This is a genomic window from Kitasatospora sp. Root107, from assembly GCF_001424875.1.
Taxonomy (GTDB): Bacteria; Actinomycetota; Actinomycetes; order Streptomycetales; family Streptomycetaceae; genus Kitasatospora.
On the sequence record NZ_LMCT01000002.1, the window covers coordinates 40,098 to 96,947 of the forward strand.

53 protein-coding genes and 2 tRNA genes (1 of these 55 cut by a window edge) are annotated in these 56,850 nt (G+C 71.0%); 10 read left to right on the forward strand and 45 right to left on the reverse strand.

Annotated elements, in window-relative coordinates; translation table 11 throughout:
- The 12 genes from ASC99_RS40060 to ASC99_RS03670 all read right to left on the reverse strand — a co-directional run.
- Positions 1-340: AAA family ATPase (locus ASC99_RS40060; protein ID WP_369825071.1), on the reverse strand; the 340-nt coding region annotated here is incomplete at its 3' end.
- Between the two features lie 42 nt (positions 341-382).
- The gene (locus ASC99_RS03620) at positions 383-799 is read right to left on the reverse strand and encodes a type II 3-dehydroquinate dehydratase (RefSeq protein ID WP_057228167.1); all 417 of its coding nucleotides are present in this window, start codon (positions 797-799) and stop codon (positions 383-385) included.
- Positions 796-1,884 (reverse strand): 3-dehydroquinate synthase, encoded by a 1,089-nt coding sequence (gene aroB, locus ASC99_RS03625; RefSeq protein ID WP_057228169.1) that lies wholly within the window; start codon positions 1,882-1,884, stop codon positions 796-798. The genes ASC99_RS03620 and aroB overlap by 4 nt, the downstream gene beginning before the upstream one ends.
- Positions 1,881-2,396 (reverse strand): shikimate kinase, encoded by a 516-nt coding sequence (locus ASC99_RS03630; protein WP_057228171.1) that lies wholly within the window; start codon positions 2,394-2,396, stop codon positions 1,881-1,883. Before ASC99_RS03630 ends, aroB begins: the two co-directional genes overlap by 4 nt.
- On the reverse strand, positions 2,393-3,577 hold the full coding sequence (gene aroC, locus ASC99_RS03635) for a chorismate synthase (RefSeq protein WP_157531364.1): 1,185 nt from the start codon (positions 3,575-3,577) through the stop codon (positions 2,393-2,395). The genes ASC99_RS03630 and aroC overlap by 4 nt, the downstream gene beginning before the upstream one ends.
- 117 nt (positions 3,578-3,694) lie before the next feature.
- Positions 3,695-4,528, reverse strand: a complete 834-nt coding sequence (locus tag ASC99_RS03640) for a shikimate dehydrogenase (protein ID WP_200948269.1) — start codon at positions 4,526-4,528, stop codon at positions 3,695-3,697.
- Positions 4,525-6,240 carry an endolytic transglycosylase MltG gene (mltG, locus tag ASC99_RS03645; protein ID WP_057228175.1) on the reverse strand — a complete coding sequence of 572 codons (1,716 nt, stop codon included), beginning with the start codon at positions 6,238-6,240 and terminating at the stop codon, positions 4,525-4,527. Before mltG (ASC99_RS03645) ends, ASC99_RS03640 begins: the two co-directional genes overlap by 4 nt.
- A gap of 112 nt (positions 6,241-6,352) precedes the next feature.
- Complete coding sequence (gene mltG, locus ASC99_RS03650) at positions 6,353-7,534, reverse strand: endolytic transglycosylase MltG (RefSeq protein ID WP_082629821.1); 1,182 nt, start codon at positions 7,532-7,534, stop codon at positions 6,353-6,355.
- 245 nt (positions 7,535-7,779) lie between these two features.
- On the reverse strand, positions 7,780-8,262 hold the full coding sequence (gene ruvX / locus ASC99_RS03655) for a Holliday junction resolvase RuvX (protein WP_057228177.1): 483 nt from the start codon (positions 8,260-8,262) through the stop codon (positions 7,780-7,782).
- On the reverse strand, positions 8,262-10,931 hold the full coding sequence (gene alaS, locus ASC99_RS03660; protein WP_057228179.1) for an alanine--tRNA ligase: 2,670 nt from the start codon (positions 10,929-10,931) through the stop codon (positions 8,262-8,264). Before alaS ends, ruvX begins: the two co-directional genes overlap by 1 nt.
- Positions 10,931-11,353 carry a DUF6167 family protein gene (locus tag ASC99_RS03665; protein WP_057228181.1) on the reverse strand — a complete coding sequence of 141 codons (423 nt, stop codon included), beginning with the start codon at positions 11,351-11,353 and terminating at the stop codon, positions 10,931-10,933. Before ASC99_RS03665 ends, alaS begins: the two co-directional genes overlap by 1 nt.
- Positions 11,354-11,355: 2 nt before the next feature.
- On the reverse strand, positions 11,356-11,835 hold the full coding sequence (locus ASC99_RS03670; RefSeq protein ID WP_057228183.1) for a DUF948 domain-containing protein: 480 nt from the start codon (positions 11,833-11,835) through the stop codon (positions 11,356-11,358).
- A 304-nt stretch (positions 11,836-12,139) separates the two neighbouring features.
- On the opposite strand from ASC99_RS03670, the gene ASC99_RS03675 reads away from it, so the two are divergent.
- Positions 12,140-14,290: an AAA family ATPase gene (locus tag ASC99_RS03675; RefSeq protein ID WP_057228185.1), complete on the forward strand. Its 2,151-nt coding sequence runs from the start codon at positions 12,140-12,142 to the stop codon at positions 14,288-14,290.
- On the opposite strand, the gene rpsD is transcribed toward ASC99_RS03675, so the two are convergent.
- The 4 genes from rpsD to ASC99_RS03695 all read right to left on the reverse strand — a co-directional run bounded on the left by rpsD (position 14,278) and on the right by ASC99_RS03695 (position 19,118).
- Complete coding sequence (gene rpsD, locus ASC99_RS03680; protein WP_057228187.1) at positions 14,278-14,892, reverse strand: 30S ribosomal protein S4; 615 nt, start codon at positions 14,890-14,892, stop codon at positions 14,278-14,280. The two genes, ASC99_RS03675 and rpsD, sit on opposite strands and share 13 nt — an antisense overlap.
- Before the next feature lie 311 nt (positions 14,893-15,203).
- Complete coding sequence (locus ASC99_RS03685) at positions 15,204-16,553, reverse strand: replication-associated recombination protein A (protein WP_057228189.1); 1,350 nt, start codon at positions 16,551-16,553, stop codon at positions 15,204-15,206.
- A gap of 32 nt (positions 16,554-16,585) precedes the next feature.
- Positions 16,586-17,395 (reverse strand): polyphosphate kinase 2, encoded by an 810-nt coding sequence (ppk2, locus tag ASC99_RS03690; RefSeq protein ID WP_057228191.1) that lies wholly within the window; start codon positions 17,393-17,395, stop codon positions 16,586-16,588.
- A gap of 151 nt (positions 17,396-17,546) precedes the next feature.
- Complete coding sequence (locus ASC99_RS03695; RefSeq protein WP_057228193.1) at positions 17,547-19,118, reverse strand: carbohydrate-binding protein; 1,572 nt, start codon at positions 19,116-19,118, stop codon at positions 17,547-17,549.
- Between the two features lie 360 nt (positions 19,119-19,478).
- Here ASC99_RS03695 and ASC99_RS03700 point away from each other — a divergent pair, with 360 nt between their 5' ends.
- Positions 19,479-20,372, forward strand: a complete 894-nt coding sequence (locus ASC99_RS03700; RefSeq protein ID WP_057228194.1) for a LysR family transcriptional regulator — start codon at positions 19,479-19,481, stop codon at positions 20,370-20,372.
- 168 nt (positions 20,373-20,540) lie between these two features.
- Here ASC99_RS03700 and ASC99_RS03705 read toward each other — a convergent pair whose 3' ends face one another.
- The 4 genes from ASC99_RS03705 to ASC99_RS03720 all read right to left on the reverse strand — a co-directional run bounded on the left by ASC99_RS03705 (position 20,541) and on the right by ASC99_RS03720 (position 24,914).
- Positions 20,541-21,047 carry a GNAT family N-acetyltransferase gene (locus tag ASC99_RS03705; protein ID WP_057228196.1) on the reverse strand — a complete coding sequence of 169 codons (507 nt, stop codon included), beginning with the start codon at positions 21,045-21,047 and terminating at the stop codon, positions 20,541-20,543.
- Between the two features lie 97 nt (positions 21,048-21,144).
- Positions 21,145-22,935, reverse strand: a complete 1,791-nt coding sequence (gene aspS / locus ASC99_RS03710; RefSeq protein WP_057228199.1) for an aspartate--tRNA ligase — start codon at positions 22,933-22,935, stop codon at positions 21,145-21,147.
- On the reverse strand, positions 22,932-24,194 hold the full coding sequence (hisS, locus tag ASC99_RS03715; protein ID WP_057228201.1) for a histidine--tRNA ligase: 1,263 nt from the start codon (positions 24,192-24,194) through the stop codon (positions 22,932-22,934). The genes aspS and hisS overlap by 4 nt, the downstream gene beginning before the upstream one ends.
- Before the next feature lie 12 nt (positions 24,195-24,206).
- The gene (locus ASC99_RS03720) at positions 24,207-24,914 is read right to left on the reverse strand and encodes an MBL fold metallo-hydrolase (protein WP_057228203.1); all 708 of its coding nucleotides are present in this window, start codon (positions 24,912-24,914) and stop codon (positions 24,207-24,209) included.
- Between the two features lie 233 nt (positions 24,915-25,147).
- On the opposite strand from ASC99_RS03720, the gene ASC99_RS03725 reads away from it, so the two are divergent.
- Together ASC99_RS03725 and ASC99_RS03730 are read left to right on the forward strand one after the other, a co-directional pair.
- Positions 25,148-25,945: a peptidylprolyl isomerase gene (locus tag ASC99_RS03725; protein ID WP_057228205.1), complete on the forward strand. Its 798-nt coding sequence runs from the start codon at positions 25,148-25,150 to the stop codon at positions 25,943-25,945.
- Between the two features lie 248 nt (positions 25,946-26,193).
- Positions 26,194-27,423 (forward strand): DUF349 domain-containing protein, encoded by a 1,230-nt coding sequence (locus ASC99_RS03730; RefSeq protein WP_057228207.1) that lies wholly within the window; start codon positions 26,194-26,196, stop codon positions 27,421-27,423.
- Between the two features lie 55 nt (positions 27,424-27,478).
- Here ASC99_RS03730 and ASC99_RS03735 read toward each other — a convergent pair whose 3' ends face one another.
- The 16 genes from ASC99_RS03735 to pgsA all read right to left on the reverse strand — a co-directional run bounded on the left by ASC99_RS03735 (position 27,479) and on the right by pgsA (position 42,976).
- Entirely contained in the window at positions 27,479-29,896 is a 2,418-nt protein-coding gene (locus ASC99_RS03735; protein ID WP_057241211.1) for a bifunctional (p)ppGpp synthetase/guanosine-3',5'-bis(diphosphate) 3'-pyrophosphohydrolase, read from the reverse strand.
- 133 nt (positions 29,897-30,029) lie between these two features.
- On the reverse strand, positions 30,030-30,581 hold the full coding sequence (locus tag ASC99_RS03740; protein ID WP_057228208.1) for an adenine phosphoribosyltransferase: 552 nt from the start codon (positions 30,579-30,581) through the stop codon (positions 30,030-30,032).
- Positions 30,582-30,603: 22 nt separating this feature from the next.
- Complete coding sequence (gene secF / locus ASC99_RS03745; protein ID WP_057228209.1) at positions 30,604-31,719, reverse strand: protein translocase subunit SecF; 1,116 nt, start codon at positions 31,717-31,719, stop codon at positions 30,604-30,606.
- Between the two features lie 4 nt (positions 31,720-31,723).
- On the reverse strand, positions 31,724-33,463 hold the full coding sequence (secD, locus tag ASC99_RS03750) for a protein translocase subunit SecD (RefSeq protein ID WP_057228211.1): 1,740 nt from the start codon (positions 33,461-33,463) through the stop codon (positions 31,724-31,726).
- A gap of 144 nt (positions 33,464-33,607) precedes the next feature.
- Complete coding sequence (yajC, locus tag ASC99_RS03755) at positions 33,608-34,021, reverse strand: preprotein translocase subunit YajC (protein ID WP_157531357.1); 414 nt, start codon at positions 34,019-34,021, stop codon at positions 33,608-33,610.
- A gap of 211 nt (positions 34,022-34,232) precedes the next feature.
- On the reverse strand, positions 34,233-35,324 hold the full coding sequence (gene ruvB, locus ASC99_RS03760) for a Holliday junction branch migration DNA helicase RuvB (RefSeq protein WP_057228215.1): 1,092 nt from the start codon (positions 35,322-35,324) through the stop codon (positions 34,233-34,235).
- Between the two features lie 22 nt (positions 35,325-35,346).
- Positions 35,347-35,958, reverse strand: coding sequence for a Holliday junction branch migration protein RuvA (ruvA, locus tag ASC99_RS03765; protein ID WP_057228217.1), 612 nt, complete (start codon positions 35,956-35,958; stop codon positions 35,347-35,349).
- Complete coding sequence (gene ruvC, locus ASC99_RS03770) at positions 35,955-36,512, reverse strand: crossover junction endodeoxyribonuclease RuvC (RefSeq protein WP_057228473.1); 558 nt, start codon at positions 36,510-36,512, stop codon at positions 35,955-35,957. The genes ruvA and ruvC overlap by 4 nt, the downstream gene beginning before the upstream one ends.
- Before the next feature lie 117 nt (positions 36,513-36,629).
- On the reverse strand, positions 36,630-37,388 hold the full coding sequence (locus ASC99_RS03775) for a YebC/PmpR family DNA-binding transcriptional regulator (protein ID WP_057228218.1): 759 nt from the start codon (positions 37,386-37,388) through the stop codon (positions 36,630-36,632).
- Positions 37,389-37,454: 66 nt separating this feature from the next.
- Positions 37,455-38,066, reverse strand: coding sequence for a pyridoxal 5'-phosphate synthase glutaminase subunit PdxT (gene pdxT, locus ASC99_RS03780; protein WP_057228474.1), 612 nt, complete (start codon positions 38,064-38,066; stop codon positions 37,455-37,457).
- 79 nt (positions 38,067-38,145) lie between these two features.
- Positions 38,146-39,057, reverse strand: coding sequence for a pyridoxal 5'-phosphate synthase lyase subunit PdxS (gene pdxS, locus ASC99_RS03785; protein ID WP_057228220.1), 912 nt, complete (start codon positions 39,055-39,057; stop codon positions 38,146-38,148).
- Between the two features lie 153 nt (positions 39,058-39,210).
- Positions 39,211-39,756, reverse strand: a complete 546-nt coding sequence (locus ASC99_RS03790; protein ID WP_057228222.1) for a hypothetical protein — start codon at positions 39,754-39,756, stop codon at positions 39,211-39,213.
- Positions 39,757-39,767: 11 nt separating this feature from the next.
- Positions 39,768-40,118, reverse strand: coding sequence for a 5-carboxymethyl-2-hydroxymuconate Delta-isomerase (locus ASC99_RS03795; protein WP_057228224.1), 351 nt, complete (start codon positions 40,116-40,118; stop codon positions 39,768-39,770).
- A 148-nt stretch (positions 40,119-40,266) separates the two neighbouring features.
- Entirely contained in the window at positions 40,267-41,448 is a 1,182-nt protein-coding gene (locus ASC99_RS03800) for a glycosyltransferase family 4 protein (protein WP_057228226.1), read from the reverse strand.
- Positions 41,445-42,329, reverse strand: coding sequence for a phosphatidylinositol mannoside acyltransferase (locus ASC99_RS03805; protein ID WP_063856970.1), 885 nt, complete (start codon positions 42,327-42,329; stop codon positions 41,445-41,447). Before ASC99_RS03805 ends, ASC99_RS03800 begins: the two co-directional genes overlap by 4 nt.
- An 8-nt stretch (positions 42,330-42,337) precedes the next feature.
- Positions 42,338-42,976 carry a phosphatidylinositol phosphate synthase gene (gene pgsA / locus ASC99_RS03810; RefSeq protein WP_057228230.1) on the reverse strand — a complete coding sequence of 213 codons (639 nt, stop codon included), beginning with the start codon at positions 42,974-42,976 and terminating at the stop codon, positions 42,338-42,340.
- A 203-nt stretch (positions 42,977-43,179) separates the two neighbouring features.
- Between pgsA and ASC99_RS03815 the strand changes: the two genes are divergently transcribed.
- Positions 43,180-45,159, forward strand: coding sequence for an elongation factor G (locus tag ASC99_RS03815; RefSeq protein WP_057228232.1), 1,980 nt, complete (start codon positions 43,180-43,182; stop codon positions 45,157-45,159).
- A 148-nt stretch (positions 45,160-45,307) separates the two neighbouring features.
- On the opposite strand, the gene ASC99_RS03820 is transcribed toward ASC99_RS03815, so the two are convergent.
- Positions 45,308-45,733: a thiol-disulfide oxidoreductase DCC family protein gene (locus tag ASC99_RS03820; protein WP_057228234.1), complete on the reverse strand. Its 426-nt coding sequence runs from the start codon at positions 45,731-45,733 to the stop codon at positions 45,308-45,310.
- 194 nt (positions 45,734-45,927) lie between these two features.
- Between ASC99_RS03820 and ASC99_RS03825 the strand changes: the two genes are divergently transcribed.
- Positions 45,928-47,571, forward strand: a complete 1,644-nt coding sequence (locus tag ASC99_RS03825) for a hypothetical protein (RefSeq protein WP_057228236.1) — start codon at positions 45,928-45,930, stop codon at positions 47,569-47,571.
- 68 nt (positions 47,572-47,639) lie between these two features.
- Here the strand turns inward: ASC99_RS03825 and ASC99_RS03830 are convergent, their stop codons facing one another.
- Entirely contained in the window at positions 47,640-48,200 is a 561-nt protein-coding gene (locus ASC99_RS03830; protein WP_057228238.1) for an HIT domain-containing protein, read from the reverse strand.
- A gap of 81 nt (positions 48,201-48,281) precedes the next feature.
- Positions 48,282-50,261, reverse strand: a complete 1,980-nt coding sequence (thrS, locus tag ASC99_RS03835) for a threonine--tRNA ligase (protein WP_057228240.1) — start codon at positions 50,259-50,261, stop codon at positions 48,282-48,284.
- 233 nt (positions 50,262-50,494) lie between these two features.
- Here thrS and ASC99_RS03840 point away from each other — a divergent pair, with 233 nt between their 5' ends.
- Positions 50,495-51,268 (forward strand): exonuclease domain-containing protein, encoded by a 774-nt coding sequence (locus tag ASC99_RS03840; RefSeq protein ID WP_057228476.1) that lies wholly within the window; start codon positions 50,495-50,497, stop codon positions 51,266-51,268.
- Positions 51,269-51,360: 92 nt separating this feature from the next.
- Here the strand turns inward: ASC99_RS03840 and ASC99_RS03845 are convergent.
- The 3 genes from ASC99_RS03845 to ASC99_RS03855 form a co-directional block, all read right to left on the reverse strand.
- Positions 51,361-51,432, reverse strand: a tRNA-Val gene (locus tag ASC99_RS03845).
- A 173-nt stretch (positions 51,433-51,605) separates the two neighbouring features.
- Positions 51,606-51,677 (reverse strand) — tRNA-Val (locus ASC99_RS03850).
- Between the two features lie 54 nt (positions 51,678-51,731).
- Positions 51,732-52,166 carry a TIGR02611 family protein gene (locus ASC99_RS03855; protein ID WP_057228242.1) on the reverse strand — a complete coding sequence of 145 codons (435 nt, stop codon included), beginning with the start codon at positions 52,164-52,166 and terminating at the stop codon, positions 51,732-51,734.
- A gap of 195 nt (positions 52,167-52,361) precedes the next feature.
- Here ASC99_RS03855 and ASC99_RS03860 point away from each other — a divergent pair, with 195 nt between their 5' ends.
- From ASC99_RS03860 to ASC99_RS03870, 3 genes are all read left to right on the forward strand, one after another.
- The gene (locus ASC99_RS03860) at positions 52,362-52,775 is read left to right on the forward strand and encodes an SsgA family sporulation/cell division regulator (RefSeq protein WP_030056266.1); all 414 of its coding nucleotides are present in this window, start codon (positions 52,362-52,364) and stop codon (positions 52,773-52,775) included.
- Positions 52,776-53,032: 257 nt separating this feature from the next.
- Positions 53,033-53,599 (forward strand): CGNR zinc finger domain-containing protein, encoded by a 567-nt coding sequence (locus tag ASC99_RS03865; RefSeq protein ID WP_057228243.1) that lies wholly within the window; start codon positions 53,033-53,035, stop codon positions 53,597-53,599.
- 39 nt (positions 53,600-53,638) lie between these two features.
- Positions 53,639-54,142, forward strand: a complete 504-nt coding sequence (locus ASC99_RS03870; protein ID WP_057228246.1) for a DsbA family protein — start codon at positions 53,639-53,641, stop codon at positions 54,140-54,142.
- Positions 54,143-54,158: 16 nt separating this feature from the next.
- Here the strand turns inward: ASC99_RS03870 and ASC99_RS03875 are convergent, their stop codons facing one another.
- From ASC99_RS03875 to ASC99_RS03885, 3 genes are all read right to left on the reverse strand, one after another.
- Positions 54,159-55,001: an N-acetyltransferase gene (locus tag ASC99_RS03875; protein ID WP_057228248.1), complete on the reverse strand. Its 843-nt coding sequence runs from the start codon at positions 54,999-55,001 to the stop codon at positions 54,159-54,161.
- A 121-nt stretch (positions 55,002-55,122) separates the two neighbouring features.
- Positions 55,123-55,938 carry an aminotransferase class IV gene (locus tag ASC99_RS03880; protein WP_369824381.1) on the reverse strand — a complete coding sequence of 272 codons (816 nt, stop codon included), beginning with the start codon at positions 55,936-55,938 and terminating at the stop codon, positions 55,123-55,125.
- Positions 55,938-56,850, reverse strand: partial view of a chorismate-binding protein gene (locus ASC99_RS03885; RefSeq protein ID WP_057228480.1) — the 3' portion only. Its footprint extends 128 nt past the window's final position; only the last 913 of its 1,041 coding nucleotides appear in the window; the start codon falls outside the window, past its right edge; its stop codon occupies positions 55,938-55,940. The genes ASC99_RS03880 and ASC99_RS03885 overlap by 1 nt, the downstream gene beginning before the upstream one ends.

The following is a 56,850-nucleotide window of genomic DNA, read 5'->3' on the forward strand; positions in this document are numbered from 1 at the left end:
GGGCCAGCCGGTACTGCGCCTCGGAGGCGTTGTTCCAGCCGGACTGCGGGTTGGCGAACCCGGCCTGCACCCACTCCCGGACGTCGTCCAGGCTGATGTGCGCGGTCGCGGTCGGGCGGCGCTCGGCCCAGTGTCTGGCCACCGTGGTCTTGCCCGCCCCGGCGGGGCCGATCAGCAGCACCGCGAGCGTGAGTGCGGGCGCCTGCGGCGGCGGCAGCTGGACCGGTGCGCCGGTCGGAAGGGCGAAGTGACCGGTGGCGGCCTGCGGCGGGTACGGCGGCCGGACCGGCGGGGCCGAGTAGCCCGGCGGCACCTGACCTCCCCCTGCGTACTGCGTCACTGAGCACCTCCCGACGCCCCGGGTTGTTGGTCTTGACGATCTTCAGTGCGTCGACCACCGCTCATAGCTGCCGAGCCCGAATCCGGCGATGGTGCCGGAGGCGACCGCGGCGATCACCGAGTTGTGCCGGAAGGTCTCCCGCGCGTACGGGTTGGAGATGTGCACCTCGATCAGCGGGGCGGTCCGCTGCGCGGCGGCGTCCCGCATCCCGTACGAGTAGTGCGTGAAGGCGCCCGGGTTGATCACCACGGGAGTCTTCTCGTCGGCGGCCCAGTGCAGCCACTCGATCATCTGCTGCTCGGAGTTGGTCTCCTTGACCTCCACCTCGAAGCCGAGCTCCTTGCCGAGCGCGGTGCAGCGCGCGACCAGCCCGGCGTACGAGGTGGCGCCGTAGACGTCCGGCTCCCGGCTGCCGAGCCGGCCCAGGTTGGGGCCGTTCAGCACCAGCACCCGGCTCACGACGACACCTCGGCGTACGCGGCCACCAGCACCTGCGGGTCGGGGCCCTCCAGCACCGAGGTCTTGGCCAGACCGTCCAGCACGACGAAGCGCAGCAGGTCGCCGCGCGACTTCTTGTCGATCTTCATGGCGTCCAGCAGCTTCGGCCAGGCGTCCGCCCGGTAGGTCAGCGGCAGGCCGACCGAGCCGAGCACCGTGCGGTGCCGGTCGGCGGTGGCGTCGTCCAACCGCCCGGCCAGGCGGCCGAGTTCGGCGGCGAAGACCATGCCGATGGAGATCGCGGCGCCGTGCCGCCACTTGTACCGCTCGTTGCGCTCGATCGCGTGGCCCAGGGTGTGGCCGTAGTTCAGGATCTCGCGGAGGCCGTTCTCCTTGAGGTCGCCCGAGACCACGTCGGCCTTGACCTGGATCGCCCGGCGGATCAGCTCCACCGTGTGCTGCCCGGCCGGCGTCTTGGCGCCCTCCGGGTCGGCCTCGATCAGGTCGAGGATCACCGGGTCGGCGATGAAGCCGCACTTGATCACCTCGGCCAGGCCGGAGACGTAGTCGTGCTTGGGCACGGTCTCCAGGGTGGCCAGGTCGGCCAGCACGCCCACCGGCGGGTGGAAGGCGCCGACCATGTTCTTGCCCTCGGCGATGTTGATGCCGGTCTTGCCACCGACCGCCGCGTCCACCATGCCGAGCAGCGTGGTGGGCATCGACACCCAGCGCACCCCGCGCAGCCAGGTGGCCGCCACGAAGCCCGCCAGGTCGGTGGTGGCCCCGCCGCCCAGGCCGACGATCACGTCGCTGCGGGTGAAGCCGGTCTGCCCGAGCACCGACCAGCAGTACGCGGCCACCTCGGCGCTCTTCGCCTCCTCGGCGTTCGGCACCTGCAGCAGGATCGCGTCGTAGCCCTCAGCGGCCAGGTCCTCGCGGATCGCCTCGCCGGTGGCCTCCAGCGCCTCGGGGTGGATGATCGCCACCCGCTTGGCCCGGGTGCCGATCAGCCGGCCCAGCTCGCCGAGCAGCTGACGGCCGATCAGCACGTCGTACGGGTCGTGCCCGGCACTGCCGCCGACGTGGATCGTGACGGTGTTGCTCATGCTGTCTTCAACTCCAGTGCTTCCAGTACGGCGTCCGCGACCTGCTCCGGCGAACGGCCCTCGGTGTGGACCACCGCGGTGGCCACCTCCAGGTACAGCGGGCGGCGGGCCTCCATCAGCTCGCGCCAGGCGGCTCGCGGGTTCACCGCGAGCAGCGGGCGCGGGGCGTCCAGGCCGACCCGCTTGACCGCGTCGCCGAGCGCCACCTCCAGGAACACCACCGGGAGGCCGCGCAGCAGTTCACGCGTCGGCTCCGCCATCACCGCGCCACCGCCGAGCGCGAGCACGCCGTCGTGCGTGGCGGCGGCCGCCTCGACGGCGCGCAGCTCCAGCGCCCGGAAGTGCGGCTCGCCCTCGTCGATGAAGATCTCCGGGATCGGCTTGCCCGCGAGCAGCTCGATGTCCTGGTCGGTGTCCCGGAAGGTGACGTCGAGCCGCTCGGCGAGCAGCCTGCCGACCGTGCTCTTGCCGGCCCCGGGCGGGCCGACCAGCACGACGAGCGGTGCGGTCATCGGACGATCAGGTTGTCGAGGTAGCCCTGCACGTTGCGGCGGGTCTCGGAGACGTTGTCGCCGCCGAACTTCTCCGCCACCGCGTCGGCCAGCACCAGGGCCACCATCGCCTCGGCGACGATGCCCGCGGCCGGCACGGCGCAGACGTCCGAGCGCTGGTGGTGCGCCTTGGCGACCTCACCGGTACGCACGTCCACGGTCTGCAGCGCGCGCGGCACGGTCGCGATCGGCTTCATCGCGGCCCGCACCCGGAGCAGCTCGCCGGTGGACAGGCCGCCCTCGGTGCCGCCGGAGCGGCCGGAGGTCCGCTTGATGCCCTCGGCGCTCGGCACGATCTCGTCGTGCGCCTGCGATCCTGGCACCCGGGCCAGCTCGAAGCCGTCGCCGACCTCGACACCCTTGATCGCCTGAATACCCATCAGGGCGGCCGCCAGCCGGGCGTCCAGCCGACGGTCCCAGTGCACGTGCGAGCCGAGGCCCACCGGCACGCCGTACGCCAGCACCTCGACCACACCACCGAGGGTGTCGCCGTCCTTGTGGGCCTGGTCGATCTCGGCGATCATCGCCTTCGACGCGTCCGGGTCCAGGCAGCGCACCGGGTCCTCGTCGAGGCGGGCCTCGTCGGAGGGCAGCGGCAGCACACCGGCCGGGGCCTTGGCAGCGGCCAGCTCGACCACGTGCGAGACGATCTCGATGCCGCAGGTCGCCTTGAGGTAGGAGCGGGCCACCGCGCCGAGCGCGACCCGGGCCGCGGTCTCCCGGGCGGAGGCGCGCTCCAGGATCGGGCGGGCCTCGTCGATCGAGTACTTCTGCATCCCGGCCAGGTCGGCGTGGCCGGGGCGCGGGCGGGTCAGCGCCTCGTTCCTGGCCAGACCCGCGAGGATCTCCGGGTCGACCGGGTCGGCCGACATGACCTGCTCCCACTTGGGCCACTCGGTGTTGCCGACCATCACGGCGACCGGGGAACCCATGGTCTCGCCGTGTCGGACCCCGCCGAGGAAGGTGACCTCGTCCTGCTCGAACTTCATCCGGGCACCGCGGCCGTAGCCGAGCCGCCGACGGGCCAGCGCGTCGGCGACCAGTGCGGTGGTCACCGGCACCCCGGCCGGCAGGCCCTCCAGCGTCGCGACAAGTGCGGGGCCGTGCGACTCCCCCGCCGTCAGCCAGCGCAACGTACCCAACGGGAGCTCCTTCGTCAGCGGCCGGGCGGCCGGGCGTTCGTTCGCCACGATCCTTTCACGTCCCGGGAGCCATCGGGCGCATGGTCCGCGTTGCGGACATGATCGGTCCGAACCTTGTCAGCTTGCTCCGGCCAGCGCGGCCTCGCCCGCCGCCCGCATCGCGGCCAGCGGGCCCTCGGCCACCCCGGTGAAGTACTCGAACTGGAGCACCGCCTGATGCACCAGCAGATCGAGGCCGCCCAGCACGGTGGCACCCCGCCCGGCCACCGCCGCGACCAGCTCGGTCGGCCACGGGTGGTAGAGCACGTCGAACAACGCGCCGGGCGCGCCGGTGATCGCCGGGGCGAACGCGTCGGTGGCCCCGGCCGGGGTGGTGGAGACGGTCAGCGGCGCGGCCAGTGCCGAGGCCCCGTCCGCCCAGTCCGCCGTCCGCAGCTTCAGGCCGAGCCGCTCGCCCAGCTCGCGCATCTCGGCGGCTCGCTCCGCGCTGCGCACGTAGACGGTGACCTCGCCGGTGCAGACCTGCGCGAGCGCGGCCAGCGCCGAGGAGGCGGTCGCGCCCGCGCCGAGCACCGAGGCCGACTCGACCGAGTCGATGCCGCGCTCGCGGAGCGCGTTCACCAGTCCTGGCACGTCGGTGTTGTCACCGCGCCGGTGGCCGTCCGCGCCGAACACCACCGTGTTCACCGCGTCCACGCTCAGCGCGGTCGGGCTGACCTCGTCCAGCAGCGGGATGATCGCCCGCTTCAACGGCATGGTCAGCGACAGCCCGGCCCACTCCGCCGGGTCGAGGCCGGCCACGAAGGCGGGCAGCCCGGCCTCGTCCACCTCGTACCGGCCGTACTGCCACTGCGTCAGCCCGAGCGCCGCGTACCCCGCCTGGTGCAGCACCGGCGAGAGCGAGTGCGCGATCGGCGAGCCGAGCACGGCCGCCCGGTGCCGCGTCGTCACGTCTTGCACATCCCGGCGGCCTCGTCGAAGCCCCACTTGTTGGCGGTGCAGTAGTCCTTCACGTCCTTCTTGAACGCCTCGAAGGTGACCGCGAAGCGGGTCTCCTGCGGGGAGAGCGCGACGAAGTAGACCCAGTCGCCCGGCGTCGGGTTGAGCATCGCCTTGATCGCGTCGTCACCGGGGTTGGAGATCGGGGTCGGCGGCAGGCCCTTGTTGACGTACGTGTTGTACAGGCTCTTGTCACCGTCCTTCTCCGCGACGGTGAACTTGGTGCGGCCCAGCTTGTACTGCAGCGTGGTGTCGAGCTGCAGCTTGCCCTGGGTCGCGGGGGTGTTCAGCCGGTTGGAGATCACCCGGGCGATCTTGCCGAAGTCGGCCGAGTTGTTGCCCTCGGCCTGCAGGATGCTGGCCGCGACGAGCACCTCGTAGCCGCTCTTCAGGCCGATCTTCTGCGCACCCGCGTCCAGGTTGAGCTCCTGGTAGTGCTGGGTGGCGTTGGCGACCATCTGCTTGAGCAGGTCCTCGGGCTTCATGCCCTGGCTGATCGAGTACTTGGTCGGGTACAGGAAACCCTCGATGTTGCCGTTGGCGTACGGCGGCAGGCCGAGGGAGGCCACCTGGGCCTTGGCCACACCCGCGGTGGTGCCCGGTGCGAGCTTGAGCTTTCCGTCGATCAGCGCGTAGGTATCGGTGGCCTTGCGGCCCTCGGGCACGATCAGCGCGTTGCCGCCGGCCGACTCGACCAGCAGCTTGACCGCCTCGTCGCCGGACATCTCGTGGTGCAGGGTGAAGAAGCCCGCCTGGATGTTGATCGCCTTGGGGTTCCGGTTGAAGGCGGAGACGAACGCGTCGACGCTCTTCACCACGCCGGCGTCCTTGAGCACCCGGCCCATCGTCCCGCCGACCGAGTCCGGCTTGATCTCCACCTGCACCGAGCCGGTGCCCGCGCCCGTGAAGTCCGGCGGCGGGCCGAAGTGCTCCTGGTAGAAGCCGTACCCCCACCAGCCGGCCCCGGCCACGCCGCCGAGCAGCACCAGCGCGACCACCAGGCAGGCGCCGCTGTTGCGGCGGCCGGACTTCTTGCCCTTCTCCTTGCGGTTGCGCTCGGCCGAGCGGGAGTCGTCCTGGTCGCCGAAGAAGGACTCCTCCTCCGGCTCCTGGTGCGCCTCGACCTCGTCGTCCGCCCACTGCTCGGGCTCGGGCTCGACCACCGAGGGCCGGGCCTGCGGCGCGTCCAGCGCGGCGGCCTCGGCCTCCCAGTCGATGCCGTCCGGGCCCGGGCCAGCGGGCTGCGGCGCGGCCGGCTGCTGGGGCTGCTGCTGGTAGCCCTGCTGCTGCGGCATCGGGCGGCGCGGCTGCTGCACCTGCTGCGGTTGCGGCTGCTGTACGTACTGGGGCTGCTGCTGCGGCTGACCGTACTGCGGCTGCTGGGGCTGCTGCGGGTATCCCGGCTGCTGCGGCTGCCCGTAGCCGTACTGACCCTGCTGCGGGTAGCCGGGCTGCTGCGGCTGGGGTTGCTGGCCGTACTGCGGCTGCTGCTGCGGCCATGACTGCTGCGGCTGCTGCGGGTAGCCCTGCTGGCCGCCGCCGTACTGGTCCTGGGCGTACTGCGGCTGCTGCCACTGGTCGCCCGGAGCACCGCCCGGCCCGGGATCGCCCGGCTGCCAAGGCCGCGTGCCCTGGGGCTGGTAGCCCCCGCCCAGATCAGTCATCGATCCCCTTAAGCCGGTCCGGCAAGACATCTCGAACCGGCGTGCTAAAGCAACGTTTGGAGGGAGACGTTACCGTACCGCAGCGTTAACCCCGGTGGGCCCGGACGGACAGTCAGTGACCACCTGCGCTCGGTGAGGAGGACCGCTCGGCCTGCCGGGCGTTGAACTCGGCCACGTTGCGCTGGTGCTGCTCGTAGCTGTCGGTGAAGCGGGTGTCGCCCGGCCCGACGGTGACGAAGTACAGCCAGTCCCCCTCGGCCGGGTGCGTCGCCGCCTGGAGCGCGTCCCGCCCCGGGTTGGCGATCGGGGTCGGCGGCAGGCCCTGGTGCAGGTAGGAGTTGAACGGCGAGTCGAGCTTGGTGTCACCGGCGGTGGTGGTCAGGGTCGACCGGTTCAGTGCGTAGTTGATGGTCGAGTCGAACTGCAGTGGCATCGACTTCGCCAGCCGGTTGTAGACCACCCTGGCCACCTTGGTCATGTCCTCGGGGTTGTCCGCCTCGCCCTGCACCAGGCTGGCCAGCGTGAGGATCTCGTACGGGCTCCGGCCGTACGCCTCGGCCGCCTCCGCCACCCCGTCCGAGGCCTGCCGCTTGGCCGCCTGAGCCACCATCAGCTGCAGCAGCGTCAGCGGGGTGGTCTCGTCGGTGACCGGGTAGGTGGAGGGGAAGAGGTAGCCCTCCGGGTTGCCGCGGGCCGATTCGGGCAGGCCCAGTGCCGCGACCTGCTGCCCGGCCACCCCCTTGGTGGTGCCCGCAGCCAGCTTGAGCTTCTGGTCCACCGCCGCGTAGATCTGCTCGGCCCGCCGGCCCTCGGGGATGGTCAGCGCGTTCGCGTTGGCCGGGTCCAGCAGGACGTTCAGCGCGGAGACGGCCGCCATCCGCAGGCGCAGCGTGTACGTGCCCGGCTGGATCCGGGTGCCCGCCGGGCTCTTGGCCGCCGCCTCGGTGAACGCCCGGACGCTGGCCACCACGCCCTCCTTCTGCAGCGCCTGGCCGATCTGGGTGAGGGTCGCGCCCTGGACCACCGAGATCTGGGCGGTGCCGGTGCCCGACCCGGCGAAGTCCGCCGCCTTCTCCTGGTCCGACGGCCAGAGCAGGAAGGTGGCCAGCGCCGCCAGGCCGAGCACCCCGGCCAGCGCCAGCACGCTCAGGCAGCAGGCCAGGCCGCTGCGCAGCCGGCGCGGGTCGGGCGGCTCGAACCCGGGCGGCAGGCCCTCGGGTTCGAGCACCGGCGCGCCGAGGTGACCAGGCGTCAGACCGGGTGCCAGGCCGGGTGCGGTGTACGGATCGGTCATGGTCGCGTCCCCTCCGAATGCGGAACGGGGCACCTGCGGAGTTCCGCAGGTGCCNGCCCCGTCCGGGACTTGGGTCTGGCTGACGGATCACGCCGGGCTCGCGACGCCGGAGCACGCACCTCGCCGGCTTGTCGTCGGTCGCCGATGCTCCGCATGGGCTCCCTCCTCCGCACCGCCGAGGCACGCACTCCGCCGCCGCGAGCTGATCCGGCGTGATCCGTCAGCCAGACCCTAGATCAGAATGATCAGCTGACCGGTTCGACGCTCTCACCGGGGGCGCGGCCACTCACCCGTTCGGTCTCAAGCGCGCTCTGCAGGATCACCACGGCTGCCGCCTGGTCGATCACCGAACGCCCCTTCTTCGAGTTCCGGCCGGAGGCCCGCAGGCCCTGGGCGGCGGTGACCGTGGTCATCCGCTCGTCCACCAGACGCACCGTCACCGGGGCGACCAGCGCGGCCAGCCGCCCGGCGTACGCGCGCACCTTGACGGCGGCCGGGCCCTCCTTGCCGCTCAGCGAACGGGGCAGGCCGACCACCACCTCGACGGCGTCGTACTCCTCGACGATCTCCTTCAGCCTCGCCTGCGAGCGGCCGCCCGCCGGGACCGTCTCCACCGGGGTGGCGATCAGCCCGTCGGGGTCGCAGGAGGCGACCCCGATCCGGGCGTCCCCCACGTCCACGGCGATCCGGCGACCCCGGCGGAAGACCTTCTCCTCCTGAGCCTCCATCAGCTGGCGCGCTCCGCGACCAGACCGCGGACGGCGGCGATCGCCTCGTCCACGGCGGCCGGGTTGCTGCCACCGCCCTGGGCGACGTCGTCCTTGCCGCCGCCGCCACCACCGAGGGTCTTGGCGGCGACCTTGACCAGCTCGCCGGCCTTGACGCCGCGCGCGCGGGCGTCCTCGTTGGTGGCGATCACGGTCACCGGACGGTCGTTGGCCACCGTGAACACGGCGACCACGGCCGGGCGGGAGCCGAGCCTGGCCCGCACGTCGAGGACCAGCTTGCGCAGGTCGTCGGCGCCGGTGCCGTCGGCGACCCGGGCGGCCACCACCGTGACGCCGTTGACGTCCTCGGCGCTCCCGGCGAGACCCGAGGCGAGCGCCAGCACCTTCTCGGCGCGGAAGCGCTCGATCTCCTTCTCGGCGTCCTTGAGCTTGGCGAGCATGCCCGAGATCTTCTCCGGCAGCTCCTCCGGACGGCCCTTGACCAGCTCGGTGAGCTGGGCCACCACGGTGTGCTCCTTGGCCAGGAACTTGTACGCGTCGGCGCCGACCAGCGCCTCGACCCGGCGCACGCCGGCGCCGATCGAGGCCTCGCCGAGCAGCTTCACCAGGCCGAGCTGGGCGGTGTTGCCGACGTGCGTGCCACCGCAGAGCTCCTTGGAGAAGTCGCCGATGGTCACCACCCGGACAGCGTCGCCGTACTTCTCGCCGAACATCGCGATGGCACCCGACTTGCGGGCCTGATCCATCGTCATGACCTCGGCGGTGACCTCGAGCTCACGGGTCAGCACGTCGTTGATCTTCTGCTCGACGTCCACCAGCACCGAGCCCGGCACCGCGGTCGGCGCGCCGAAGTCGAACCGGAACCGGCCCGGGGCGTTCTCGGACCCGGCCTGGGCGGCGGTGGGGCCGAGCGCGTCCCGCAGCGCCTGGTGGGTCAGGTGGGTGGCGGAGTGCGCGCGGGCGATCGCCCGGCGGCGGTCCAGGTCGATCTGGGCGTACGCGTGCGCGCCCAGCACGACCTCACCGACCACCACGCGGCCCTTGTGCACGACCACGCCGGGCACCGGCGCCTGCACGTCGCGAACCTCGACCACGGCGCCGGAGTCCAGCCGGATCCGGCCCTGGTCGGCGAGCTGGCCGCCGCCCTCGGCGTAGAACGGGGTGCGGTCGAGCACCAGCTCGATGTCGTCGCCCTCGTGCGCGGCCGGGGCCGACACACCGTCGACCAGCAGGCCGACCACGGTGGCCTCGCCGTGCGACTCGGTGTAGCCGGTGAAGACGGTCGCACCCGAGCGGTCCGCCACCTCGCGGTAGGCGGAGACGTCGGCGTGGCCGTGCTTCTTGGCCCTCGCGTCGGCCTTGGCCCGGTCCCGCTGCTCCTTCATCAGGGTGCGGAAGCCGTCCTCGTCCACCGACAGGCCCTGCTCGGCGGCCATTTCGAGGGTGAGGTCGATCGGGAAGCCGTAGGTGTCGTGCAGCTGGAACGCCTTCGCACCGGCGATCACGGCCGAGCCGGCGGACTTGGTCTCGGCGACCGCGGTGTCCAGCAGCAGGGTGCCGCTGCGCAGCGTCTCGAGGAAGGAGGCCTCCTCGCCGACGATGACGGCCTCGATCCGGTTCTTCTCGGTGAACAGCTCCGGGTACTGCGGACCCATCGCGTCGATGGTGATGTCCGCGAGCACCTTGGCGACCGGCTCGGTGGCACCCAGCAGCCGCATGTTGCGGATCGCCCGGCGCAGGATCCGGCGCAGCACGTAGCCGCGGCCCTCGTTGCCAGGGGTGACGCCGTCGGAGACCAGCATCACCGAGGTACGGATGTGGTCGGCGACGACCCGCAGCGAGACGTCCGACTTGGTGTCGACGCCGTACTTGTGGCCGGTCAGCTGGGCCGCCCGGTCCAGGATCATCCGGCTGGTGTCGATCTCGAAGAGGTTGTCGACGCCCTGCAGGATGGTGGCCAGGCGCTCCAGGCCGAGGCCGGTGTCGATGTTCTGGTTCGGCAGGTCGCCCAGGATCGGGAAGTCGTCCTTGCCGGTGCCGGCGCCACGCTCGTACTGCATGAAGACCAGGTTCCAGATCTCCATGTAGCGCTCGCCGTTGACGGCCGGGCCGCCCTCCTCGCCGTACGCGGGGCCGCGGTCGTAGTTGATCTCCGAGCACGGGCCGCACGGGCCGGGGACGCCCATCGACCAGAAGTTGTCGGCCTTGCCGAGGCGCTGGATCCGCTCGGCCGGGACGCCGATCTTGTCCCGCCAGATGGCCTCGGCCTCGTCGTCGTCCTGGTAGACGGTGATCCAGAGCTTCTCGGGCTCCAGGCCGTAGCCGCCCTCCGCGACGGGGGTGGTCAGCAGCTCCCACGCATAGCTGATCGCCCCCTCCTTGAAGTAGTCGCCGAAGGAGAAGTTGCCGCACATCTGGAAGAAGGTGCCGTGCCGGGTGGTCTTCCCGACCTCCTCGATGTCCGGGGTCCGGACGCACTTCTGCACGCTGGTGGCGCGGGTGAAGGGCGGCTTGACCTCGGCGAGGAAGTACGGCTTGAAGGGCACCATGCCGGCCGGGACCAGCAGCAGGGTGGGGTCGTCGGCGACCAGGGACGCCGACGGAACAACGGTGTGGCCGCGCTCCTCGAAGAAGCGCAGCCAACGGCGGCGGATCTCTGCCGACTCCATCATTGGTCCTTCCGGTTGGTGGTTCCGCCGGGCAGCTCGTCGAGCTGACGCGGCGTCGAATCAATGGCTTGGGGGGTCTTGCTGGTGCGAAGGCTGGGGCGCAGGGCGGCGGCCGGGGAACCCGGTGCCGCCGAGATAGCTCGGTACTGCGGCTCGCCGCGCAGCGCTCGCCGGCGGGTCGGCTCGACCACGGCGGTGCCGTCCAGGCCGAGGTCGCCGCGCAGCTGCTCCTCGCGCTCGGCCATCCCGGCCCGGACGTCGGCGGCGAACCGCTTGGCGGTGTCGCCCAGGTGCAGGGCACCGCGCGCGGCGGTACCTGACAGGCTGTCGGGAGTGAGCCGGTGCACGGCCTCGTTGGCCTTGCTCATGGCCCAGACGGTGGCTCCGGCGCCGACCGCCATCCAGAAGATGCGTCGCACCATGGTCAGCCCCTCACCGCTCGGCGGACCCGGCCCAGCAGCCCGCCGCCACGCGGCGCGGTGGCGGCCCGGACCTCGGCCCGGATCAGCCGGGCCAGTTCCTCGCGCTCGCCCGCCTGCTGGGGCACCGTCAGGCCGGCCTGCTGGCGGCTGACCGCCTTGCGGACGCCGTAGCTGAACGCGGCCACCTTCACCAGCGGGCCGCCGATGGTGGCGGCGACGGTGGAGGAGAGCGCGTTGGCGTTGGCAGCGGCGTCCTGGACGTTGGCGGTGATCTCGTCGACCCGCTCCAGCTGCTCGTTCGCGCTCCGGACGGCGGCGCCCGCGTCGGTCAGCAGCGGCACGGCCTGCTCGGTCACGGCGGCGACCAGCACGGTGGCCTCACGCAGCACCTTGGAGAGCCGCACCAGCACCACGGCGAGCAGGGTGACCAGGACCGCCCAGAACACGGCCACCAACAGGCCGGCCAGCTCTCCCACGGACACCTTGCGCGCTCCCTACTTGCCACGTATCTCAGGTTTGAACCCTATCGCGCTCCGCAACGAGTTACTCGCACCCCATTCGCAGGGTGCTCAGCCCGCTACGGAGTCAGGGGCTCGGGGCCCTGCTGATGGGCGGCTCCGCCGCGTGGGCGACGCCGACCTCGGAACAGGTGATCCGTGCGTAGCGGGTCAGGCACTTTCGCATTTTGCCTGGCTGGTCACCGCAGTAACCTACCGGTGGGTCAGGTCGTTGGGCGGGATGGCTCGCAGGTCGCGGGCCTGGGTCTCGGCCACGGGGGCGACGGAAGTGTTCAGTGCGACAGACCGGCTGCCCGCCGAGTTGACCAGCTTCGTCGGCCGGGAGGCCGAACTCGCGGGCCTGACCGGCCTGTTGCGAGCCGGACGGCTGGTCACCGTGACCGGCCCCGGCGGCGTCGGCAAGACCCGGCTGGCGCTGCGCGCGGCCGCTGCGGCGGCGAGCCGCTTCGCGGACGGCGTCCGGCTGGTCGAGGTGGGCGCCGTCCAGGACCCGCTGCTGCTGGGGCACGCCGTGCTGGAGGCGCTCCGGTTGACCGACTCGACCGCCCGGCCGCCCGAGGACGTCCTGGTCGAGCAGCTGGCCGACCGCGAGCTGCTGATCGTGCTGGACGGCTGCGAGCACCTGGTGGCGCCCTGCGCCGAGCTGGTGGTGACCCTGCTGCGGGCCGTCCCCGGGCTGCGGGTGCTGGCCACCAGCCGGGAGACCCTGCGGGTGCCGGGCGAGCACCGGATGCCGGTCGCCCCGCTGCCGGTCAGCACCCCGGACGGCACCCCAGCCGAGGCGGTCCGGCTGTTCGCGGACCGGGCCGCCGCCGTGCTGCCGGGCTTCGAGCTGACCGACCGTAACCTGACCGAGGTCACCCAGCTCTGTCGCCGGCTGGACGGTATCCCGCTGGCCGTCGAGCTGGCCGCCGGCCGGCTGCGGGCGCTCTCGGTGGAGCAGATCGCGCTCCGGCTGAACGACCGCTTCCGGCTGCTCACCGGCGGCGACCGGAGCACCCCCGAGCGGCACCAGACCCTGCGCACCACGATCGGCTGGAGCCACGAGCTCTGCACGCCGAAGGAACGTTTAACCTGGGCCCGACTCTCGGTCTTCTCCGGCAGCTTCGACCTGGATTCCGCCGAGTACGTCTGCGTCGGCGACGGCCTGGCCGCCGACGAACTCCTCGACCTCATCGGCGAGTTGATCGGCAAGTCGGTGCTGCTCCGGGAGGAGGGCGAGCTCGGCGTCCGGTACCGGCTGCTGGACACCCTGCGCGAGTACGGCGCCCAGTGGCTGCGTGCCACCGGCGAGGAGTACCGACTGCGCTGCCGGCACCGCGACTGGTACCTCGGGATGGCCAGCTGGGGCGAGATCGAGTGGTTCGGCCCGCGCCAGCAGGAGACCGCCGAGCGGACCAGGCTGGCCCACCCCAACCTGCGGACCGCACTGGAGTTCTGCCTGGCCGAGCCCGGCGAGGAGCAGCTCGCACTGCTGCTGGCCGGGACGCTCTGGTTCTACTGGGTCGGCTCCGGCCACCTGGGCGAGGGCCGGCACTGGCTGGACCGGGCGCTCGCGCTGGCCCCCGAGCCGACCGAGGCCCGGGCCAAGGCGCTCTGGGTCACCGGGTACATGGCCACCCTGCAGGGCGATCTGGTGCGGGCCAGGCCCGCACTGGCGGAGTGTCACCGGCAGGCACTGGAGACCGGCGACGACCGCGCACTGGCGTACGCCGTGCACCGGCAGGGCTGCGCCGCCCTGATCGGGGACGAACTCGCCCGTGCCACCGAGCTGTTCGAGGACGCGCTGTGGCACTACGACGCGATCGGCGAGCTGAACAGCAACGTACTGATGGCGATGTTCGAGCTGGGCGTGACCTACCTGTTCCAGGGCGAGACCGAGACCGGTCAGCGCTGGCTGGAGAAGGTCAGGGAGACCTGCGAGGAGCACGGCGAGCAGTGGGCGTACGCCTACGGGCTCTACGCGATGGCGTACTCGAACTGGACGGCCGGCGAGCTGCGCACGGCCCGGGCGCACGCCCGGGAGTGCGTGCGGCTGAACCACCTGTTCCGGGACCTGCTCGGGGTGGTGCTGGCGCTGGACATGCTGGCAGTACTGGAGACCGAGGGCCCGAATCCCGACCTGTACGAGGCCCGGGTGCTGCAGGGCGCGGCGCACCGGATCTGGCGGGCCGTCGGAAAGCCGTTCTTCGGCTCCCGCTCCTTCAACGGCCCGTACCGGACCTGCGAGGAGCGGACCGGGGAGGGGCTGCCCGAGCAGGAGTTCCGCGAGGCGTTCGCGCTGGGCGCGGCGCTGGACCTGGACCAGGTGGCCGCCCGGGTGCTCGGCCGGGAGACGCTGGAGACCCCCTGGAACGGGACGAGCCCCGCAGCCGAAAGGCTGCGGGGCTCGGTACCGACCGCGGGTCAGCGCGAGTAGTACTCGACGACCAGCTGCTCGTCGCAGATCACGGGGACCTCACGACGGAGCGGGGCACGGTCCAGGCGGAACGCCAGGGCGCGAAGGTTGACCTCGAGGTACTTCGGGGTCTGACCCTCGCCCGCGTAGCCACCCTCACGGGCGACCTGGAACGGGACCTTCTCCTTGCTACGGTCACGCACGGTGACAACGTAGCCCGGCTTCAGCTGGAACGACGGCTTGTTGACCTTGCCACCGTTGACCTCGATGTGGCCGTGAACGACCATCTGACGAGCCTGGTAGATGGTGCGGGCGATGCCCGAACGCAGGACCAGCGAGTCGAGGCGGACCTCGAGCTCGGCGATCAGCGCGTCACCGGTCTTGCCCTCGGCCTTCTTCGCGCGGTCGAACGCGCGGGCCATCTGCTTCTCGCTGAGGTCGTACTGCGCGCGCAGACGCTGCTTCTCGGTCAGACGGACCTTGTAGTCAGAGTTCTGCTTGCGGCCACGGCCGTGCTGGCCGGGCGGGTACGGGCGGGCCTCGAAGTACTTGACGGACTTCGGGGTCAGCGGAATGCCCAGGGCACGGGCAATCTTGACCTTGGGGCGCTTCTGGTTCGCCATGAACCAAACCTTCCTTGCGAATGAATACGGCTGCACCAGGTGTTGATGGAGGTTGCTCCTCGCGACCAGGAGAAAAACCACCCCGAGGGGTGATCAGCCGCTCTCCGGGCCGGGCACATCTGTGCTTGCACACGTGCGGCCCACCGCCGGGAAGGTGGTGGGCTGCCCGCGACACCGAAAACGGTGCGCAACGCTCCAGGAGAATCCCTACGAGAGGGAGACTCGGGCCACTGCCCCGCTGGTGCGGACGGTCGGTGGGCTCACGCTCACCGCCGTACCCGGGACAAGGCACTTCGAGTCAGTGTACAGGTTTACTGATCTCCTCTGAGCCGGCCCCTGGTCCACTCCACGGTGTCCGCGTACCGGGCCTCGCCGCCGTGCCTGGTCGGCCGGTAGTACTCCTTGCCGTGCACCGCGTCCGGGGCGTACTGCTGGGTGGCGATGCCCTCCGGCAGGTCGTGCGGGTACTGGTAGCCCTGGGCGTGGCCGAGCTTGGCCGCGCCCTTGTAGTGCCCGTCCCGCAGGTGCGGCGGCACCGCGCCGGCCAGGCCCTGCCGGACGTCGGCCAGCGCCGCGTCGATCGCCAGGTAGGCCGCGTTCGACTTGGGGGCCAGGGCCAGCGCGATGGCGGCCTGGGAGAGGATGATCCGGGCCTCCGGGAAGCCGATCAGGGCCACCGCCTGGGCGGCCGCGACGGCGGTCTGAAGGGCCGTCGGATCGGCCAGGCCGACGTCCTCGCTGGCCGAGATCATCAGCCGCCGGGCGATGAAGCGCGGGTCCTCCCCCGCCTCGATCATCCGGGCCAGGTAGTGCAGGGTGGCGTCCACGTCGCTGCCCCGGATCGACTTGATCAGGGCGCTGGCCACGTCGTAGTGCTGGTCGCCGTCCTTGTCGTAGCGGACGGCCGCCTGGTTCACCGCCGTCTCGGTGGTGGCCAGCGAGATCGTCTCCTCGCCCTTCTCCAGCGCCGCCCCGGCCGCCGCCTCCAGCGTGGTGAGCGACCGGCGGGCGTCACCCCCGGCCAGCCGGATCAGGTGGTCCTCCGCCTCCTGGCTGAGCGTCAACTGCCCGCCCAGACCGCGCTCGTCGGTCACCGCGCGGCGCAGCAACAGGCGGATGTCCTCGTCGGTCAGCGACTCCAGCGTGAGCAGCAGCGAGCGGGACAGCAGCGGGGAGATCACCGAGAAGTACGGGTTCTCCGTGGTGGCCGCGATCAGGGTGACCCAGCGGTTCTCCACGGCGGGCAGCAGCGAGTCCTGCTGGGCCTTGGAGAAGCGGTGGATCTCGTCCAGGAACAGCACCGTCTCCCGGCCGCTCATCCCGACCGCGCGCCGGGCCCCCTCGATCACCGCCCGGACCTCCTTGACCCCGGCGGTGATCGCCGACAGCTCCACGAACCGGCCCTCGACGGCCTGGCTGATCACGTGCGCCAGCGTGGTCTTGCCGGTGCCGGGCGGCCCCCAGAGGATCACCGAGCTGGTCGCGGCCGGGCCACGCGTGCTGGCCACCAGCCGCCGCAGCGGCGAGCCGTCCTTCAGCAGCTGCCGCTGCCCGGCCACCTCGTCCAGGGTGCGCGGGCGCATCCGTACGGCCAGCGGGGCCCGCCCCGGCTCCTGGCTCTGGCGTTCCTCGGCGGCTGCGGTGAAGAGGTCCGGTTCCACGCCTGAAGGGTATGCCAGCGCGCCGACAGCCCTTACTTCCCCAACCGGTCCGCGTGGTCGGGCACGTACTTCTGCAGGTCGCGCGGCGGCCGTTGGTAGTCCCTGGCCTTCGGCCGGGGCGGCAGTTCCACCGGGGGCATGGTGACCTCGTGGTACGGCAGCGTGGAGAGCAGGTGGGCGATCATGTTGATCCTGGCCCGCCGCTTGTCGTCGCTCTCCACCACGTGCCAGGGCGAACCCGGGACGTCGGTGTAGACGAACATCTCGTCCTTGGCCCTGGAGTACTCCTCCCAGCGCGAGATCGACTCGGTGTCCATCGGCGAGAGCTTCCAGCGCCGCATCGGGTCCTCCAGCCGGTCCCGGAACCGCCGCTCCTGCTCGGTGTCGCTGACCGAGAACCAGTACTTGCGCAGCTCGATGCCCGCCTCGATCAGCATCCGCTCGAAGGTCGGGGCCTGGTGCAGGAACTGCCAGTACTCCTCCGGGGTGCAGAACCCCATCACCTTCTCCACCCCGGCCCGGTTGTACCAGCTCCGGTCGAACAGCACGATCTCCCCGGCGGCGGGCAGCTGCTCGACGTACCGCTGGAAGTACCACTGGCCGCGCTGACGCTCCGTCGGGACGGGCAGGGCGGCGATCCGGGCGACGCGCGGGTTGAGGTACTCGGTCACCCGTTTGATGGCGCCGCCCTTGCCGGCCGCGTCCCGGCCCTCGAAGAGCACCACCAGGCGGACGCCCTCGGACCTGACCCACTCCTGGACCTTCACCAACTCGCTCTGCAGGCGGAGCAGTTCCTTCTCGTACGGCTTCTTCAGAAGCCGCTTCCTGCCGTCCGCCGCCATCGGGCCCTCCGCTCACGGGTGCTGACGAGCACTCACGCTACGGCCGATCAAGGGAGCCCGCAGGTCGGCGCGGCCCGGCTCCTCCCGGGCCTGGCCCATCCGGACGAACCGGATGGGCCAGGTACTGCACCGGGGCCCGCGACGGGATCGGTCACGGCGTGACCGCGGTGCCTCCAAAGGTCACGACCAGGCGGCCGTCGGCTGCGAAGGACCAGCCCAGCGCGCCGGGGTACGAGGCGCACCGGGAGCCGTTCGTCCCGGACCAGAACTGGTTCGAGCTGTCGGCGTCGCCGATGATCCGGTCGTTCGTCCCGCTGCTGCTGCGGCACGAGGTGTTGTTCCGGAACACCGAAGTACCGGCGTCGAACTGGAAGTTGCGCTGGGCGTTGTCGATGCTGAGGTTGTCCGACACCGTCATCGAGCCGGGGTTGCTGTTGTACGTGAACCCGTGCTTGCCGTTGTGGAACGCGATGCTGCGGCGGACGACGTGGTTGACCGCGATGTCGTCGCCGCCGAGCTTGAAGCCGTTGCGGTCACCGTTGCCGGCCTGGGAGCCGTCGCTGAGGGTGCCGTTGTCGTAGGAGAGGGAGTCCTCGATGGTCACCGCTCCGATCGGCCCGGTGTCGGGCTTGGTGTAGAGGTCCCAGCCGTCGTCGATGTTGTGGTGGGACACGGCGTAGCGGAAGACGTTCCCCGGGCCGACGGTGAGCTTGGCGGCGAAACCATCGGCGTCCTCGCCGTCGGAGTCGGCGTTGTCGTGCGACTCCGCGCTCAGGACGAGGTTGTTGGACGGCCACTGCTCGCGGGGGGTGGTGGAGGCCATCCGCGAGAGCTGGAGCCCCGTGTCGCGGTTGAAGCGCGTCACCGTGCGCTCGATGATGTTGTTGCTGCCGCCGACGAAGATCCCGTTGTCACCGGCACGCTCGACGACGATCCCGTTGACGTGCCAGAACGACCCGTTGAGGGCGAGCCCGCGGTTCGCCGGGTCCTCGATCATGGCCGAGAAGTTCAGCACCGGAGTCTCACCCGGGTAGGCGGACAGCTTCGTGCGGGCACTCGAGGTGCCGTTGTTGCCCGCCGGGATGGTGACCGTCTGCGAGTAGCTGTAGGTCCCACCGCGCAGGTAGATCGTCCCACCGGGAGTGACGCGGCTGATCGCCGAGGTGAGCGTCGTCGGGGCCGACTGCGTTCCGGCTGCACTGTCGCTGCCGTTCGGCGCCACGTACAGCGCGGAGCCCGACGGCGGCGTGGTGCCGGCCACCTCGACGTCGAGGTAGTCGATGTTGGGCAGGCCGGCCGAGGTGGTCGGGTTGAACCGGATGGTGCTACTGCCTGAACTGACCGGCACCGTCAGCGTCTTGGTCACCCACGTCCCCCACGCGCCGGTGCCCTCGAACGAGGCCGACGTGGCCGTCGAACCGTTCACCGTGACGTCCGCGGGCCGTGCGGTGGTGGTGCCGTTGGCGAAACGGACCTTCAATGTCGCCGTGCCCGAAGCGGCGGCGTTCACGGTGAACTGTGCATGGGCGCCGGTCCCGTTGGTGCCGTTGCAGAACCCGCTGCCGGAGTAGCCGGCCCAGTCGGAGTCGATGGTGCCGGTACAGACTGCCGGGGAACTCTCGGCCTCGTAACGGGTGGACGCGGCCTGCGCCGTGTTGCCGGACAGCACGACGAGGGTGCCGGCCAGCAGGCCGATGGACGCGATGACGGCTCTCAGTTGCATCGTTCGTCTCCAGGTTGGTTGGTTCATCTGACCCGAGGGTGGTCGTGGTCGAGGAACTGCAAGACGGAATGGAGACGCGACAACGCGCCAGATTCAAGTACATGAACAGGCCCTGCAGTCGGATACCGCACTCCAAGGGACGTGCGGTTCCGTCGGACCCTAGAGGCCCCTCATGAGCCCGTCAATAGACTTGTACTTGATTGCGGTTCACGCATATGAACGCCATGGTCAAGGCGTAGGCCGGCGCGGTCCGGTACCGGAAGACCCCTGTACTGCCGGTACCGGCACCCGCCGGTGAGGCGATCACCCTGCMGCAGCCCCGGCCCGCCGGTCCAATTACCCGTTCCATAACCTGTGGGCATGGATATCGACACCCGGTTGCTGCGCTCCTTCGCCGTGGTCTGCGAGGAGGGCCAGCTCACCGCGGCGGCGGCCCGGCTGTCCGTATCCCAGCCGACCCTGACCAAGCAGATCCGGCAGCTGGAGACCCTGCTCGGCGTCCAGCTCTTCGAACGCACCCGGGCCGGCGTCACCCCCACCCCGGCCGCCGAGACGCTGACCCGGCACGCGGCGGCCGTCCTGGACGGCTGGGACGGCGCGGTCCGGGCCACCCGGCAGACCGCCACCGAGGCCGAGGGCCTGCTCCGGGTCGGTTTCGAGGGCAGCACCATCAACCTGGTCGGTCTGGCCACCATGGCGGAGTTCGGGCGGCGGATGCCCGGCTGGCAGGTCCGGATGCGGCAGAACAACTGGTTCGACGTCAGCTCCGGCCTCGGCACCGGCGAGATCGACCTCGCCCTCTGGCACGCCCCCGCCGACCTCGGCCCCGAGTACGCGGCCGCCCGGCTGGCCGTCGTCGACCGGATCGCCGTCCTGTCCTCCGAACACCCGCTGGCCGCCCGGGAGATCCTCGACGTCCAGGACGTACTGGCCGAACCCTTCGTCGCCATCCCCGCCGAGGCCGGCTTCTGGCGCGACTACTGGCTCGGCGCCGCCGAACGCGGCGGCCGCCCGGCCCGGATCGGCGCGGTCGCCCACAACGCCGACGAATGGCTCGCCGCCGTCGCCTGCGGCCAGGGCATCGGCTTCGCCCCCGAGGCCATGAGACGCCTCGCCTCCCGCCCCGACGTCGCCTACCGCACCGTCACCGGCCTGAGCCCCAGCCACGTCGGCCTGTACTGGCTCCGCGAACGCCCGATGACCCCGGCCATGGCCGCCTTCATCGAAAGCTGCCGCCAGACCGTGCACCTCTAGCCAAAGGTTCGGAAGACAGGGGCTCGGGGCCCTGCTGATGTGCGGCTCCGCCGCGTGGGCGACGCCGACCTCAGAAGTGTTCAACGTACGTACCGGGTCAGGCACTTTCGCATTGTGCCCCACCAGCCACGAACCGTCGCAGTTCCCCGAGCCCCTGGTGGTGCATGGCTAGAGTCCGCCAAAAGGTTCCGGGTAGCGGCAGCGCCCCTTCGGGCTGCCGTCGTACGCCGGGAGCGCGAGCGCCTGGAAGTACTCCCCCGGCACGTCGAACGGGCCCGTGACCTCGTGCTCGGCCGCCGGGGTGAAGCCGAAGCGCCCGTAGTAGTTCGGGTCGCCGAGCACCACCACCAGCTTCTCGCCCGCCTCGGCGGCGGCGTCGAGCGCTGCCCGCACCAGCAGTACGCCGACCCCCTTGCGCTGCCACTCCGGCGCCACCGCGACCGGCGCGAGCGCGAGACCGGTCACGTCGCCGACCTCCAGACGGGTCAACAGGACGTGTCCGACGATGAGTTCGCGTCCGTCCACGGCGACCAGCGAGAGCCCGGGCAGCCAACTCCCGTCCCGCCGCAGTGCGTCCACCAGGTCGGCCTCGTCCGGTCCGGGGAAGGCCGCCATGTGCACCCGTCGGGTCGCCGGTGCGTCCGAGGGGTGCTCAACTCTGGTGCTGACGTTCATGGTTGTTCCTTCCACGCCTTTGTGGACGAGATGATACGAGAGCCCCGGCCGGTGCGAACTGCACACCGACCGGGGCCCTGATCGTACAGATCCTGCGTCAGGCCTCGTTCACCGTCTCGGACTTGGCCTCGTCGCGCTGCTTCGGCTTGCTGTCGACACCGGCCTCCCGGCGCTGGGCCGGGGTGATCGGGGTCGGCGCGCCGGTCAGCGGGTCACCACCGGTCGAGGTCTTCGGGAACGCGATGACGTCCCGGATGGTGTCGTACCCGCCGAGCAGGGTGACGATACGGTCCAGACCGAAGGCGACCCCACCGTGCGGCGGCGGGCCGTAGTTGAAGGCGTCGAGCAGGAAGCCGAACTGCGACTGCGCCTCCTCCTCCGACAGGCCGATCGCGTCGAACGCCCGCTTCTGCACGTCGCGCTGGTGGATACGGATCGAACCGCCGCCCAGCTCCGAGCCGTTCAGCACCAGGTCGTACGCGTTGGAGAGCGCACTGCCCGGGTCGGTGTCGAAGGTGGCCAGCGACTCGGCGGTCGGCGCGGTGAACGGGTGGTGCACCGCGTGCCAGCCCTGGAACTCGCCCTTGTCGTTCTCGATCGGCTCGAACATCGGGAAGTCGACCACCCAGAGGAAGGCCCACTGCGACTCGTCGATCAGGTCGCAGCGACGGCCGATCTCCAGCCGGGCCGCGCCGAGCAGCTCCTGCGAGGCGGTCTTCTTGCCCGCCGCGAAGAACACCGCGTCGCCCGGCTTGGCACCGGCCGCAGCGGCCAGACCGGCCAGGTGCTCCTCGGAGAGGTTCTTGGCCACCGGGCCGCGCAGCTCGCCGGTCTCGGCGTCCACCAGCACGTAGGCCAGGCCGCGGGCGCCGCGCGCCTTGGCCCAGTCCTGCCAGGCGTCCAGCTGCTTGCGCGGCTGGGACGCGCCACCGGGCATCACCACGGCGCCGACGTACGGGGCCTGGAAGACCCGGAACTCGGTGCCCTTGAAGTACTCGGTGAGGTCGGTGAGTTCCTGGCCGAAGCGGACGTCCGGCTTGTCGGAGCCGTAGCGGTTCATCGCGTCCGCGTAGGTCATCCGGGGCAGCGGGTTCGGGATCTCGTACCCGTGCACCTGCTTCCAGATGGCACCCACGACCTTCTCGCCGAGCGCCAGGATGTCCTCCTGGTCGACGAACGAGGCCTCGATGTCGAGCTGGGTGAACTCCGGCTGCCGGTCGGCCCGGAAGTCCTCGTCCCGGAAGCAGCGGGCGATCTGGTAGTACCGCTCCATGCCGGCCACCATCAGCAGCTGCTTGAACAGCTGCGGCGACTGCGGCAGGGCGTACCAGTGACCCGGCTGGAGCCGGACCGGCACCAGGAAGTCGCGGGCGCCCTCGGGGGTGGAGCGGGTGAGGTACGGCGTCTCGATGTCGAGGTAGTCGTTCTCCTCCATCACCGTACGGATGATGTGGTTCACCTTGGAGCGCAGGCGCAGCGCGCGGGCCGGGCCCTCGCGGCGCAGGTCCAGGTACCGGTAGCGGAGGCGGACCTCCTCGTTGACCGTGCCGGGCTCGTACTCGGCGACCTGGAACGGCAGCGCGGCGGACTCGGAGAGCACCTCGAGGGCGCCGACCACGATCTCGACCTTGCCGGTCGGGATCTCGGGGTTCTCGTTGCCCTCCGGGCGGACCCGGACCTCACCGACGACCTTGACGCAGTACTCGGAGCGCAGGTCCCCGATCGCCTCCAGGTCACGGGCCACGATCTGCACGGTGCCGGAGGCGTCGCGCAGATCGATGAAGGCCACGCCGCCGTGGTCGCGGCGGCGGGCGACCCAGCCGGCCAGGGTGACGGTCGTTCCGGCGTGCTCCGCGCGGAGCGTGCCCGCGTCGTGCGTGCGGATCACAGCTGCTTCTCCTTCAGGGTGGTGACGAGTGCTTCGAGTTCGACGGGGGTCTGCTCGCCGGTGGTCATGTCCTTGAGCTGGACGACACCGGCGGCGAGATCTCGGTCCCCGGCGACCAGGGCGAAGCGGGCGCCGGAACGGTCGGCCGACTTCATGGCGTTCTTGATGGTCTTCACACCGAAGGCGAGGTCGGTGGCGATGCCGGCCCGGCGCAGCTCGGTGACCTTGCCGAACAGCACGTTCTTGGCCTCCTCGCCGAGCGCCACGGCGTACACCGAGGTGGTGGCGGGCAGCTCGAGGACGATGCCCTCGGCCTCCATCGCGAGGAAGGTGCGGTCCACGCCGAGGCCCCAGCCGACGGACGGCAGCGCGGGGCCGCCGAGCATCTCGGAGAGGCCGTCGTAGCGGCCGCCGCCGCCGATCGCGGACTGGGCGCCGAGACCCCCGTGCACGAACTCGAAGGTGGTCCGGGTGTAGTAGTCCAGGCCGCGGACCAGCTTCGGGTCGTCGACGAAGGCCACCCCGGCGGCGGTCAGCAGCGCCCGGACCTGCTCGTCGTAGGCCTTGCACGCCTCGCACAGGTAGTCGCGCAGCATCGGCGCGTCGACCAGCTGGTCCTGCACCGACTGCCGCTTGTCGTCGAGCACCCGGAGCGGGTTGATCTCGGCCCGGCGGCGGGTGTCCTCGTCCAGGTCGAGACCGGCCAGGAAGTCCACCAGCGCGGTGCGGTAGACCGGGCGGCACTCCTTGTCGCCCAGGCTGTTGACCAGCAGCTGATAGTTGGTCAGCCCGAGCGAGCGGAACGCGTCGTCGGCCAGGATGATCAGCTCGGCGTCCAGCGCCGGGTCCTCGGCGCCGATCGCCTCGGCACCGATCTGGGCGAACTGGCGGTAACGGCCCTTCTGCGCCCGCTCGTAGCGGTAGAAGGAGCCCGAGTACCAGAGCTTGACCGGCAGGTTGCCGAGCTTGTGCAGGTTGGCCTGGAGGGTGGCGCGGACCACCGAGGCAGTGCCCTCGGGGCGCAGCCCGAGCTCGTCGCCGCCCTTGGTGGTGAGGCTGTACATCTCCTTGGAGACGATGTCGGTGGACTCACCGACGCCCCGGGAGAAGAGCTTGATGTCCTCGAAGACGGGCGTCTCGATGTAGCCGTAGCCGGACCGGCGCAGCGGGGCACTCAGCCGCTCGCGGATCGCCAGGTAGACGGCGGAGCTCGGCGGCAGCAGGTCGTAGGTGCCCTTGGGGGCGCTGAAGGTGTTCAACGTCTCTATCCGTCACATTCCTCGTCGCGGGAAGGCCGGGGCGCCGAGCGCTCCCGCCGCCTGCTGGAGGTAGGGGTTGGTGGCGCGCTCACGGCCGATGGTGGTCTGGCCGCCGTGACCGGAGAGGACCACGGTGGCGTCGTCGAGGGGCAGGCAGACCCGGGCCAGCGAGCGCATGATCGCCTCGCCGTCTCCCCCTGGGAGGTCCGTACGCCCTACCGAGCCGGCGAACAGCAGGTCGCCGGAGAACAACACCGGAGGGATGTCGTCGCTCGAAGGCGTCCGGAAGGTCACCGACCCCCTGGTATGGCCGGGCGCATGATCGACCGTCAGGTTCAGCCCTGCCAGCTCCAGCACGGCACCGTCGGTCAGTTCCCGTACGTCGTCCGGCTCGCCGACCGTGATCGAGCCCATGATCTGCTGCCCGATCGAACGGCCCAGGCCACGGGCCGGGTCGGACATCATGTAGCGGTCCTCGGGGTGGATCCAGGCCGGGACACCGCTCGCGCCGCAGACCGGCACCACCGAGGCGATGTGGTCGAGGTGTCCGTGCGTCAGCAGGACGGCGACCGGCTTGAGCCGGTGCTCCCTGATCAGGTCCTCGACACCCTGCGTCGCCTCGTGCCCGGGGTCGACGATCACGCACTCCTCGCCGGCTGCCGGTGCGACCAGGTAGCAGTTGGTGCCCCAGGCTCCAGCGGGAAATCCGGCGACGAACACGTGATTCCTTCCCCTCGGGTAGCGATGAATGTCAAGTACTCCATGAAGCCTACCGGCGGTACCGCACGGGTTCCTAACCGGTTACCTGCGAGTCCGGACGCCTGAATCGTGACCTCGGACCTGCACAGCTGATCTCGTACTTACACACGAGGTCCCTACACTTGGCCGCCTGCGGATGCGATGATCCGCATCAGCATCCTCAAGAACTCCCCATCTTTCAGGAGACACGGCCGGTGGTCACCAGCGAACAGCGTCGACGTCAGCTCGCCCGCGAGAAGTACGAGCGGCAGATGGAGCGCCGGGTCGAGGCCCAGAAGAAGGCCAGGCGGCGCAACGCGATCGTCGGCGGCGCCCTCGCCGTCGTGGTGATCGCCGCGGGTGGCGCCTGGGCCGGCGGGGCCTTCGACTCCGACCCCAAGGCGAAGGACACCGCGCAGGCCGCACCGACGCCGACCGCCGCCGTCACCCCGGTCAAGGGCTGCGAGACCCCGGCCGCCGGTGCGCCGAACGGCAAGCAGTGGAAGACCGAGCCGCCGCTGGCGATCGACACCAAGGCCGGCTACACCGCGAAGCTGGCCACCAGTTGCGGCGAGGTGACCATCACGCTGGACGCCGCCAAGGCGCCGCACACCGTCAACTCCTTCGCCTACCTGGCCAGTGAGCAGTACTTCGACCACGTGAAGTGCCACCGCCTCACCACCGAGGGCATCTACGTGCTCCAGTGCGGCGACCCGGCCGGCACCGGCGCGGGCGGCCCCGGCTACCAGTTCGCCGACGAGAACCTGACCGGCGCGACCTACCCCGCGGGCACCGTGGCGATGGCCAACGCAGGCCCGGGCACCAACGGCAGCCAGTTCTTCCTGGTCTACAAGGACACCCAGCTGCCGCCGAGCTACACCCCGTTCGGGAAGATCACCGGCGGTCTGGACGTACTCACCAACATCGCCGGCGGTGGCGTCAAGGGCGGTGGCGGCGACGGTGCGCCGAACGCCAACGTGGTGCTCAACTCGGTGACCGCCACCAAGAGTTGACCGGTCACATGGCCGGGCCCGGGACGTCCCGGGCCCGGCCACGCCGGAACCCGACCGGCCCGGATACGGACAACGCCGGTGCTGGTCGCCTATCTTGCTTGTTGTATAGGGTGCCCTGACCGTCGGCCGTCACCCTCGGCGCACAACTCGACGGCTCGGACGGCGGACTCCATCGGTCCGCCGCACATCAACTGTGGACGACGTACGTGCTCCGTGCGGGCCGTGACGTCATGTGGAGGAGGCGCGCTGTGAGCAGCGAACCGTGGGGCCGTGTCGACGAGCAGGGGACCGTCTACGTCAGGACCGCCGACGGCGAGCGCGTCGTCGGCTCCTGGCAGGCGGGTTCTCCCGAGGAGGCCCTCGCCTACTTCGAGCGCAAGTACCAGGGTCTGGCGGCCGAGATCGCCCTGCTGGAGCACCGGGTCCGCAAGACCGACCTGGGCACCAAGGACGCCCAGACCGCACTCGACCACCTGCGCGCGCAGGTGGTCGAGGCGCACGCGGTCGGTGACCTGGCGTCGCTCGCCAAGCGGCTGGACACGCTGACCGGCGAGATCGAAACCCGGCAGAACGAGCGCAAGATCGCCAAGGCCAAGGCCCAGGACGAGACCCGCGAGGCCAAGGACAAGCTGGTCGCCGAGGCCGAGCAGCTCGCCGAGTCCACCCAGTGGCGGGAGGCCGGGGACCGGCTGCGCGCGCTGGTGGACATCTGGAAGGGCCTGCCCCGGCTGGACCGGAAGAGCGACGACGAGCTGTGGCACCGCTTCTCGCACGCCCGCTCGGTCTTCTCCAAGCACCGCAAGGCGCACTTCGCCTCGCTGGACTCCGAGCGCGAGCAGGCCAAGGCGGTCAAGGAGAAGCTGGTCGCCCAGGCCGAGGCGCTCTCCAGCTCCACCGAGTGGGGTGACACCGCCGCCGCCTACCGGGATCTGATGACCAGTTGGAAGGCCGCGGGCCGCGCCCAGCGGGACGCGGAGGAGGAGCTGTGGGCCCGGTTCCGGGGCGCGCAGGACGTCTTCTTCCAGGCCAGGTCGGCCACCTTCAGCGAGCGGGACGCCGAGCAGGGCGAGAACCAGAAGCTCAAGGAGGCCCTGCTGGTCGAGGCCGAGGCGATCCTGCCGATCACCGACCTGAAGGCCGCCAAGGCCGCGCTGCGCGGTGTCAGCGAGCGCTGGGAGGCGATCGGCCACGTCCCGCGCGACGCCAAGCCGAAGCTGGACGCCCGGCTGGGCACGGTCGAGCGGGCGATCCGCGAGGCCGAGGAGGCCGAGTGGCAGCGCTCCAACCCGGAGGCCAGGGCCCGTGCCACCGGCATGACCAGCCTGCTGCAGTCTGCCGTGGACAAGCTCCAGGCCGACCTGGATAAGGCCCGCGCGGCCGGCAACGCGTCCAAGGTCGCCAAGCTGGAGAACGAGCTGGCGGGCCGTCAGGCGCTGCTCGACCAGGCGCTCAAGAGCCTGGAGGAGTTCAGCGGCTGAAGCTGAACAACAGAGAGGGCCCCACCGCCTCCCGGCGGTGGGGCCCTTCTCCGTTCTACTTCCGCGCCGAGGTGACCCGGTAGACGTCGTACACGCCCTCGACGCCGCGGACCGCCTTGAGCACGTGCCCGAGGTGCTTCGGGTCGCCCATCTCGAAGGTGAAGCGGCTCATCGCCACCCGGTCCCGGGAGGTCTGCACTGCCGCCGACAGGATGTTGACGTGCTGGTCGGAGAGCACCCGGGTGACGTCCGAGAGCAGTCGCGACCGGTCCAGCGCCTCGACCTGGATCGCCACCAGGAAGACCGAGGACTGGGTGGCCGCCCACTCGACCTCGATCATCCGCTCCGGCTGCTGGGTCAACGACTCGACGTTGACGCAGTCCGCCCGGTGCACCGAGACACCGTTGCCCCGGGTCACGAAGCCGACGATCGGGTCGCCCGGCACCGGGGTGCAGCAGCGGGAGAGCTTGACCCAGACGTCGTCCACGCCCTTGACGATGATGCCCGGATCGCCCTTGGCCCGGCGCCGGGTGGCCCGGCTCTGATGGGTCGTCGGGGTCGCCGTCTCGGCCAGGTCGTCGGTCGCGCCGTCCTCGCCGCCGAGCGCCTGGACCAGCTTCTGCACGATGTTCTGCGCCGCGACGTGGCCCTCGCCGATCGCCGCGTACAGCGACGAGATGTCGGGGTAGCGCATCTCGTGCGCGAGGGTGACCAGCGAGTCGCCGGTGAGGATGCGCTGGATCGGCAGACCCTGCTTGCGCATCGCCCGGGCGATCGCCTCCTTGCCCTGCTCGATCGCCTCCTCGCGGCGCTCCTTGGAGAACCAGGCCTTGATCTTGTTGCGGGCCCGGGGCGACTTGACGAAGCCCAGCCAGTCCCGGGAAGGACCGGCGTTCTCCGCCTTGGAGGTGAAGACCTCCACCGCGTCGCCGTTCTCCAGCGTCGACTCCAGCGGCACCAGCCGGCCGTTGACCCGTGCTCCTATGCAGCGGTACCCGACCTCGGTGTGCACCGCGAAGGCGAAGTCCACCGGGGTGGCGCCGGCGGGCAGCGCTATCACGTCACCCTTGGGGGTGAAGACGAAGACCTCGTTGGTGGAGAGGTCGAAGCGCAGCGACTCCAGGAACTCGCTCGGGTCCTCGGTCTCCTTCTGCCAGTCCAGCAGCTGCCGCAGCCAGGCCATCTCGTTGACCGCGCCGGCCTTGTCCTCCTTGCGGACCTGGGACGGCGTGTCACTGCGCACCTTGGAGGCACCCGCAACCGCGCGCTGCTTGTACTTCCAGTGCGCGGCGATGCCGTACTCGGCGCGGCGGTGCATGTCGAAGGTACGGATCTGCAGCTCGACCGGCTTGCCGCCGGGGCCGATCACCGTGGTGTGCAGCGACTGGTACATGTTGAACTTGGGCATCGCGATGTAGTCCTTGAACCGCCCCGGCACCGGGTTCCACCGCGCGTGGATGGTGCCCAGCGCCGCGTAGCAGTCGCGGACGGTGTCGACCAGGACCCGGATGCCCACCAGGTCGTAGATCTCGGCGAAGTCGCGGCCTCGCACGATCATCTTCTGGTAGACCGAGTAGTAGTGCTTCGGACGGCCGGTCACCGAAGCGGTGATCCGGGCCCCGCGCAGGTCGCCCTGGACCTGGTCGATCACGGTGGCCAGGTACTCGTCCCGCTTGGGCGCCCGCTCGGCCACCAGACGCACGATCTCGTCGTACATCTTGGGGTAGAGGATCGCGAAGGCGAGGTCCTCGAGCTCCCACTTGATGGTGTTCATGCCCAGCCGGTGCGCCAGCGGGGCGTAGATCTCCAGCGTCTCGCGGGCCTTCTTCTCCTGCTTCTCCCGCTTGAGGTACCGCATGGTGCGCATGTTGTGCAGCCGGTCGGCCAGCTTGATCACCAGGACCCGGGGGTCCTTGGCCATCGCGACCACCATCTTGCGGACGGTCTCGGCCTGCGCGGCCTCGCCGAACTTGACCCGGTCCAGCTTGGTCACGCCGTCGACCAGCAGGGCCACCGAGTCGCCGAAGTCCTTGCGCAGGGTCTCCAGGCCGTAGTCGGTGTCCTCGACCGTGTCGTGCAGCAGACCCGCCATCAGGGTCGCGGCGTCCATGCCGAGTTCGGCCAGGATGGTGGCGACCGCGAGCGGGTGGGTGATGTACGGGTCGCCGCTCTTGCGCTTCTGGCCGCGGTGCCACTTCTCGGCCACCGCGTAGGCGCGCTCGATGTCACGCAGCAGGGCCGGGTCGGCCTTCGGGTCCTGGGCCCTGATGGTCCGGAACAGCGGTTCGAGCACCGGGTTGAGCAGGGTGCTGCGCTGACCGCCGAGCCGGGCCAGCCGGGCCCGCATGCCGCCGGTGGCGGAGGGCTTGACCACTGCGGGGGGCGGTGTCGGACGTACCGGGCTGGCCCCCGAGGGCACGGGCCGACTGTCGGGGGCGTCGGCGTTGGCCGTGGGCACAACCTCGTCGGGCAAGGACACTCCTCGTGGCGCGGTGCCTTCCCCTCGCACGAGAAGGGGAACGGATGATTCTTCATGGTACCGAGCCCGGGTAAACGCCGAGGCACGGGCATCCTCAGGATGCCCGTGCCTCGGTTCAAACGCAGGTTCAGACGGTGACCAGGGTCTCCAGCGGCGCGTCGCCCAGGTGCGGGGTGAGCCGCTCGCGGCCGTCCAGGAAGCCGAGCTCCATCAGCACGACCACCCCGGCCAGCTCGCCGCCGGCCCGGCGGACCAGGTCCAGCGAGGCACCGATGGTGCCGCCGGTGGCCAGGACGTCGTCGATCACCAGCACCCGCTCGCCCGGGGTGAAGGCGTCGCACTGCACCTCGAGGGTGGCCGAGCCGTACTCCAGGTCGTACGACTGCGCGTGCACCTCACCGGGCAGCTTGCCCTTCTTGCGGATCGGCACGAAGCCGAGCCCGGCCGCGAAGGCCGCCGGGGCGGCGAGCACGAACCCCCGTGCCTCCAGACCGACCACCTTGGTCGCACCGAGCGCCTTGGCCCGGTCCGCCAGCGCCCGGGTGAGGGCCGCGAAGGCCTCGGCGTCGGCGAGCAGCGGCGCGATGTCCTTGAACAGCACGCCCGGCTTCGGGTAGTCCGGTACGTCCCTGATCCGGCTGTTGAGCAGCTCGGCCAGGATGGGGTCGGGAGAGGTCACGGGGGTCCTTCGGTGCGGTCGGTCAGTGCTTGCCGGACGGGCGGCCCTTGCTACGGGACCGGCTGACCGGCTGGTTGCGGTTACCGACGATACCCGCTGCCCCGTCCTCGTCCTGGTCGTCCTCGCTCGGGTCCGCCTCGCCCGAGGCGGCCCGCTCGGCTTCGGCCTTGGCGTCCGCGGCCCGGCGGGCCTCGACCTTCTTGGCCAGCGCCTTCATCTCCGGCTGCATCTCCTTGAGCTGCGCGTACAGCGGCGTGGCCACGCAGATCGAGGAGTACGCACCGGCGGCGAGGCCGATGAAGAGGGCGAGCGAGATGTCGTTCAGGGTGCCCGCGCCCAGCAGACCGCCACCGATGAAGAGCAGTGCGGCGACCGGGAGGAGCGCCACCACGGTGGTGTTGATCGAGCGCACCAGGGTCTGGTTGAGGCCCGCGTTGGCGGCCTCGCTGAAGGTGCGCTTGTTCTGCCGGGTGATGCCCTTGGCGTTCTCCTTCACGGTGTCGAAGACGACCACCGTGTCGTAGAGCGAGTAGCCGAGGATGGTCAGGAAGCCGATCACGGTGCCCGGGGTGACCTCGAAACCGACCAGGGCGTAGACGCCGATGGTGATCAGGAGGTCGTGGATCAGTGCCACCAGGGCGGCGATCGCCATCCGCCACTCGAAGGCGATGGCCAGGTAGATGGTGACCAGCACCATGAAGATCACCAGGCCGAGCAGCGCCTTCTTGGAGATCTCCTCGCCCCAGCTGGGGCCGACCACCTGGGCGTTGATGTCGTTGGCCGGGATGGCCAGGTCCTTGGAGAGCTCGGTGATGAAGGTGGCCGCCGGGAGCTGCTCCTCCGCGCTCACCTGGATCTTGATCGCGCCCTTGTCGGTGGACTGCACCAGCGCGCTGGTGTCCTTGAGGATGTCGTCCGCCGCGGACTGGGCCTGGGAGACCGTCAGACCGGGCTTGGTGATCGTGTAGACCGAGCCGCCCTCGAACTCGATGCCGAGCTTGAGGCCGAACGCCAGACCGATCCCGGCGACCAGCACGATCAGGGCGGAGAGGCTGTACCAGAGCTTGCGCCGGCCGACGAAGTCGAAGCTGACCTCACCCTGGTAGAGACGGTGACCGAGGTTGCTGAAGCGTGACATCGCGTCAGACCTCCTTCGCGGCGGAGGCGGAGGTGCGGCGACGACCGCGCACCAGAGGACGGGCACCCAGGCGCTTCGGGTCCAGACCGGACCACTTGTGCCCCTCGGCGAAGAACTTGGTCCGCGCCAGCAGGGTGATCATCGGCTTGGTGAAGAGGAAGATCACCACGACGTCGAGCGCGGTGGTCAGGCCGAGGGTGAAGGCGAAGCCCTGCACCTTGCCGACCGAGACCAGGTAGAGCACCGCGGCACAGAGGAACGAGACGAAGTCCGAGACCAGGATGGTGCGCCGGGCCCGGGGCCAGGCGCGCTGGACGGCCGGGCGCAGCGGGGCACCCTCGCGGACCTCGTCGCGGATGCGCTCGAAGTACACGATGAAGGAGTCCGCGGTGATACCGATCGCGACGATCGCACCGCAGACGGCCGGCAGGTTGAGCGCGAAGCCGATACCGGCGCCGAGCAGCGACATGATCGCGTAGGTCAGCGCGGCGGAGACCACCAGGCCCGCGATCGACACCAGGCCGAGGCCGCGGTAGTAGACCAGCGAGTAGAGCACCACCAGGATCATGCCGATCCCGCCGGCGACCAGACCGGCCTTCAGCTGGTCGCCACCGAGCTGCGGGGAGACCGTGGTGACGTCGCTCATCTCGAAGGTGAGCGGCAGTGCGCCGAAGCTCAGCACGTTGGCCAGGGCCTTGGCCTCGCTCTGGGTGAAGCTGCCGTTGATGACCGCGTTGCCGGCGATCGACTGGCTGACGTACGGGTGGGAGACCACCTTGCCGTCGAGCACGATGGCGAACTGGTTGGCCGGGCTGGGCTGGGTGGCGAGCTGACCGGTGGTGGCGGCGAACGCCTTGGAGCCGGTGTCGTCGAACTGGAGCTGGACCTGCCAGCCGCCGGCCTGCTGGGTGTCGAAGGAGGCGAGCGCCTTGTCGATGTCCTGGCCGTTCACGGCGACCGGGCCGAGCGCGAACTTGTACCAGACGTTCTGCTCGGCGTCGAAGCTGCAGGCGACCGCGTTCTTGGCCGGGTCGGTCTGGTAGTCGAGCCGCTGCGACTGGTTCGAGCAGTCCAGCTTGGTGAACTGCTCCTGCAGGTCCGGCGGGACGGTGCCCTGGGTGAGCGCGGCCGACATCTCGGCGGCGGTCGGGGCGGACGCCGCGGCGGTCGGGGTGGCAGCCGCACTGGCCGAGGCGGTCGGGTCCGCCTTCAGCCCGTCGGTGACGGCACGGCCGGCCTTGGTGGCCGAGGCGCTCGGGGCCGGGGCGGCCGAGGAACCGGCGCTCGGGCTGGCCGAGGGGGTTGCCCCGGCACTCGGCGTGGCCGCCGGCGCGGTGGGCAGGGCACCGGTGGGCGCGAGCGCCAGCACCGGGCGGAAGTAGAGCTTCGCGGTCTGACCGATGTCCTTGATCGCCTGCTCATTGTCGCCATCCTTGTTCGGGATGTTGACGATGATGGTGTCGGACCCCTGCGTCTGGACCTCGGCCTCGGAGACGCCGAACGCGTTCACTCGCTTCGTCAGGATGCTGACCGCGGTGTCCATGTTGGTCTTGGTGATCGCGGCGGGGTCATCCGACTTGGCGGTCAGCGTGATGCTGGTGCCGCCCGCGAGGTCGATCCCGAGACGCGGCGTGGTGTGGCCCGTCCCGAACATGAGGGCGACCAGTCCGACGGTGATCACCAGGATGAAGGCCAGAGCCCGCCCCGGGTAACCGTCGCGCGGGCGCGACTTGGGTGATGCCACCTTGCTCGTTTCTCCCTGTCCATGGCGCCGGCCACCGGAACCCTGTCCGGTAGGTGGCGGATAGGGGGAAGGTGGCCTGACGGCCCGTGAGGTCCTTTGGACGCGCGGTCGGTTGCCGCGCGGCCGAGGGTGTGCCCGACCGTACTACTTGTTCTTCGGAGCCTCGTCGTCGGTACCGTCGTTGTCCGACTCGTCCTTCTTGTCGAAGCTGAGCGGCTTCTCGTCGGTCTCGTCGGCCTCGACGATCTCGTCGGCGGCGTCCGTCGGCTCGTCCTCGACCGGACGGCCGTTGATGATCGCGTCGTACTCCTCCGGGTCCAGCACCGCGGCGATCGCACCCTTGGTGAAGTGCACGACCGTGCCCGGGGCCACCTCCAGCTCGACGGTCTCCTCGTTCACCGACTTCACCAGGGCGTAGATGCCCCCGATGGTGCGGACGCCCGAACCGGGCTCGATCGCGGAGCGCATCTGCTTGGCCTGGTCCTGACGCTTCTTGTTGGACCGGAACAGCATGAACAGCACGGCGATCATGATGAGGGGAAGGAGGAGCGATTCCACAGCCTGGTGTCCTATTCAGGCCGCCCACCGAGGGGTGGCCAGTGGAGATTTCGTCGGCCCATCAGGTCGAGAGGGGCGGTCCGGCGGAGTCTAAGCGACCCGCTCTGATCGGACAACGCCAAGCATGTCATCCTGCCGCCGTTGGTGGCGACCTTCCGCCTGAACAGTTTGGCCACGACCTGTGTCCGAAACCGGACCGGCCCGGGAGAGATCAGCCGCCGGCCTTGCCGAACAGCTCCGGCTGGCCGGGCACCGCGCCACGCGGGGACTGCGGCGGCGGCACCATCCCGAGGTGCTGCCAGGCGGCCGCCGTCGCGATCCGGCCACGCGGCGTACGGGCCAGCAGGCCCTCCCGGACCAGGAACGGCTCGGCCACCTCCTCCACCGTCTCGGCCTCCTCCCCCACCGCGACGGCCAGCGTGGACAGGCCGACCGGGCCGCCGCCGAACAGCCGGAGCAGCGCGTCCAGCACCGCGCGGTCCAGGCGGTCCAGACCACGGGCGTCCACCTCGTAGACGGCCAGCGCCTGGGCGGCGATCTCCCGGTCCACCACACCGTCGTGCCTGACCTGGGCGAAGTCCCGGACCCGGCGCAGCAGTCGGTTGGCGATCCGGGGCGTGCCGCGCGAGCGGCCGGCGATCTCGGCGGCCCCGGCGGTGTCGATCTGGACGTCCAGCAGGGCGGCCGAGCGGTGCACCACCCGCTCCAGCTCGCTCGGCGCGTAGAACTCCATGTGGCCGGTGAAGCCGAACCGGTCGCGCAGCGGGGGCGGCAGCAGCCCGGCCCGGGTGGTCGCGCCGACCAGGGTGAACGGCGGCAGCTCCAGCGGGATCGCGGTGGCGCCGGGCCCCTTACCGACGATCACGTCGACCCGGAAGTCCTCCATCGCCAGGTAGAGCATCTCCTCGGCCGGGCGGGACATCCGGTGGATCTCGTCCAGGAACAGCACCTCGCCCTCGGTCAGCGAGGAGAGGATCGCCGCCAGGTCGCCGGCGTGCTGGATGGCCGGGCCCGAGGTGATCCGGATCGGGGCGCCCAGCTCGGCCGCGATGATCATCGACAAGGTGGTCTTGCCGAGCCCGGGCGGGCCGCTGAGCAGCACGTGGTCCGGCGTGGTGCCGCGCTTGCGGGCGGCCTGCAGCACCAGCGAGAGCTGCTCGCGGACCCGCTCCTGCCCGATGAACTCGTCCAGCACCTTGGGCCGCAGCGCCGCCTCGACCGCCTGGTCCTCGCCGTCGGCGGTCGAGGCCAGAACCTCATCGGCCCGCAGGCGGTCGGCGGGGTCGGAGTCGTACGGGCTCATCGGGCGGGCTCCTGAGAGTGCGTCAGCGGGTGCGGTTGAGGGTGCGCAGCGCGGCCTTCAGCAGGGCGCCGACGTCGGTACGGCTCTGCGCCTCGGCCTCGGGCGTGACGGCGGTGACCGCCTCGTCCGCCTCGCGCGGAGCGTAGCCGAGACCGACCAGGGCGGCGTGCAGTTGCTCGGACCAGGGGGCCGGACCTGCGGCGATCGGCTTCTGGGCGGGGACGCTGCCGTGCGGGGCGCCGAGCTTGTCCTTGTACTCGAGCAGCAGCTTCTGGGCCAGCTTGGGGCCGATCCGGGGCACAGCGGTGAGCGACTTGGCGTCGCCCTGGGCGACGATCCGGCGCAGCTCGTCGGGGGTGAAGGTGGCCAGCATGCCCAGCGCCATGGTGGCGGCCACCCCGCTGGCGGTGAGCAGCACGTCGAAGGTGGCCCGCTCGTCCTCGTCGGCGAAGCCGTACAGGGTGAGCGAGTCCTCCTTGACGATCAGCGCGGTGGTCAGCCGGGTCGGCTCGCCGATCCGCAGCGCGGACAGCGTGCGCGGGGTGCACTTCACCAGCATGCCGACCCCGCCGACCTCGACCACGGCGCTGCCGGGGGTGATGGCGGCGACCGGGCCCTGGACGAAGGCGATCATCGGCGGTACTCCCTGATCCTGGGGTTGCTCACTGGCTTGCTCGCGGCCTGGCCCGCGACGGCGGCGGCGATCCGGTTGTGTGCCGTACCGCGCCAGATGTGACAGATCGCCAGCGCCAGCGCATCGGCGGCGTCGGCGGGCTTGGGCGGCTCGGCCAGCCGCAGCAGGCGGGTGACCATCGCGGTGACCTGGGCCTTGTCGGCCCGGCCGTTGCCCGAGACCGCGGCCTTCACCTCGCTGGGCGTGTGCAGGGTGACCGGGATGCCGCGCCGGGTGGCGCAGAGCATCGCAACCGCGCTGGCCTGCGCGGTGCCCATCACGGTGCTGACGTTGTGCTGGGCGAACACCCGCTCCACCGCGACGAGTTCGGGCTGATGGGTGTCGAACCACTGCTCCAGGCCCTGCTCGATCAGCAGCAGCCGCTGCCCGATCTCCGCCTCGGCGGGCGTACGGATCACCCCGACCCCGAGCATGGTGAGCGGCCGGCCGGGAGTCCCCTCCACCACGCCGACTCCACACCTGGTCAGCCCAGGGTCAACTCCCAGCACCCGCACCTGTGAACCCATCTCTGTCGTCCGACCTGCGAAGGCTACCGCCCGGGTCGGACAACCGGACGAACGACACCGGCCCGGCGGTCCACTGAGGACCACCGGGCCGGAGAGGCAGCCGAGTTACTCGGCGTCGAGCTGCGCACCGACCTCGTCGCTGATGTCGAAGTTGGCGAAGACGTTCTGCACGTCGTCGCTGTCCTCCAGCGCGTCGATCAGCTTGAAGATCTTGCGGGCGCCGTCGACGTCCAGCGGCACCTGCAGGTCCGCCACGAAGTTGGCGTCGGCCGAGTCGTAGTCGATCCCGGCATCCACCAGCGCGGTGCGGACGGCGACCATGTCGGTGGCCGCGCTGATCACCTCGAAGGAGTCACCGAGGTCGTTGACCTCCTCGGCGCCGACCTCGAGGACGACCTCGAAGACCTTGTCCTCGTCGACCCCGTCCGCCTTCGGGACGATGATGACGCCCTTGCGGTTGAACAGGTACGAGACCGAGCCCGGGTCGGCCATGTTCCCGCCGTTGCGGGTCATCGCGACCCGGACGTCGGAGGCCGCGCGGTTGCGGTTGTCGGTGAGGCACTCGATCAGGACCGCCACGCCGTTCGGGCCGTAGCCCTCGTACATGATGGTCGAGTAGTCGGCCCCGCCGGCCTCGGCACCGTCACCGCGCTTGACGGCGCGGTTGATGTTGTCGATCGGCACCGAGCTCTTCTTCGCCTTCTGGATGGCGTCGTAGAGCGTCGGGTTACCGGACGGGTCGCTGCCGCCGGTGCGGGCCGCCACCTCGATGTTCTTGATCATCTTGGCGAAGAGCTTGCCGCGCTTGGCGTCGATCGCGGCCTTCTTGTGCTTGGTGGTAGCCCATTTAGAGTGGCCGGACATCACCAGCTCCTTTTCGTCGCCAAAGGGAAATGAACAGAAGGGATCTTACCGGTGCCGCGCGCCGCTTCAGCGACCGGCACTCTCGACCATGCGTACGAAGTACTCGTGCACCCGGTGGTCGCCGGTCAGCTCGGGGTGGAACGAGGTGGCCAGCAGGTTGCCCTGACGGACCGCCACGATCCGGCTGTCCGGGCCGTCGGCCGCGGGCAGCTCGGCCAGCACCTGCACGCCGGCGCCGACCGCCTCGACCCAGGGGGCCCGGATGAAGACGCCGTGCACCGGCTCCTCGCCGAGGCCGTCGAAGGCGACCCCGGACTCGAACGACTCGTTCTGCCGGCCGAAGGCGTTCCGACGGACCGTCATGTCGATACCGCCGACGGTCTCCTGGTCGTCCCGGCCGTCCAGGATCTTGTCGGCCAGCATGATCATGCCCGCGCAGGTGCCGTAGACCGGCATCCCGGCCCGGACCCGCTCGCGGACCGGCTCCATCAGGCCGAACAGCAGGGCCAGCTTCGACATCGTGGTGGACTCCCCGCCGGGGATCACCAGCGCGTCGACGTCGGCCAGCTCCTCGGGCCGCCGCACCTCGCGGGCGATCGCGTCGGCCGCGGCCAGCGCGATCAGGTGCTCACGGACGTCGCCCTGCAGGGCCAGCACGCCGATGACGGGGGTACTCACGGTCACTACCTCTTCACGTTGTTGCATGGACGTGCGGCGGCCCGCCGGAGCCGAGGCTGCGGCGGGCCGACCGACGGGACTACCAGCCGCGGTTGGCGTAGCGCTCGCTCTCGGGCAGGGTGTCGCAGTTGATGCCGACCATGGCCTCGCCCAGGTTGCGGGAGGCGTCCGCGATGATCTTCGGGTCGTCGTAGAAGGTGGTGGCCTTCACGATGGCGGCGGCGCGCTTGGCCGGGTCGCCCGACTTGAAGATGCCGGAGCCGACGAAGACGCCCTCGGCACCGAGCTGGCGCATCAGCGCGGCGTCGGCCGGGGTGGCCACGCCACCGGCGGAGAACAGCACCACCGGGAGCTTGCCGAGCTCGGCGACCTCCTTGACCAGCTCGTACGGAGCGCGCAGCTCCTTGGCGGCCGCGTACAGCTCGTTGTTGTCGTAGCCGCGCAGGCGGGCGATCTCGTTCTTGATCTGGCGCAGGTGACGGACGGCCTCGACCACGTTGCCGGTGCCGGCCTCGCCCTTGGAGCGGATCATGGCCGCGCCCTCGGCGATCCGGCGCAGCGCCTCACCGAGGTTGGTGGCGCCACAGACGAACGGGGTGGTGAAGGCGAACTTGTCCGAGTGGTTGACCTCGTCGGCCGGGGTCAGCACCTCGGACTCGTCGATGTAGTCGACGCCGAGCGACTGCAGGATCTGGGCCTCGACGAAGTGGCCGATCCGGGACTTGGCCATGACCGGGATGGAGACCGCGGCGATGATCTCCTCGATCATGTTCGGGTCGGACATCCGGGCCACGCCGCCGTCCTTGCGGATGTCGGCAGGCACCCGCTCCAGGGCCATGACGGCCACGGCACCGGCGTCCTCGGCGATCTTCGCCTGCTCGGCGTTGACCACGTCCATGATCACACCGCCCTTGAGCTGCTCGGCCATTCCGCGCTTCACGCGGGCGGTGCCGATCTGCGGCTGGTCAGCGGTGATGGGGGTGGTGGACACGTGAGACCTCACTCGAAGATGAACCAGTGCTATCGCCCTATCGTAGGCCCGAACCGGCCGCGAACCACGCACCATCCGGGCCAGAAGGGCCTACGGGTTACGACAAAGAGGCTGAACAGCCACCGATTTCACTCGAAATGGGGTCGGCCTCCGTCACGCGGGCGCGCCCTGCGGGGTGAGCGCGAGCGGCGGCTCGTCGTCCATCTCGAAGGCCAGCGGGAACGGCGCCCGCCCGGCCAGCCGGAAGTACCGCACCAGCCGGTGCTCCCGCACCGCCCGGGCCGCCCGCACCGCGTCGTTGTGGAACCGCCGCGCCATCGGCACCCGCCGGACGGCGACGGTCAGCTCCTTCACCGTCTCCGCGCCCCCCGGCACCGCGGTCAGCGCCGCCAGCTGGGCCGGCTCCGCGAAGACCGCGCGCAGCGCCAGGCTCAGCTCGCTCTCGGCCACTTCCCGGTGCTCGTCCTCCGCCTGGCGGGCGGCATGTGACGCCTCGTAGAGCAGGATCGAGGTGGCCGGGTCCAGCTGCGAGGAGGTGGCCAGCTCCAGCGCCACCGCGGACCGCCGCACCAGCTGCGCGTCCAGCGACGCCATCGCGGTGTCGATCCGGGCGTGCAGCCGGTCGAGCCGCCCCGCCGTCCAGCTGAGGTACACGGCGAACAGCGCGACCGCGGCCGCGGCCCAGATCCAGGTAGTCACGGAGCGGTACGCTACCGCGCCGCGAGGTGCCCGAAGCGGTACGTGGCCCGGTCCAGCTCGGTGACCTCGACGCCGTACGCCAACGGCACGGTCACGTACGCCCCGAGCAGGGCCAGCACCCGCCGGGTCAGCTCGGCCCGCTGCTCGGTGCTCCGGCCCGCCAGGATCTTGATCTCCACCAGCACCATCTGCTCGTCCGACGCCCCGTCACCGAGCACGTACTCCACGGCCGGTCGGAACACCGTCTTGCAGGCCGCCACCTCGGTGTCGATCACCTCGGCGATCAGCGGGTGCAGCTCCTTCGCGAAGCCCTGCCGGTCGAAGTCGAGCTCGGCCGAATAATCGACAAGTATCTGCGGCACAACATCCTCCATCTACAACCCAGGGGCTCGGGGCTCTGCTGCTGTGCGGCTCCGCCGCGTGGGCGACGCCGCCCCCAGAAGCGTTCAACTTACGTATCGGGCCAGGCACTTTCGCAGCGACCGAACGCCAGACATCCTCTGCCGAAGGCTAGTCCCGGGCCAGGCCAAGCCGCTCCCGCCAGCCGCCCCGGACGTCCTCGGCGACCGGCGGCCTGCCGTCCGTCACCGTCTCGTACACCGACAGGATGTCCGCCCCCACGGTGGACCAGTCGAACCGGCGGACGTGCCGCGAGGCGGCCTCCCGCAGCTCGGCCAGCCGCTTGGGGTCGGCCAGCAGCCGGACCGCCGCGTCGGCCAGCGCCCCGGCGTCCTCGACCGGGAACAGCTCGCCCGCTTCGCCGCCGTCCAGCACCTGCTTGAACGCGTCCAGGTCGCTGGCCAGCACCGGTGCGCCCGCGGACATCGCCTCGACCAGGATGATGCCGAAGCTCTCGCCGCCGGTGTTAGGCGCCACGTACAGGTCGACGCTGCGCAGCAGCCGGGCCTTCTCCTGGTCGGTCACCATGCCGAGGAACTCGACCTGGGCCCGCACCTCGGGAGCGAGGTCGGCCACCGCCTCCTCCTCGTCGCCCTTGCCCGCGACCAGCAGCCGGACGCCGGGCCGGGCGGCCAGGATCTTCGGCAGCGCCGCCAGCAGCGTGGGCAGCCCCTTGCGCGGCTCGTTGATCCGGCCGATGAAGCCGATCGTGCCGGGCCCGCCGTCGGCCGCGCCGCCCTGCCAGCGCTCGTCCGGTTCGGCGTCCGCGAAGAACCGGACGTCCACCCCGTTCGGGATCACCACCGCGTCGCCGCCGAGGTGCTCGACCAGGGTGCGGCGGGCGTACTCGCTGACCGCGATCCGTGCGCTTATCTTCTCCAGGCCCGGCTGCAGGATCGGCGAGGCCGCGATCATCGCCCGGGAGCGCGGGTTGGAGGTGTGGAAGGTGGCGACCATCGGCCCGGAGGCCGCCCAGGCAGCCAGTATCGACAGGCTCGGCGAGGACGGCTCGTGCACGTGCAGGATGTCGAACTGACCGTCACTCAGCCAGCGCCGGACCCGGGCCGCCGACAGGATGCCGAAGCTCAGCCGGGCCACCGAGCCGTTGTACGGCACGGCGACCGCGCGGCCGGCCGAGACCACGTACGGCGGCAGCGCCGACTCGTCCTCGGCCGGGGCCAGCACCGAGACCTGGTGCCCGAGGGCGATCAGGTGCTCGGCCAGGTCGCGGATGTGGAACTGCACCCCACCGGGCACGTCCCAGTCGTACGGGCAGACGATGCCGATCTTCATCGGGTCCCCTCCAGGTCGGCCAGCCAGAACCGCTGCAGCATGTGCCAGTCCTCGGGGTGCTCGCGGATGCCCTCGGCCCAGATGTCGGCCATCGCCTGGGTCATCGCCGAGGTCTGCTCCCGCTGGTCGCCCTCGGCGGGCGGCCGGACCTCGGGGTGGATCACCCCGCGCATCACCGGGCCGTCGTACCAGAGGGTGACCGGGAGCAGCGCGGCCCCGGTGCGCAGCGCGAGCGCGGCCGGACCGGCCGGCATCCTGGTCTGCTCACCGAAGAAGTCCACCGGCAGACCGGCCTCCGAGAGGTCCCGGTCCCCCACCAGGCAGACCAGCTTCCCCGCCCGCAGCCGCCGGGCCAGCGTCCCGATCACCGAGCCCTGACCACCCGTCAGCGGCAGCACCTCCATGCCCAGGCTCTCCCGGTACGCCACGAACCGGTCGAACAGCGACTCCGGCTTCAGCCGCTCGGCGACCGTGGTGAACGGGTGCCCGACGGCACCGGCCACCCAGGCGCCCGCCAGGTCCCAGTTGCCCATGTGCGGCAGCGCGACGACGGCGCCCCGGCCGCTGCCGAGCACCTCCTCCAGCTGCTCCACGCCCTTGACCTGGCACTGCTCGGCCAGCTGGGCGGTGCTCAGGGTCTGCAGCCGGAAGGACTCCTTCCAGTACCGCAGGTAGGACCGCATCCCGGCCCTGGACAGCTCGCGCAGCCCGGCCTCGTCCAGCTCCGGGCGGACCCGGCGCAGGTTGGCCTCCAGCCGGAGCACACCCTTGCCCCGACGGCGCCAGGTGTAGTCCGCGAGCTGGTTGAACAGCCCGCGCGCCACCGGCTCGGGCAGATGCCTGAGCGCCGCCCAGCCGAGCGCGTACGCCCCGTCGACCATCCGGTCCTTCACGCTGCCGCCTCGGCTTCCCTGGATTCCCGACGTACCGTCAGCATTCGCTGCCCAATCGTCACCAGGCTGCCCACCGCGACCAGCCAGAGCGCCACCGGCAGCAGCCACTCCACGTACGGCACCCCGAACCCGTGCAGCCCGGCCACCCCGGCCGCGACCAGCGTGAGCACCAGCCGCTCGGCCCGCTCGACCACCCCGGAGACGTTCACCGGGAAGCCCAGGCTCTCGCCCCGCGCCTTGGTGTACGAGACCACCTGGCCGCTCGCCAGGCAGCAGATCGCCACCGCGCAGAGCAATTCGTTGTCGCCCTGGCCTGCGTACCAGAGCGCCAGACCACCGAAGATCGCCGCATCGGCGACCCGGTCCAGCGTCGAGTCCAGGAAGGCACCCCACCGGCTGGACGTACCGGCCTGGCGGGCCATGTTGCCGTCCACCAGGTCGGAGAAGATGAACAGGGTGATCGTGATGGTGCCCCAGAAGAACTCCCCGCGAGGGAAGAACACCAGCGCACCCGCGACCGACCCGGCCGTCCCGACCAGCGTCACCGCGTCCGGACTCACTCCCCAACGGAGCAGCAGCGCGGCGAACGGCGTCAGGACACGTGTGAAGAAGGCACGTGCGTACTTGTTGAGCATGGCCTTCCGGACCGCCCCGATCTCACGGAACCCGCCCCCACCCAGCGGGCGGCGGGCGGCCGAGCGGATCGGCCCGCCCGGCTGGACAATGGTATCCACGCCGCTCGCACGCTCTGCCGCCCCACGCCCGTGAGCCGGGATCCGGCCCGACCGGCCGCCACTCAGGGCAGTTGAGGACCTACCCACCGTCACCGGAGGCCCCCATGCCGGACCGGACAGCCCCGCCGCCACCCCCCGTCCCGGACTCCGGCCGGCTGCGCAACGTGGTCCTGATCGGCACCGCCGGGTCCGGCAAGACCACCCTGGCCGAGGCCCTCGCGCACGCCGCCGGCGCGATCGGCCGGGCCGGCACCGTCCCGGACGGGAACACCGTCTCCGACCACGAGCCGATCGAGCACCAGCAGCAGCGCTCCGTCCAGCTCGCGCTGCTCCCGCTGGCCTGGCGCGACTGCAAGATCAACCTGCTGGACACCCCCGGCTACGCCGACTTCGCGGGCGAACGCCGGGCCGGGATGCGCGCCGCCGAGGCCGCCGTGCTGGTCGTCTCGGCCGCCGAACCGGTCGGCCCCACCGTGCTCGCCCTCTGGCGCGAGTGCCGCGCGGCCGGCCTGCCCACCGCGATCGCCCTCACCCACGTGCACAGCGCCGAGTCCGTGACGGCCTGTCAGGAGGCCTTCGGCGAGGGCCACCCGGACACCGTCCTGCCGCTCTGTCTGCCCGCCTTCCGGGACGGCCGCCTCACCGGCTCGGTCGAGCTGCTCACCGGCCGCACGTACGGCGAGGCCCCGGACCCCGACCCGACCGCCCGGGGCGCCCTGGTGGAGGCCATCGCGGGCGAGGACGACACCCTGCTGGAGCGCTGGGTGGCCGGCGAGGACCTCGATCCGGCCTCGCTGACCGCCGCGCTGCGCCGCGAGCTCGGGCAGAACACCGTGCACCCGCTGGTCTGCACCGCCGCCCCGCTCGGCGCCGCCGAACTCCTCGACCTGATCGTGGACGCCTTCCCCAGCCCGCTGGACCGCACCGACCGCACCGACCAGCTCCCGCCCGCCGACCCCGACGCCCCGGTGGTCGCCCAGGTCGTGCACACCGGCGAGGACCAGTACGTCGGGCGGCTCAGCCTGGTCCGGGTCTTCTCCGGCACCCTGCGGCCCGACACCGTCCTCGGCGAGGACCGGGTCACCGCGCTCACCAGCCCGTTCGGCCACCACCAGCGGCCCGTACCGCTCGCCCTGCCCGGCGACCTGGTCTGCCTCGCCAAGCTCGGCCACGCCCGCACCGGCGACACCCTCAGCACCGACGGCGTCGAGCTGGACCGTTGGCCGCAGCCCGAGCCCCTGCTGCCGACCGCCGTCGAGGCCCACAGCAAGGCCGACGAGGACCGGCTGGCGCAGAGCCTGGCCCGGCTGACCGCCCAGGACCCGGCACTGCGGGTCGAACAGAACCCCGACACCCACCAACTGGTCCTCTGGTGCACCGGCGAGGCCCACCAGGCGGTGGTCCTGGACCGCCTGCGCACCCGCTACGGCGTGCACGTCGACACCGTCCCGTACCAGGTGGCCCTGCGCGAGACCTTCGCCGGCACCGGGACCGGGCACGGCCGGCACGTCAAACAGTCGGGCGGACACGGCCAGTTCGCGATCTGCGACCTGACGGTGGAACCGCTGCCCGGCGGCGGTTTCGAGTTCGTCGACAAGGTGGTGGGCGGCGCGGTGCCCCGCAACTTCGTCCCCTCCGTCGAGAAGGGCGTCCGCAGCCAGTTGGCCAAGGGCGTCCTGGCCGGCTACCCGGTGGTCGACGTCCGGGTCACCCTCACCGACGGCAAGGCCCACTCGGTCGACTCCTCCGACACCGCCTTCCAGACCGCCGCCGCACTCGCGCTCCGCGAGGCCGCCGACAACGGCGCGGTACGCCTGCTGGAGCCGGTCGACGAGGTCCGGGTACTGCTGCCCGACGAGTACCAGGGCGCGGTCCTGAACGACCTCTCGGCCCGCCGCGGCCACGTCCTCGGCACCGAACCGGGCGGCCCCGGCCTCAGCCTCCTCCGGGCCGAAGTCCCCGAGCTGGAGCTGACCCACTACCCGGTGGACCTCCGCTCGCTCTCCCACGGCACTGGCACCTTCTCGCGCAGCTACGTACGCCACGCACCGATGCCTCCGGCCCTCGCGGCGCAGTACCAGTAGGCACACGAGCTGGTGGCACACGCCAGGGGCTCGGGGAACTGCGAGGAGATCTGGCGCTCGGGTCACTGCGAAAGTTCCTGGCCAGCTACGCGGGTGCAGCGCTCCAGAAGTCGGCGTCGCAGTTCCCCGAGCCCCTGGATAGTGCAACTTAACGTCTGGGGAGCGAGCAGGCCGGAGTGCCGCCCGGCAGCCGGTGACGGTTCCGGGCCACCCAGCGGTAGCCGAGTGCAGCGAGCGGGCGGACCGGTGCGAGGGTGAGCAGTGCCCCGAGGTAGGCCCAGGCGCCGCCGCTCCGCATCAGCAGCCGGGCCGCCGCCTGTGCTCCGCCGTACACGTCCCCCCGGGGTGTCAGCCAGAGCACCTCCTGCTCGGCCCGCTCCCAGCTGATCAGCCCGGCCCCGCCCGCACGGGCGTCCAGCGCCGCCAGGTCGGCGAACTGGAACGGCACCGCCTCCCAGTCCGCCGAGGAGAGACTCGCGCGCAGATAGCGCTCGGCGAACTGCACACAACTGCTGCAGAACGCGCAGTCCCCGTCGAAAATCAGCACCGGATCGTTCGTTGGTCCCTCGCTCATACCCCGATCCTGCACCATCGGCCCCGCCCGAACCGGTGCAGCCCCGCCCACAGGATCGAAGCAGTCCGAAAGTGGGCACGATCCCTCCGTGACCATCGCGTACCCGAAGTGACGGCTGTTCAGACGATCATCCGCGCGGTGCACCGGTCGCACGGTAACCTGCCGCTGACACAACGGGAGGAGGGGAGGCCGCCGTGACCAAGCTCGACATGACCCCGGGCGCGCAGATACCCCGTACGGACGTCGGGCCGCAGACCGCGGTCACGCAGTTGCTCTCCTCGGCGGCCTACCGGGACACCGAGGTCGAGGCGCTCGCCGGGCTCGCAGGCGTCAAGCTCAAAGAGGGCAAGTTCTTCAAGCTGCTCCGGCCCAGCGCCGGTGAGGCGTTCAGCCGTGCCGTGCTCGACCGCACCCTCGGCAAGGGCCGCCTCCCGCTGGTGCCCTCGTTCGGCACCGACACCCGGATGGTGGTCGAGCACTGCCTGGCCGCCCAGGAGCTGCGGGACGCCCGCGACCGCGAGCTGATGGTGGTCACCATGCTCACCGGGGTGCTCTTCCTGCCGGGCACGCTGATCTGGCTCGCGGTGTTCTACGGCCGTGCCTACTTCAAGAAGTCCTCTCCCGGCCGGGAGGGCTTCTACAACACCGTGCTGGTGCTGCTCGCGATCGGGCTGGCCGCGCTGCTCGCGCTCCGGCCTCCGGTGGCAGGTCCGTTCGGGCTGTACTTCCGGGTGATGACGCTGGCGCCGGTGCTCGGCTGGTTCCTGGCCAAGCGGATCTGTCTGCGCAGCACGGTCGAGCTGCGCGAGCGCTGGGGCGCCCTGGTGGCGGGCAGTGCGCTGGCGGCCACCGTGCCCAAGGCGGTGCCCCGGGACGACCTGGACAAGAAGGCGGCCGGGCTGCGCGCCTCGCTGGAGCGGCTGACGGTCGAGCAGGAAACCAACGTCCAGCACTACGCGGGGGCGAAGGGCCTGCTCGGCGCCGGGATGCGCTGGGGTGACTTTCAGGTGGTGGAGGAGCTCCGCCCGGCCGAGGGCCAGGTGGACTTCCGGGCCTTCCACCCGTGGGATCTGGCCCGCCGGATCACCACCAGGCTGGGCTCGCTCGGCCAGAGCGAGGTGGCGGGCGGCGGGATGCCGCACGTCGCGGTCCAGCAGTGGCTGGTGATGGACATCCCCGAGGGCGCGGACGAGATCGGCCGCCCGTCCGGTCCTGACATGGACGGCTACCGGATGCGTGACTTCGCGCTCCAGACGATCGCCAACCGGCAGACCCTGGGCACCGACAGCCGGCATCGGACGTCGGCCCAACTGGTGCTCCACAAGGGCCAGTTGGTGTCCACCGTGCTGATCGGCGTGACCGTGATGAACAACACCCTGCGGGTCTCGGTCTCCGGGCACGCGCTCGGCCCGCTGCACTCGCTGTTCACCGCCAAGCCGAAGCCCAAGGAGCTCAAGGTCCCGAAGACCGGCAAGTTCTGGGAGGAGCGCACCGTCATCCTCCCGCTGGTGAACAACGACGACGTGGTCCGGCAGGCGCTGCGCGCACCGTTCCACAAGTTCCCCACCCTGCTCAGCTGGCTGGGCGGCTCGGTCGGGCTGCCGGAGCCGTTCTCGCTCCGCGGTGCCTGGGCCGACCGGACCTGGACCAGCCGGTTCAAGTCGGACGACGTGCTCTTCAGCGCCACCCCGGTGGTCAACGCGGTGATGGCCGCCACGGTGGAGTTCCTGGCCGAGCACGATGTCAACGTCGACCGGTTCAGCAACCGGATCGGCATCCTCAAGTCCGAGATGCAGGGCGTCCGCCCGTTCAAGGCCGACAACTACGACGCGGGCTGACCGGTACGACAGTGGGGCCGCACCGACCGGTGCGGCCCCACTGCCATGTCGTCAGGACTGCCGGGTCGTCAGCTCTGCGGCCACGCCTCGGCGAGCATCTTCCGGGTGTCGGCCAGCAGTTGGGGCAGCACCTTGGTGTGGCCCACCACCGGCATGAAGTTGGTGTCCCCGCCCCAGCGCGGCACCACGTGCTGGTGCAGGTGCGCGGCGATCCCGGCCCCGGCGGCGGCGCCCTGGTTCATCCCGATGTTGAAGCCGTGCGCCCCGGAGGCGGCGCGCAGCGCCGTCATGGCCCGCTTGGTGTAGTCGGCCAGCTCGGTGGTCTCGGCCGCGTCCAGCTCGGTGTAGTCCGCCACGTGCCGGTACGGGACCACCATCAGGTGGCCGCCGTTGTACGGGTAGAGGTTGAGCACCGCGAAGACCGAACCGCCCCGGGCGATGATCAGCCCGTCCTCGTCGCTGAGCGCGGGGATCGAGCAGAACGGGCAACCGTCGTCAGGTGCGGGCCCGGTGGGCTTGTTCTCGCCCTGGATGTACGCCATCCGATGGGGCGTCCACAGGCGCCGGAAGCCATCCGACTCCCCAACGCCCCGCTGCAGTTCCGGCTCACTCGTCATGCTGATCAGCATATTCGCCGGACCGGCTGTGCATAGCAGTGCGGGGCAGACTCGTTGAAGAGCCTGCCCCGCACGTACCGTTCGTACCGTTCGTCAGACCTGGATGCGGCGCTGGATCGCGTCCACGATCTCGGCCACGGCCTCGCCGACCGGCACGCCGTTCTTCTGCTCGCCGTTGCGGTAGCGGAAGGAGACCGCCCCCGCCTCGACGTCGTCGTTGCCGGCGATCAGCATGAACGGCACCTTGCTGCGCTGCGCGTTGCGGATCTTCTTCTGCATCCGGTCGTCCGAGGAGTCGACCTCGACCCGCACGCCCTGCTTCTTCAGCTCGGCCGCGACCTCCCGCAGGTACGGGATGTGCTCGTCGGTGATCGGGATGCCGACCACGGTGACCGGGGCGAGCCACGGCGGCATGGCGCCGGCGTAGTGCTCCAGCAGCACCGCGAAGAACCGCTCGATCGAGCCGAACAGGGCCCGGTGGATCATGACCGGACGCTGCCGGTTGCCGTCCGAGCCCTGGAACTCCAGCTCGAAGCGCTGCGGCAGCTGGAAGTCGACCTGGATGGTCGACATCTGCCAGGTACGCCCGATCGCGTCCCGCGCCTGCACCGAGATCTTCGGACCGTAGAACGCGGCACCGGCCGGGTCGAGCACCAGCTCGAGGCCCTGCTTCTCGGCCGCGGCCCGCAGGGTCTCGGTGGCCTCCTCCCAGTCCTCGTCCGAGCCGATGAACTTCTCCGGGTCCTTGGTGGAGAGCTCCAGGTAGAAGTCGTTCAGCCCGTAGTCGCGCAGCAGGTCCAGCACGAAGGTGAGCAGCGAGTCGAGCTCGTCCGCCATCTGCTCACGGGTGCAGTAGATGTGCGCGTCGTCCTGGGTGAAGCCGCGGGCCCGGGTCAGGCCGTGCACCACGCCGGACTTCTCGTACCGGTACACGGTGCCGAACTCGAAGAGCCGGAGCGGCAGTTCGCGGTACGAGCGGCCGCGCGAGCGGTAGATCAGGTTGTGCATCGGGCAGTTCATCGGCTTGAGGTAGTAGTCGATGTCGCCGTCGAGCTTCATGGGCGGGTACATGCCGTCGGCGTACCAGTCCAGGTGGCCGGAGAGCTCGAACAGGCTGCCCTTGGTGGCGTGCGGCGTGTAGACGAACTCGTAGTCCGCCTCCTCGTGCCGCTTGCGCGAGTAGTCCTCCATCACCCGGCGCATGATGCCGCCCTTGGGGTGGAACACGGCCAGGCCGGAGCCGATCTCCTCCGGGACGGAGAACAGGTCGAGCTCGGCGCCCAGCTTGCGGTGGTCGCGCTTGGCGGCCTCCTCCAGGAACTCCAGGTGCGCCTTGAGCTCGTCCTTGGTCGGCCACGCGGTGCCGTAGATGCGCTGCAGCATCGGGTTCTTCTCGCTGCCGCGCCAGTAGGCGGCCGCGTTGCGCATCAGCTTGAACGCCGGGATGTACCGGGTGGACGGCAGGTGCGGGCCGCGGCAGAGGTCGCCCCAGCAGTGCTCACCGGTCTTGGCGTCCAGGTTGTCGTAGATGGTCAGCTCGCTGCCGCCCACCTCGACGTCGGCACCCTCGCCGGCGGTGGCGGCGGAGCCCTTGAGGCCGATCAGCTCGAGCTTGTACGGCTCGGCGGCCAGCTCCTCGGTGGCGGCCTCGTCGGTGACCACCCGGCGGGAGAACTTCTGCCCGCGCTTGATGATCTCCTGCATCTTCTTCTCGATGGCCTTGAGGTCATCGGGATGGAAGGGCTTCTCGACGTCGAAGTCGTAGTAGAAGCCGTCCTTGACCGGCGGGCCGATACCGAGCTTGGCCTCCGGGAAGAGCTGCTGCACGGCCTGCGCCATCACGTGCGCGGTGGAGTGCCGCAGGATGTCCAGGCCGTCCTTGCTGGAGATCGCGACGGGCTCGACCTCGTCGCCGTCCTGCACCTGGTACGCCAGGTCCTTCAGCGCGCCCGCGACCCGGGCCGCGATGATCGAGCGGTCGTCGGCGAAGAGCTCGGCGGCGGTAGTGCCCGTGGTCACCACGCGCTCTTCCCGATCGGGTTCGCGGTTGATGATGATCCGGACGTCGGTCACCGGTCTCTCCTGACATCTGTGGGCCGCAGCACCATGCTGCGCGAGTCCGATGGTACCGAGAGCGGGGGCCCGACCGCGCACCCATATACCCCTGGCGGCGACGACGCGTCGAGTGGCGGGATTGAGGGAGTGTCAACTGCGGTATCACCAAGGCAGAACGCCGCTGTGCCCGGCGCGCCACTGGTCCTCGGTGGCGCGCCGGGCACCGCCAGGTGGTGATCGGGGGCCGCACCGTGCCGCACACTCCGCCCTGGTACCAGGGTCCACTCGCCTCTTTCGACACCGAGACCACCGGCGTGGACGTCGAGACCGACCGGATCGTCTCGGCCGCGCTGGTGCTGCAGGCCACACCCACCGCGCCGGCCCGTACCGTGAGCTGGCTGGCCGATCCGGGGGTGCCGATCCCGGACGCGGCCCGCGCCGTGCACGGCATCACCGACCAGCGGGCCAGGGACTTCGGCCGGCCGCCCCGGGTGGTGGTCGCCGAGATCGCCCGCGCGCTGGCCGAACAGGCGCTCGCGCACGTGCCGTTGGTGGTGATGAACGCCCCGTTCGACCTCACCCTGCTGGACCGCGAGCTGCGCCGGCACCGCGGCCTCTCGCTCGCCGACAGCCTCGGCCGGGCCGAACTACTGGTGCTGGACCCCCGGGTGATGGACAAGTACGTCGACCGCTACCGCAAGGGCCGCCGCACCCTGACCGACCTGTGCGCGCACTACGGCGTGACGCTGGACGGCGCGCACGACGCCACCGCCGACGCGACCGCCACCCTGCACCTGGTCCGCGCCCTGGGCCGCAGGTACGCGGCCCCGCTCGGTGTGCTGACCCCGGCCGAGCTGCACCTGCGTCAGGCGGTCTGGCACGCCGCCCAGGCCCGGGGGTTGCAGAGCTGGTTCGACCGCGAGGGCACCCAGGAGCGGGTGGACTTCGCCTGGCCGCTCCGCCCGGCCCGCTGCGCTTGCGGCCGTCGGCTCGCACTCGACCACCGCTGCGAGGCGGCGGCCTGAGCCCGGCCCCCAATTGCCGGTCGGTCTCAAGCTCCGGGAACGACTCAGGCCCCGACCGAACTTCCGGTCAGGGCCTGAGTGTTGACTCCGGGTGGGCGATACTGGGATCGAACCAGTGACCCCTTCGGTGTGAACGAAGTGCTCTCCCGCTGAGCTAATCGCCCGGGCAACGAGAAGAAGACTAGCACCACTTGGGGGTGGCTCCGCAAACCGGATCCCCAGCTCCCGTACCGGCTGCGGGGACTGATGCGGAATCAGTCCGGCTCAGGAACAGAACACGGAAACACCAGAAGACCCCGGCCAATTGAATTGGCCGGGGTCTTCTGCGCATTCCGGGTGGGCGATACTGGGATCGAACCAGTGACCCCTTCGGTGTGAACGAAGTGCTCTCCCGCTGAGCTAATCGCCCGGGTGCAGGGAAAACATTACCGCATGCCGTGGGGTGCTCCGGACACCCCCGTGGTCAGCGCAGCTTCCAGGGCATGGTGAGCCCGTACTTCCACAGGTACCAGCCGCCCAGACCCGCGATGATCACCACGCCGATGCTGGTGATGATGATGTTGCGCCGCCGCACCTTGGGGTCGAGTGCCCGCTGTGCCGCCTCGGTCACCTTGCGTTTGGTCCACCGGAGCACCAGCTGGGCCCAGACGAACTCGGTCGCCCAGATGCCCATGCCCAGGAAGATGACCACCCAGCCCGGACCGGGCAGCGGCAGCATCACCACGCCGAGCGCGACCACCGCGAGGCCGACCAGGAAGATCGCCACCTGCCAGCTGAGGTGCAGCGGCCTGGACCGTCGGATGAAGTGCGGAGCCTTGGAACCGAGACCGGCCTCCGGGGTCTCCGCCGGCGTCTGGGCCGAGCCCTCGGGCTCGGGATTGTCGTTTCGTACAGCCATACGGCGAAAACTACCGGAGTCCCCAGTCCTGGTGCGGCCGTTCCGACTGCCGTAGCGATTCTGCAATGCGCCGGAAGGGGTACGACTCGCGCCTGAATCGGGACAGACGGGTTTACACCGGGCTTTCAGGTGGGATGGTCCGTTCGCCGACGTGCGATTCCCCGAGCGCACACTGAGCGAAAGGCCCTGGCGCTTATGAACACCACGGTCAGCTGCGAGCTGCACCTGCGCCTCATCGTGTCCAGCGAGTCGTCACTGCCCGTCCCCGCGGGCCTGCGCTACGACACTGCCGACCCCTATGCCGTGCACGCCACCTTCCATACGGGTGCCGACGAGACCGTCGAGTGGGTGTTCGCCCGCGACCTCCTCGCGGAGGGGCTGCACCGACCCACCGGTACCGGCGACGTCCGGGTGTGGCCCTCGCGCAGCCACGGTCAGGGGGTGGTCTGCATCGCCCTGAGTTCTCCGGAAGGAGAAGCCCTGCTGGAAGCCCCGGCTCGTGCGCTCGAGTCTTTCCTCAAGCGCACCGATGCTGCGGTGCCACCCGGCACCGAACACCGTCACTTCGACCTCGACCGGGAACTGTCCCACATCCTCGCCGAGAGCTGACCGCCTCGACGTACGGGTCCTCCCGCCACCGCGTCCGTCCTACTCGGGGGCACGGTCGCACTCACAGCCGCCCAGCAAGCGGCCTCGGGGCCAGGCCCCGGTTCGCCCACACCAGGAGCGAGCCGGGGCCTTCGCCCGTTCCGCCCCGGGGCGCCCGGTGCGTCCAGGACGCCGCGCCGCCACCTGCTCTCCCGGTAGAGTCCACCGTGACGACCGACGCGGGGACCCTCGGCCCCCCGCCGCGCGAGGAGCCTCACGTGCTGATCACCCATGACACCGAGTGCGCGCTGGGCATTCTGGTCGAGCTGCTCAACACCTCGCCCGATGCCTGCGGCAGCGAGCGGTTCCCGGACCTGGCGGCGCTCGGTGCCTTCGTCGCCCGGCACGAGATCAGCGAGGTCGACTCGCTCACCGCCGCCGACCTGGCGGCCGTCCACCGGCTCCGGGCCCGGCTGCGCGAGGTGTTCTCGGCGTCCTCCACCGAGGAGGCGGCCGAGCTGGTCAACGCCGTGGTCGCGGCCGCCGGCACCACGCCCCGGCTGACCAACCACGACCAGCACGACTGGCACATCCACTACTTCGCCCCGCACGCCGCCCTGGGCGACCACCTGGCGGCCGAGCTGGGCATGGCGCTGGCCTTCATCGTGATGGCCGGCGAACGCGAACGGCTGCGCCGCTGCGAGGCGCCGGACTGCGCCCGGGTCTTCGTCGACCTCTCCCGCAACCGCTCCCGCCGCTACTGCGACAGCCGGACCTGCGGCAACCGCCTGCACGTCGCCGCCTACCGGGCCCGCCAGCGGGCGGAGACCGTCAGCGCCGGCTAACGACCCGGGCAGCCTCCGGCGGATGGAAGACTGGGGGGCATGACCGACGCCCCCCTCCCCCGCCTCGAGTTCTGGTGCGACCTCCAGTGCCCGGACTGCCGCACCGCCCTGGACGACGTACGGGCGCTGCGCGCGCAGTACGGCGACGCCCTGACCATCGAGCTGCGGCACTTCCCGCTGGAGAAGAACAAGCACGCCTACCCGGCCGCCGAGGCCGCCGAGGAGGCCTTCGCCCAGGGGCAGGGCTGGGCGTACGCCGAGGCCCTGCTGGCCCGCTGCGACGATCTGGCCAAGGCCGGGCAGCCGGTGCTCACCGCGCTGGCCGGTGAGCTCGGGCTGGACGCCGAGGAGGTCGAGCTCGCCCTGATCGACGGACGGCACATGCTGGTGGTCGACGCCGACCAGGCCGAGGGCAAGGCCATCGGCATCACCGGCACCCCGACGTACGTGATCGCCGGGCAGCGGCTGGACGGCGGCAAGAGCCAGGACGGGCTGCGCGAGCGGATCGTCGCGATCATCGAGGCGGCCCGCACGGATCACTGACTCGGACCGGTCGGTCTCAGGCAAGTGACTTGCCCATGACCCGCCGGGTGGTCCGGTAGCCGAGCGACTCGTACAGCCGGACCGCCACGGTGTTGCCGCTGAAGACGTTCAGCCCGAGCCTGCGCACGCCGGCCGCCAGGCACTCGCGTTCGGCGAGCAGCATCAGGGTGCGGCCGTGTCCGTGGCCGCGGTGCTCCGGTTCGACCGCGACGCTCATCACCCAGGCCAGCGGTTCGCCGTCGGGGCCGATCTCCTGACGGAGCGTCAGCCACAGGGTGCCCAGCAACGTGCCCTGCGCGTCCGTGAGTTCGCGCAGGGCCGTGCCCGGGGTGGCGTGGCCCTCACGCAGCAGCCGCTGGTGATCGGCCGCCACCTTGGCCCGGGCCGCCTGCTCGCCGACACCGGACGCGACCAGCTCGCGCCGATAGCCCGCCTTGGCCTGCTCCAGCCAGCTCTCGTACCGCTCCGGGCCGATCGGACGGACCGTCAGTTCTGTTGGTAGTTCGGGGACTTGGGTGAGCTCCTTGGCCAGGTTCAGCATCCGCTCGGTGTAGCCGAGGGTCACCGCCAGGCCGAGCGCGGCGTCGTTCCCCGCCGGTACGGTGACGTCCACCCGGCTGCACCCCCATGACCGGAGCACCTCCTCCGCCGCCAGCGCCCCGACGGTGCCCCGCCCCCGGCGCCGCCCACCGCTGACCTCCAGCTCGGAGATCTCCCCCCAGCGCTGCTCCCCGTACGGCCGCGCGGTGGTCCGCAACCCGCCCACCGGACGGCCGTTGACACAGATCAGCCACCGCCGGCTCAGACCCCCACCGGCCAGCAGCTCCTCGGGGTACTCCGGACGCAACGTGGTGGTCATGCGGTGACCTTTCCCCAACCACCGCGCCGCAACCGCTCGCCGGGCATCAGCCACCAGGGGCTCGGGGAACTGCGACGCCGACCTCGGAAAAAGTGATCCCTACGTGGGCGGTCAGGCACTTTCAGGGGTCGAGGTCGTCCGCCGCGCGCTCCGCGAACTGGGTCATCGCCTTGAGGGTGACCGGCCCCGGAGCGGGCAGCTCCCGGTCGTCGATGCGGGCGATGGCCTGCACGTCGCGCAGGGTGGAGGTGAGGAACGCCTCCTCCGCCTCGGCGAGCACCGCGAACGGCAGGTCGGTCTCCTCGGCCCCGGTCCACTCGATCACCAGCTGCCGGGTGATACCGGCCAGACAGCCGGAGGCGAGCGTCGGAGTGAGCAGTCGCCCGCCGAGCACGACGAAGATGTTCGAGCCGGTCCCCTCGCAGAGCTGCCCGGCAGTGTTGGCGAAGATCGCCTCCGAGGCACCGGCCCGGTGGGCGGCGGCCAGCGCGACGACGTTCTCCGCGTACGAGGTGGTCTTCAGGCCGGCCACGGCGCTGTGCTCGTTCCGGCGCCAGGGCACGGTGTGCACCGCGGTGGTGTCGGGCCGCCGGGTGGCGGTGCCGAGCGCGATCACCAGCGTGGTCGGGTCGTTGCCGCGCTCCGAGCCGAGCGGGGAGATGCCGCCGGTGCAGGTGATCCGGAGCCGGCCGAGCGGCATCGGGTTGGCCGCCAGCACCTGGGCCACGCCCTCCCGGACCAGCTCGTGGTCGGGGGCGGTCAGGCCGAGGCCGTGGGCGGAGCGGCTGAGCCGGTCCAGATGCCGGGTGAGCGCGAAGGGCTGCCCGTCCACCGCCTTCACGGTCTCGAAGACGCCGTCGCCGACGGTGAGTCCGTGGTCGAGTACGGAGACGGCGGCGCGGTCGTCGTCGACCAGGGAGTCGTTGACCCAGATCATCAGTTGCTGCTCCTCGGGTGCTGAGTGCCGTGCCCGGCCGACGCTATCGCGACCAGGCGGGCGGCCTTGAGTTCGGTCTCGTCCCACTCGCGCTCGGGGTCCGAGCCCCAGGTGATCCCCGCGCCGGTGCCGAACCGCAGCACAGGGCGGTCGGCGTCGGCCCGGTCGATCCAGAACGTCCTGATGCCGACCGCGAGTTCGGCCTCGCCGCGGTCCGCGTCGACCCAGCCGATCGCACCGCAGTAGGGGCCGCGCGGGGCGGTCTCCAGCGCGTCGATGATCCGCAGCGCGCTGGACTTCGGGGCGCCGGTGACCGAGCCGGGCGGGAAGGTCGCGTCGAACAGCGCGCCCCAGCCCGCACCGCCGTGCAGCCGGCCCGCGACGGTGGAGACCAGGTGGACCAGACCGGGGTGCTTCTCCACCACACAGAGATCGGGCACCGTCACGCTGCCGGTCTCGCAGACCCGGCCGAGGTCGTTGCGGACCAGGTCCACGATCATCACGTTCTCGGCGTGGTCCTTCTCCAGCAGGTCGTGCTCGGTCCGGCCGGTGCCCTTGATCGGTCCGGACGAGACGGCCCGGCCGTCCCGGCGCAGATACAGCTCGGGCGAGGCGGTGGCGATCTCGACGCCGTGCTCGGGCAGCCGGATGGTGCCCGCGTACGGAGCGGGGTTGCCGTGCGCGAGCAGGCCGGTGAGCGCGTCGATGTCGGTCCGGGCCGGATCGGGCAGCGGCGCGGAGAGCACCCGGCAGAGGTTGGCCTGATAGACCTCGCCGGCCGCGATGTGCTCACGGATCCGGCGCACGCCCGCCGTGTAGGCGTCCCGGTCGAGCGAGCTGTGCCAGCTGTCGGGCGAGGGGCCGAGCCATCCCTCGGTACGCGGCGGTGCCGGGTCGGGCCGCACCTCGTCG

Excerpts from the sequence above, each read along its gene's own strand:
- ASC99_RS03870 (WP_057228246.1), top strand. The coding sequence starts at position 53,639 with ATGACCGACGCCCCCCTCCCCCGCCTCGAGTTCTGGTGCGACCTCCAG.
- rpsD (WP_057228187.1), bottom strand. The coding sequence starts at position 14,892 with ATGGCGAACCAGAAGCGCCCCAAGGTCAAGATTGCCCGTGCCCTGGGC.
- mltG (WP_057228175.1), bottom strand. The coding sequence starts at position 6,240 with ATGACTGATCTGGGCGGGGGCTACCAGCCCCAGGGCACGCGGCCTTGG.
- ruvA (WP_057228217.1), bottom strand. The coding sequence starts at position 35,958 with ATGATCGCCTTCGTCCAGGGCCCGGTCGCCGCCATCACCCCCGGCAGC.
- aroB (WP_057228169.1), bottom strand. The coding sequence starts at position 1,884 with ATGAGCAACACCGTCACGATCCACGTCGGCGGCAGTGCCGGGCACGAC.
- ASC99_RS03800 (WP_057228226.1), bottom strand. The coding sequence starts at position 41,448 with ATGAAGATCGGCATCGTCTGCCCGTACGACTGGGACGTGCCCGGTGGG.
- ASC99_RS03700 (WP_057228194.1), top strand. The coding sequence starts at position 19,479 with ATGGATATCGACACCCGGTTGCTGCGCTCCTTCGCCGTGGTCTGCGAG.
- mltG (WP_082629821.1), bottom strand. The coding sequence starts at position 7,534 with ATGACCGATCCGTACACCGCACCCGGCCTGGCACCCGGTCTGACGCCT.
- ASC99_RS03805 (WP_063856970.1), bottom strand. The coding sequence starts at position 42,329 with ATGGTCGACGGGGCGTACGCGCTCGGCTGGGCGGCGCTCAGGCATCTG.
- ppk2 (WP_057228191.1), bottom strand. The coding sequence starts at position 17,395 with ATGGCGGCGGACGGCAGGAAGCGGCTTCTGAAGAAGCCGTACGAGAAG.
- ASC99_RS03820 (WP_057228234.1), bottom strand. The coding sequence starts at position 45,733 with ATGAGCGAGGGACCAACGAACGATCCGGTGCTGATTTTCGACGGGGAC.
- ASC99_RS03875 (WP_057228248.1), bottom strand. The coding sequence starts at position 55,001 with ATGACCACCACGTTGCGTCCGGAGTACCCCGAGGAGCTGCTGGCCGGT.
- ASC99_RS03830 (WP_057228238.1), bottom strand. The coding sequence starts at position 48,200 with ATGCTGATCAGCATGACGAGTGAGCCGGAACTGCAGCGGGGCGTTGGG.
- alaS (WP_057228179.1), bottom strand. The coding sequence starts at position 10,931 with ATGGAGTCGGCAGAGATCCGCCGCCGTTGGCTGCGCTTCTTCGAGGAG.
- pgsA (WP_057228230.1), bottom strand. The coding sequence starts at position 42,976 with ATGCTCAACAAGTACGCACGTGCCTTCTTCACACGTGTCCTGACGCCG.
- ASC99_RS03855 (WP_057228242.1), bottom strand. The coding sequence starts at position 52,166 with ATGGCTGTACGAAACGACAATCCCGAGCCCGAGGGCTCGGCCCAGACG.
- ASC99_RS03665 (WP_057228181.1), bottom strand. The coding sequence starts at position 11,353 with ATGGTGCGACGCATCTTCTGGATGGCGGTCGGCGCCGGAGCCACCGTC.
- ASC99_RS03630 (WP_057228171.1), bottom strand. The coding sequence starts at position 2,396 with ATGACCGCACCGCTCGTCGTGCTGGTCGGCCCGCCCGGGGCCGGCAAG.
- ASC99_RS03880 (WP_369824381.1), bottom strand. The coding sequence starts at position 55,938 with ATGATCTGGGTCAACGACTCCCTGGTCGACGACGACCGCGCCGCCGTC.
- ASC99_RS03705 (WP_057228196.1), bottom strand. The coding sequence starts at position 21,047 with ATGAACGTCAGCACCAGAGTTGAGCACCCCTCGGACGCACCGGCGACC.
- ASC99_RS03695 (WP_057228193.1), bottom strand. The coding sequence starts at position 19,118 with ATGCAACTGAGAGCCGTCATCGCGTCCATCGGCCTGCTGGCCGGCACC.
- secF (WP_057228209.1), bottom strand. The coding sequence starts at position 31,719 with ATGTCACGCTTCAGCAACCTCGGTCACCGTCTCTACCAGGGTGAGGTC.
- ASC99_RS03815 (WP_057228232.1), top strand. The coding sequence starts at position 43,180 with ATGCCGGACCGGACAGCCCCGCCGCCACCCCCCGTCCCGGACTCCGGC.
- ruvB (WP_057228215.1), bottom strand. The coding sequence starts at position 35,324 with ATGAGCCCGTACGACTCCGACCCCGCCGACCGCCTGCGGGCCGATGAG.
- ruvX (WP_057228177.1), bottom strand. The coding sequence starts at position 8,262 with ATGGAGGCTCAGGAGGAGAAGGTCTTCCGCCGGGGTCGCCGGATCGCC.
- ASC99_RS03860 (WP_030056266.1), top strand. The coding sequence starts at position 52,362 with ATGAACACCACGGTCAGCTGCGAGCTGCACCTGCGCCTCATCGTGTCC.
- ASC99_RS03775 (WP_057228218.1), bottom strand. The coding sequence starts at position 37,388 with ATGTCCGGCCACTCTAAATGGGCTACCACCAAGCACAAGAAGGCCGCG.